Source organism: Pseudomonas sp. 50_B, assembly GCF_017491625.1.
Taxonomy (GTDB): Bacteria; Pseudomonadota; Gammaproteobacteria; order Pseudomonadales; family Pseudomonadaceae; genus Aquipseudomonas; species Aquipseudomonas danubii.
In genome coordinates, this window is record NZ_JAFGYX010000003.1 from 1 (window position 1) to 57377 (window position 57377).

49 protein-coding genes (1 of these 49 running past the window's edge) are annotated in these 57377 nt (G+C 64.0%); 27 read left to right on the plus strand and 22 right to left on the minus strand.

All coding sequences use genetic code 11. From position 1 onward, the window contains the following. Window positions 1-28: 28 nt before the first annotated feature. A complete protein-coding gene (locus J5M73_RS05465) occupies window positions 29-2116 on the plus strand; it encodes an EAL domain-containing protein (protein WP_102865237.1) in 2088 nt (695 codons plus the stop codon). A 9-nt stretch (window positions 2117-2125) separates the two neighbouring features. Here J5M73_RS05465 and J5M73_RS32045 read toward each other — a convergent pair whose 3' ends face one another. Further along, window positions 2126-4561 (minus strand): hypothetical protein, encoded by a 2436-nt coding sequence (locus J5M73_RS32045; RefSeq protein WP_347709942.1) that lies wholly within the window; start codon window positions 4559-4561, stop codon window positions 2126-2128. A gap of 285 nt (window positions 4562-4846) precedes the next feature. Between J5M73_RS32045 and J5M73_RS05475 the strand changes: the two genes are divergently transcribed. Both J5M73_RS05475 and J5M73_RS05480 read left to right on the plus strand, forming a co-directional pair. Further along, complete coding sequence (locus tag J5M73_RS05475; protein ID WP_180988628.1) at window positions 4847-6025, plus strand: NnrS family protein; 1179 nt, start codon at window positions 4847-4849, stop codon at window positions 6023-6025. A 92-nt stretch (window positions 6026-6117) separates the two neighbouring features. Then, on the plus strand, window positions 6118-7086 hold the full coding sequence (locus J5M73_RS05480; RefSeq protein WP_207815076.1) for a sensor domain-containing diguanylate cyclase: 969 nt from the start codon (window positions 6118-6120) through the stop codon (window positions 7084-7086). Window positions 7087-7148: 62 nt separating this feature from the next. On the opposite strand, the gene J5M73_RS05485 is transcribed toward J5M73_RS05480, so the two are convergent. The 9 genes from J5M73_RS05485 to gloB all read right to left on the minus strand — a co-directional run bounded on the left by J5M73_RS05485 (window position 7149) and on the right by gloB (window position 18936). After that, window positions 7149-8081: a hypothetical protein gene (locus J5M73_RS05485; RefSeq protein WP_243433678.1), complete on the minus strand. Its 933-nt coding sequence runs from the start codon at window positions 8079-8081 to the stop codon at window positions 7149-7151. Window positions 8082-8194: 113 nt separating this feature from the next. Beyond that, window positions 8195-8989, minus strand: coding sequence for an enoyl-ACP reductase FabI (fabI, locus tag J5M73_RS05490; RefSeq protein ID WP_060839053.1), 795 nt, complete (start codon window positions 8987-8989; stop codon window positions 8195-8197). Between the two features lie 22 nt (window positions 8990-9011). After that, window positions 9012-10622, minus strand: coding sequence for an ABC transporter ATP-binding protein (locus J5M73_RS05495; protein ID WP_102865234.1), 1611 nt, complete (start codon window positions 10620-10622; stop codon window positions 9012-9014). 1 nt (window position 10623) lies between these two features. Then, window positions 10624-11643 (minus strand): ABC transporter permease, encoded by a 1020-nt coding sequence (locus tag J5M73_RS05500; protein WP_060843442.1) that lies wholly within the window; start codon window positions 11641-11643, stop codon window positions 10624-10626. Window position 11644: 1 nt separating this feature from the next. Then, entirely contained in the window at window positions 11645-12718 is a 1074-nt protein-coding gene (locus J5M73_RS05505) for a microcin C ABC transporter permease YejB (protein ID WP_016964272.1), read from the minus strand. Window position 12719: 1 nt separating this feature from the next. Continuing rightward, window positions 12720-14570: an extracellular solute-binding protein gene (locus tag J5M73_RS05510; RefSeq protein ID WP_102865233.1), complete on the minus strand. Its 1851-nt coding sequence runs from the start codon at window positions 14568-14570 to the stop codon at window positions 12720-12722. After that, window positions 14567-16396, minus strand: a complete 1830-nt coding sequence (locus J5M73_RS05515; RefSeq protein WP_102865232.1) for an extracellular solute-binding protein — start codon at window positions 16394-16396, stop codon at window positions 14567-14569. The genes J5M73_RS05510 and J5M73_RS05515 overlap by 4 nt, the downstream gene beginning before the upstream one ends. 245 nt (window positions 16397-16641) lie before the next feature. Next, window positions 16642-18069: a transglycosylase SLT domain-containing protein gene (locus tag J5M73_RS05520; RefSeq protein ID WP_102865231.1), complete on the minus strand. Its 1428-nt coding sequence runs from the start codon at window positions 18067-18069 to the stop codon at window positions 16642-16644. A 99-nt stretch (window positions 18070-18168) separates the two neighbouring features. Continuing rightward, window positions 18169-18936 carry a hydroxyacylglutathione hydrolase gene (gene gloB, locus J5M73_RS05525; RefSeq protein WP_102865230.1) on the minus strand — a complete coding sequence of 256 codons (768 nt, stop codon included), beginning with the start codon at window positions 18934-18936 and terminating at the stop codon, window positions 18169-18171. Between the two features lie 65 nt (window positions 18937-19001). Here gloB and J5M73_RS05530 point away from each other — a divergent pair, with 65 nt between their 5' ends. Next, window positions 19002-19760: a methyltransferase domain-containing protein gene (locus J5M73_RS05530; RefSeq protein WP_102865229.1), complete on the plus strand. Its 759-nt coding sequence runs from the start codon at window positions 19002-19004 to the stop codon at window positions 19758-19760. A 108-nt stretch (window positions 19761-19868) separates the two neighbouring features. Then, on the plus strand, window positions 19869-20318 hold the full coding sequence (gene rnhA, locus J5M73_RS05535) for a ribonuclease HI (protein WP_102865228.1): 450 nt from the start codon (window positions 19869-19871) through the stop codon (window positions 20316-20318). Window positions 20319-20323: 5 nt separating this feature from the next. Here the strand turns inward: rnhA and J5M73_RS05540 are convergent, their stop codons facing one another. After that, on the minus strand, window positions 20324-20647 hold the full coding sequence (locus J5M73_RS05540) for a DUF2388 domain-containing protein (protein ID WP_102865227.1): 324 nt from the start codon (window positions 20645-20647) through the stop codon (window positions 20324-20326). 180 nt (window positions 20648-20827) lie between these two features. Here J5M73_RS05540 and dnaQ point away from each other — a divergent pair, with 180 nt between their 5' ends. The 3 genes from dnaQ to J5M73_RS05555 all read left to right on the plus strand — a co-directional run bounded on the left by dnaQ (window position 20828) and on the right by J5M73_RS05555 (window position 24868). Then, a complete protein-coding gene (gene dnaQ, locus J5M73_RS05545) occupies window positions 20828-21577 on the plus strand; it encodes a DNA polymerase III subunit epsilon (RefSeq protein ID WP_102865226.1) in 750 nt (249 codons plus the stop codon). Between the two features lie 442 nt (window positions 21578-22019). Beyond that, on the plus strand, window positions 22020-24275 hold the full coding sequence (locus J5M73_RS05550) for an arginine/lysine/ornithine decarboxylase (protein WP_102865225.1): 2256 nt from the start codon (window positions 22020-22022) through the stop codon (window positions 24273-24275). A 14-nt stretch (window positions 24276-24289) separates the two neighbouring features. After that, window positions 24290-24868, plus strand: coding sequence for a GNAT family N-acetyltransferase (locus J5M73_RS05555; RefSeq protein WP_207815078.1), 579 nt, complete (start codon window positions 24290-24292; stop codon window positions 24866-24868). A gap of 5 nt (window positions 24869-24873) precedes the next feature. Here the strand turns inward: J5M73_RS05555 and J5M73_RS05560 are convergent, their stop codons facing one another. Beyond that, window positions 24874-25767 carry a LysR family transcriptional regulator gene (locus J5M73_RS05560; RefSeq protein ID WP_102865223.1) on the minus strand — a complete coding sequence of 298 codons (894 nt, stop codon included), beginning with the start codon at window positions 25765-25767 and terminating at the stop codon, window positions 24874-24876. A gap of 74 nt (window positions 25768-25841) precedes the next feature. Next, a complete protein-coding gene (locus J5M73_RS05565; RefSeq protein ID WP_102865222.1) occupies window positions 25842-26078 on the minus strand; it encodes a hypothetical protein in 237 nt (78 codons plus the stop codon). Window positions 26079-26293: 215 nt separating this feature from the next. Between J5M73_RS05565 and J5M73_RS05570 the strand changes: the two genes are divergently transcribed. Further along, window positions 26294-26851 carry an NAD(P)H-dependent oxidoreductase gene (locus tag J5M73_RS05570; RefSeq protein WP_102865221.1) on the plus strand — a complete coding sequence of 186 codons (558 nt, stop codon included), beginning with the start codon at window positions 26294-26296 and terminating at the stop codon, window positions 26849-26851. Window positions 26852-26998: 147 nt separating this feature from the next. Further along, window positions 26999-28285 carry an arsenic transporter gene (locus tag J5M73_RS05575; protein ID WP_102865220.1) on the plus strand — a complete coding sequence of 429 codons (1287 nt, stop codon included), beginning with the start codon at window positions 26999-27001 and terminating at the stop codon, window positions 28283-28285. An 85-nt stretch (window positions 28286-28370) separates the two neighbouring features. On the opposite strand, the gene J5M73_RS05580 is transcribed toward J5M73_RS05575, so the two are convergent. Continuing rightward, the gene (locus J5M73_RS05580; protein ID WP_180988627.1) at window positions 28371-29348 is read right to left on the minus strand and encodes a DUF1853 family protein; all 978 of its coding nucleotides are present in this window, start codon (window positions 29346-29348) and stop codon (window positions 28371-28373) included. 162 nt (window positions 29349-29510) lie between these two features. On the opposite strand from J5M73_RS05580, the gene J5M73_RS05585 reads away from it, so the two are divergent. Genes J5M73_RS05585 through pepN form a run of 6 tightly spaced genes read left to right on the plus strand, consistent with a single transcriptional unit; the run spans window position 29511 to window position 36011 of the window. Continuing rightward, window positions 29511-30401, plus strand: coding sequence for an NAD(+) kinase (locus tag J5M73_RS05585; RefSeq protein WP_007920913.1), 891 nt, complete (start codon window positions 29511-29513; stop codon window positions 30399-30401). Next, window positions 30398-31372 (plus strand): metallophosphoesterase, encoded by a 975-nt coding sequence (locus J5M73_RS05590; protein WP_180988403.1) that lies wholly within the window; start codon window positions 30398-30400, stop codon window positions 31370-31372. The genes J5M73_RS05585 and J5M73_RS05590 overlap by 4 nt, the downstream gene beginning before the upstream one ends. Then, window positions 31369-32238: a rhomboid family intramembrane serine protease gene (locus J5M73_RS05595; protein WP_102865218.1), complete on the plus strand. Its 870-nt coding sequence runs from the start codon at window positions 31369-31371 to the stop codon at window positions 32236-32238. Before J5M73_RS05590 ends, J5M73_RS05595 begins: the two co-directional genes overlap by 4 nt. 15 nt (window positions 32239-32253) lie before the next feature. After that, a complete protein-coding gene (locus J5M73_RS05600; protein ID WP_011061566.1) occupies window positions 32254-32514 on the plus strand; it encodes a DUF1315 family protein in 261 nt (86 codons plus the stop codon). Then, window positions 32511-33341 carry a DUF2797 domain-containing protein gene (locus tag J5M73_RS05605; RefSeq protein WP_102865217.1) on the plus strand — a complete coding sequence of 277 codons (831 nt, stop codon included), beginning with the start codon at window positions 32511-32513 and terminating at the stop codon, window positions 33339-33341. The genes J5M73_RS05600 and J5M73_RS05605 overlap by 4 nt, the downstream gene beginning before the upstream one ends. Before the next feature lie 12 nt (window positions 33342-33353). Next, a complete protein-coding gene (pepN, locus tag J5M73_RS05610; RefSeq protein WP_102865216.1) occupies window positions 33354-36011 on the plus strand; it encodes an aminopeptidase N in 2658 nt (885 codons plus the stop codon). Between the two features lie 162 nt (window positions 36012-36173). Here the strand turns inward: pepN and J5M73_RS05615 are convergent, their stop codons facing one another. Further along, window positions 36174-37805 (minus strand): SulP family inorganic anion transporter, encoded by a 1632-nt coding sequence (locus J5M73_RS05615; RefSeq protein WP_102865215.1) that lies wholly within the window; start codon window positions 37803-37805, stop codon window positions 36174-36176. A 433-nt stretch (window positions 37806-38238) separates the two neighbouring features. On the opposite strand from J5M73_RS05615, the gene J5M73_RS05620 reads away from it, so the two are divergent. From J5M73_RS05620 to J5M73_RS05640, 5 genes are all read left to right on the plus strand, one after another. Beyond that, on the plus strand, window positions 38239-39288 hold the full coding sequence (locus J5M73_RS05620; protein WP_102865214.1) for a YCF48-related protein: 1050 nt from the start codon (window positions 38239-38241) through the stop codon (window positions 39286-39288). Between the two features lie 32 nt (window positions 39289-39320). Further along, entirely contained in the window at window positions 39321-41696 is a 2376-nt protein-coding gene (locus tag J5M73_RS05625; protein ID WP_102865213.1) for an RND family transporter, read from the plus strand. A gap of 216 nt (window positions 41697-41912) precedes the next feature. Continuing rightward, the gene (locus J5M73_RS05630; protein WP_102865212.1) at window positions 41913-42206 is read left to right on the plus strand and encodes a DUF5629 family protein; all 294 of its coding nucleotides are present in this window, start codon (window positions 41913-41915) and stop codon (window positions 42204-42206) included. Continuing rightward, window positions 42193-43368, plus strand: a complete 1176-nt coding sequence (locus tag J5M73_RS05635) for a lactonase family protein (protein WP_102865211.1) — start codon at window positions 42193-42195, stop codon at window positions 43366-43368. The genes J5M73_RS05630 and J5M73_RS05635 overlap by 14 nt, the downstream gene beginning before the upstream one ends. Window positions 43369-43523: 155 nt before the next feature. Beyond that, complete coding sequence (locus J5M73_RS05640) at window positions 43524-43703, plus strand: hypothetical protein (protein WP_102865210.1); 180 nt, start codon at window positions 43524-43526, stop codon at window positions 43701-43703. Window positions 43704-43881: 178 nt separating this feature from the next. Here the strand turns inward: J5M73_RS05640 and J5M73_RS05645 are convergent, their stop codons facing one another. The 3 genes from J5M73_RS05645 to J5M73_RS05655 are packed head-to-tail and all read right to left on the minus strand — an operon-like array spanning window position 43882 to window position 46343. Beyond that, entirely contained in the window at window positions 43882-44361 is a 480-nt protein-coding gene (locus tag J5M73_RS05645; protein ID WP_080963096.1) for a YbaK/prolyl-tRNA synthetase associated domain-containing protein, read from the minus strand. Window positions 44362-44377: 16 nt separating this feature from the next. Further along, window positions 44378-45136: a TSUP family transporter gene (locus J5M73_RS05650; RefSeq protein ID WP_102865209.1), complete on the minus strand. Its 759-nt coding sequence runs from the start codon at window positions 45134-45136 to the stop codon at window positions 44378-44380. 4 nt (window positions 45137-45140) lie between these two features. After that, entirely contained in the window at window positions 45141-46343 is a 1203-nt protein-coding gene (locus J5M73_RS05655; protein ID WP_243433679.1) for a TauD/TfdA family dioxygenase, read from the minus strand. On the opposite strand from J5M73_RS05655, the gene J5M73_RS05660 reads away from it, so the two are divergent. Both J5M73_RS05660 and J5M73_RS32050 read left to right on the plus strand, forming a co-directional pair. Continuing rightward, the gene (locus tag J5M73_RS05660; protein WP_102865207.1) at window positions 46337-47287 is read left to right on the plus strand and encodes a LysR family transcriptional regulator; all 951 of its coding nucleotides are present in this window, start codon (window positions 46337-46339) and stop codon (window positions 47285-47287) included. The two genes, J5M73_RS05655 and J5M73_RS05660, sit on opposite strands and share 7 nt — an antisense overlap. 58 nt (window positions 47288-47345) lie before the next feature. After that, window positions 47346-47471: a hypothetical protein gene (locus J5M73_RS32050; RefSeq protein WP_016965043.1), complete on the plus strand. Its 126-nt coding sequence runs from the start codon at window positions 47346-47348 to the stop codon at window positions 47469-47471. A gap of 72 nt (window positions 47472-47543) precedes the next feature. Here the strand turns inward: J5M73_RS32050 and J5M73_RS05665 are convergent, their stop codons facing one another. Continuing rightward, window positions 47544-50642: an efflux RND transporter permease subunit gene (locus tag J5M73_RS05665; RefSeq protein ID WP_207815080.1), complete on the minus strand. Its 3099-nt coding sequence runs from the start codon at window positions 50640-50642 to the stop codon at window positions 47544-47546. Between the two features lie 10 nt (window positions 50643-50652). Continuing rightward, the gene (locus J5M73_RS05670) at window positions 50653-51807 is read right to left on the minus strand and encodes an efflux RND transporter periplasmic adaptor subunit (RefSeq protein ID WP_102865205.1); all 1155 of its coding nucleotides are present in this window, start codon (window positions 51805-51807) and stop codon (window positions 50653-50655) included. A 202-nt stretch (window positions 51808-52009) separates the two neighbouring features. Between J5M73_RS05670 and J5M73_RS05675 the strand changes: the two genes are divergently transcribed. The 4 genes from J5M73_RS05675 to nudC all read left to right on the plus strand — a co-directional run bounded on the left by J5M73_RS05675 (window position 52010) and on the right by nudC (window position 55943). Beyond that, complete coding sequence (locus tag J5M73_RS05675) at window positions 52010-52711, plus strand: response regulator transcription factor (RefSeq protein ID WP_102865204.1); 702 nt, start codon at window positions 52010-52012, stop codon at window positions 52709-52711. Window positions 52712-52715: 4 nt separating this feature from the next. Continuing rightward, window positions 52716-54020: an ATP-binding protein gene (locus J5M73_RS05680; protein WP_102865203.1), complete on the plus strand. Its 1305-nt coding sequence runs from the start codon at window positions 52716-52718 to the stop codon at window positions 54018-54020. A 273-nt stretch (window positions 54021-54293) separates the two neighbouring features. After that, window positions 54294-55106 (plus strand): crotonase/enoyl-CoA hydratase family protein, encoded by an 813-nt coding sequence (locus J5M73_RS05685; RefSeq protein ID WP_102865202.1) that lies wholly within the window; start codon window positions 54294-54296, stop codon window positions 55104-55106. Window positions 55107-55112: 6 nt separating this feature from the next. Next, complete coding sequence (gene nudC, locus J5M73_RS05690) at window positions 55113-55943, plus strand: NAD(+) diphosphatase (protein ID WP_102865201.1); 831 nt, start codon at window positions 55113-55115, stop codon at window positions 55941-55943. Here the strand turns inward: nudC and J5M73_RS05695 are convergent. Beyond that, window positions 55911-56690: a TSUP family transporter gene (locus J5M73_RS05695; RefSeq protein WP_011061548.1), complete on the minus strand. Its 780-nt coding sequence runs from the start codon at window positions 56688-56690 to the stop codon at window positions 55911-55913. The genes nudC and J5M73_RS05695 overlap by 33 nt on opposite strands. Before the next feature lie 321 nt (window positions 56691-57011). Then, window positions 57012-57377, minus strand: the 3' portion of a protein-coding gene (locus J5M73_RS05700; protein ID WP_102865200.1) for an acyl-CoA dehydrogenase family protein. The gene runs 870 nt beyond the window's last position; 366 of the gene's 1236 nt are visible here — the last part of the coding sequence; the start codon falls outside the window, past its right edge; its stop codon occupies window positions 57012-57014.

The window sequence follows — 57377 nt, forward strand, 5'->3', positions numbered from 1 at the left end:
GGCATGCAGTGGCAGAGGGGAGAGGTTGATGCGGCAACCGAGGTTCAAGCTGTTTTTCACCCACCGCCTGGCGCTCCTGGCGGGCGCCGAGTCCTTGCGTTCGATACGTGAGGGGCTGCTCTGGCTGTTGCCCTGTCTGCTGGTTTCGGCGGTATTCCTGATACTGGCCCAATGCGCCCAGGCCCTGGGGGCTCCCAGTACCCTGGTGGACTTGCTGGCCGGGCTGCACAAGCGCATCAGTTCGATCATCCCCTTGCTGGTGGCGGCGTCCATCGGCTACATGCTGGCGATCCAGTACCGCTTGCCCCAACTGCCGGTGGCCTTTCTCTGTCTGTCCCATGTGGTGATCGCCATCTATCTGCTGCGGGACTATCCGCTGGCGTCGGCGACCTTCGTGCTGTTCATTGCCATTGCCTCGCCTCTGGTCAATGTCCCGGTCATGGCCTGGCTGCATCGCCGACGCTGGACACGGCTGGTGGACGAGGGGCTGGTGGGGCACAACCTCAAGGGCACCATCAATATGGTGCTGCCGGGGGTGCTGACGTCCCTGGTGCTGGTGGCGGTGCTGCAGTCGCTGTTGCAGGTCCACGACTTTGCCTACGTGCAAGGCCCGATCGACATCGACAGCCTGGACTATCCCTACTTCAACGCGATCCTTTTGACCACGACCAACTCCCTGCTGTGGTTCTTCGGCATTCACGGCACCTACGCCATGCAGCCGTTGATGGAGGTGATGGATCAGGCGGTGGCCCTCAATGCCGCCGATCACGCTGCCGGGCAGCCCCTGCGCTATGCCCTCAACAGTGGCTTGCTGGGCTGTTTCGCCTTCATCGGCGGTTCCGGCGGCTCCCTGGCCCTGGTGCTGGCGATCCTCGGTTTTTCCAAGAGCCGTTCCATGCGCCTGCTGGCGCTGGCGAGCCTGGCGCTGTCGCTGTTCAACGTCAACGAACTGCTGCTGTTCGGCCTGCCGATCATTCTCAACCCGCGCCTGCTGGTGCCCTTCATGCTGGTGCCCATGGTCAATGCCTGCCTGGCCCTGCTGGTGGTGCAGCAGGGCTGGGTGAGCCCGGCGCTGGTCAGCGTGCCCTTTACCTCACCGGTGCTGCTCAATGCCTACCTGAGTACCCAGGGCGATTGGGGCGCGGTGCTCCTGCAACTGGTGCTGCTGGGTGTCGGTACGCTGATCTACACGCCTTATGTGCGCAGCATCCAGCGCCAGGGCGAAGGCAGCGAGCAGGTATACCTGAAGGCCTTCGACGCCACCTTCCATAGCCTTGAGGAGCGGGGCCGGCTGTTGGAGCTGGACCCGATGGTGGCGGCCTACAAACAGGCGGCCCAGCAGTCCTTGCAACTGGCGCGGATCCAGCAGTTGAGCGGCTACGACTTCCACCTGGAGTATCAGCCCCAGGTGGCCAAGGGCAGTGGTCTGTGTACGGGGTGCGAGGCGCTGATCCGTGCCCGGGATGCCCAGGGGCAGGTCAAGTCGCCCTGGGAGCTGCTGCAATGGCTGGGGCAGGCCGGGCTGATGCCCGAGGTGGATTTCTGGGTGGCGTCCCAGGCGGTGCGCCAGCACCTGGCCTGGAGCAAGATCGGGTTCGAGTTGCCCATCACCATCAATATCTCCAGCGCCACCCTGGCCTCGGCGGAACATGGTCGGCGCCTGCTGGAGATTCTGGCCCGGGCCCATGGCCAGGTGTCGGTGGAAATCACTGAGGACGCTCTGGTGGGGGATGCGCTGCTGACCCAGCAATGGATCGGCAAGCTGCATGCCCTGGGGGCGCGGGTCTATATCGACGACTTCGGCACCGGCTTCTCGGCCTTGAGCTACCTGCATCAGTTTCCGGTGGACGGGATCAAGATCGACCGCAGCTTCGTCCTGGCCCAGCGCGAGCCCAAGGGTGCCCAGGTGCTCAACGGTCTGCTGCGCTTTTGCGAGACGCTCAAGCTCAAGGTGGTGGTGGAAGGGGTGGAAACCCGGGAGCAACTGGACTTCCTGCAATCGAGTTCGGAGCTGATCATCCAGGGCTGGTACTACAGCAAGTCCCTGCCCGGGGAGCAGATCCCCGGTTTTGTCAGCCAGCGGGCGCGCAGCGCCCTGGCCGCCCGCGAGGATTGAGGCGCCGCTTCAGGCTGCGGGACCAAACGCCGGATGTTCCGGGCGCGCCAGGGCCTGCCAGGCGCCGGCCAGGTGCGCGTCGGCGGCGAGCAGCCACAGGCCCTGATGGGGCTCCAGGGCCTGGGCGGGCAGGGCGAGCAGCTCGGCCAGGGGCAGGCGCAGGCTGCGGCCCGGATCGGCGTCGTCCGCGGCCTGCCAATCCCGTTCGAACAGGCGCAACTCCAGGTCCTGGTGGTCGAAGTGCCGCAACAGCGGCCGGTGGCGCAGCCATTGCGGTGCGATGCGCAGGCTGCGCTGGTGCACGTCCAGCAGCAACAGCTGCCAGGCGCGGTGGCCGTCCTCGACGTCGAGGCGCAGCCGGGTCAGGGCCAGGTAACGGCCATCGGCGGACCAGATCAGCGACGGTGCCAGGTCCGTCAGGGCGCAGCCGCTGGCGGTGAGCAAGTGGCCGCCCAGGCGCGGGCTGCCTTCCCGCAGCCAGCTGTCGGCGTATTCGGTTTCGCTGCCGAACAGCCACGCGGCATCCCGGCCGTCGGGGGCCGGCTGGATGAAGTCGCCTTCAGCCACCGCGGCCTGGGGCCGGTCCACCAGGCGCCAGTCGGGCAGCGGCAGCAGCTGCTGCTCGGTGATCTGCAAGCGCTGGCGTTGGTAGCACAGCTGGGAGCCGTCTTGCTCGGCGCAGAACGCGGCAGCGTCGTCGGGTGCCGGCGCGGGCTGATTGAAGCGTTGCAGGGGGCTGCTTGGCAGGTCCTGGTCGAGGCGGCCGACGATCACCGCCAGGCTCAACTGGCCATGGCGCAGGTCCAGCAGGCGCGCCGCCAGCAGCGGCGGGCTGTGCAGCAGGCGTCGCTGTTGCAGGTCGGCCACCACCGCCCGGTCGCTGACCAGGGGAAGCCGGGCAACAGGCAGCAGGGCCAGGTAGCGCCGGCAGTCGGAAACCCGATGGTCCAGCCGCCAGCGCCCGGGCAGTTGCCAGTCGCCGATCCGGCAGGCGTAGGCGCCCAGGCCGTGTTCATCGTCGGCCAGCCAGCTGAACAGCGCCCGCTGGCCGTCCAGCAGCGGCTCCGACTCGATCTGGCTGTCACCGCGCTGGCCGCCGCTGTCCAGGGGCTGGCGCACTCGGGTCCGCACCAGGGGCAGCGGCGCGACCTGCAGGCAACCTTCGGGGTCGTGGCCGACGCCGGTCTCGGTGTCGCTGTGGATGCTGTGCAGGCGATAGCCGTAGCGGCCCCGGTCGGCTTCGGCGCAGTCCAGGTAGGCCGCGTGGCGCAGGTAGTGGCTATCCAGCTCCAGCAGGGGGCCGGGGTAAAAGGAGGGGTCCGCCGGGCTGGCGACCCAGGGCGCCGGCAGCGGGCGCCAGCCGTGGTCTGCCTGCCACAGCCAGGTCGCGGCCAGATCGGGTTGTTGTTCCTCGCGGGCGCTGCAGGCCAGGGAGCGGCTGTCGCGGCTCCAGCAGCGGGGGCTGTCGGCGCCGATCAGCAGGCCAGTGGGCTGGCCGTCCAGGCTCAGTTGGTAAGGCGGTGCCCGCAGGGGTTCCAGGGGTTGGGGCAAGTCTCGCAAGCAACGGGGCAGGAGCATCCGCGCCTGGAGCCGGTGACGTCCGTCCGGGGACTGTTCCTCGAAGCTCTGCCGGGCCAGGCTGTCGACCCAGGCACCGGGCTCCAGCCACAGATCGGCCACCGCCAGCAGGTCGATCGCTTCGGCGCCCTCCAGCAGCGTGGTCAGGCTGGCATGGCGCGAGCCGTTGTCCACCAGGGGGCTGTGCCGCCCGCTCAGGCGCTCTTCGCTGAAGGCGTCCAGCTCCCAGAATTCGCTGTGGTCGCAGCGGTACAGCCGGCGCAGCGAGCGATCGAGGATCGCCAGGCCCCAGCGTTGCCGCGATGGCAAGGGCGCCGCGAAGTAGCGTCCATCGCTGGAGAAGCGCGCCGACGACCCCAGTCCTTGCAGCAACACGCCGTCCGGAAACAGGTAATCGCAATAGGTGGGGCCGCCCATGGCGATCTCGCCCTGGTTGAACACCCGGATCGGCAGGCCTTCCGGGGTGCTCTGCGGTTCGCTGCCGCCCCAGGCGCTGGTGCTGGCCGCGGGGGCCTGGACCAGGCCCAGGCGGCGCTCCAGGTGGCTGATGGTGCCCATGCCAACCAGGATGCTGGCGAAGGCTGCGGCGATGTCCCAGTACGCCGGCAATGCCCGCCCCAGGCTGAAGCCCAGGCCGAACACCGCGCTGATCATCAGCCGTGCCATGGCGCGGCCGGTGCGGGGCCAGCCCAGGCGAGCCGCCAGGACCATGCCGGCGGCGCAGCCCAGCACCACGGCCAGGGCCAGGGGCGGCGGCAGCACGGTGACCAGGAAGATCGGGATCAGCAGGGCGCTCAACTGCCAGAGCAGTTCCTGCAACAGGCGCGACAGGCTTTTTTCGGATGGGGCGCTGGGACGGGAGGGCACCGGGGACATCCTTGTGGCGTAGGGGGATGGCAAGGGCTGCCAATCTACGCCCTTGGGCGGAAAAACGCAGCTCGCAAAACCGAGTCGAATTGACCTGTTCTGTGGTCGTTATGACCTGATTTTTTTCGGGTCATAAAGACTCGGTACGGCTGGCGGCCGCGGTTTTACCGGGCGGCGGTCTTGGCATGAAACCTGATGGGGCTGATGCATCGCTGATTGGCCAAGGAGTTCCGCGCATGATTCGTCGCTGCAATTCGCCGTTGCCTGTCCCGAGCCAGGGGAGGGATGCCTGTGTCGCTGCCTGAACGTTGGCGGCAATGGGCCGCGCAGCCGCTGTGGAGCCTGGGCTTCCGGCCGTTTTTCCTCGCCGGAGCGGCGTTTGCCTGCCTCGCCCTGCTGGGCTGGGGCCTGTGGCTGCACGGCGGCTGGAGCGGCCGCCAGCCGCTGGGCGGCATGCTGGCGTGGCATCGGCACGAGATGCTGTTCGGTTTTGCCGTGGCGATCATCGCCGGGTTTCTGCTGACGGCGGTGGCCAACTGGACCGGGCGCCCGGCACTGAGTCGCACGCCGTTGATCCTGTTGTGGCTGCTCTGGCTGCTGGCGCGGCTGGCCTGGTGGCTGGCGCTGCCGCTGCCGTTGTTCCTGGTGCTGCAACTGGCCTTCATGCCGGCGCTGGCTGCGGTGGTGGGGCATGAGCTGTGGCGTGCGGGCAAGCGCGACAACTACCCCATGGTGCTGATCCTGGGCCTGTTGACGCTGTTTCAGGGGCAGACCCTGCTGGGCCTGCTGGCGGCGCAGGAGCTCTGGCAGCGCCACGGCGAGCTGGGGGCGCTGTGGCTGGTGGCGGCCCTGATGACGGTGATCGGCGGTCGGGTCATTCCGTTCTTCATCCAGCGCGGGCTCAATCGGCCGCCGGCGCCACCGGCTTCGCCCTGGCCCACCCGGGTGTTGCTGCTGGGCAGCCTGCTGGCGGCAATCTCCATGGCCCTGGGCGGTGGTGACGCGCCACGGCCCTGGCTGGCAGCGTTGTTCGCAGTGCTGGCAGTCCTGCATCTGTGGCGCCTGTGGCACTGGCACCAGCCGGGGCTGTGGCGGCTGCCGCTGCTGTGGTCGCTGTACCTGGGCTACCTGTGGCTGGCGCTGGCCACCCTGGGCATGGCGCTGTGGCACCTGGGCGGTCTGTCGTCGCAGAGTCTGGTGACCCACGCCCTGGCGCTAGGCGGCCTCGGCGGGCTGGTGCTGGGCATGATCGCCCGGGTCAGCCTGGGCCATAGCGGCCGGCCGCTGCAGGTGACCCGGGCCATGGTCGGGGCCTTTGCCTTGCTGTTCCTGGCGGCCCTATGCCGGGTGCTGCTGGTGCCGTTCAGCGCCCTGGGCCTGGGGATTTCGGCGCTGCTGGGCGCCTTGGCCTTTGCCCTGTTCGTCGGCGGCTACGCGCGGATTCTGTTGACTGCGCGGCTGTGACAGGCCGCGATCGAGGACCGCCAGCCGCCTCGCCAGGGGCTGGCGGTAAAACTGGACTACGCTTGCGGTCTTAGCCGCGAATGGAGTCCGCGATGTTGTATCCCCGCAAACCCAGTGATGAGGCCCGGCGAGTCCAGACCCTGCGCGAGCTGAATGTGCTCGACACCTTGCCGGAGGAGCGTTTCGACCGGGTGACCCGGCTGGCCAAGCGCCTGTTCAATGTGCCCATTGCCCTGATCAGCCTGGTGGACGGCGACCGTCAGTGGTTCAAGTCCGCCGCGGGGCTGGAGGCCAGCCAGACCTCCCGGGACATTTCGTTTTGCGGCCACGCGATCCTGGATGACCAGATCTTCATGGTCCGCGACGCCGAGTGCGACGAACGTTTCCAGGACAACCCACTGGTCACCGGCGAACCGCGGATCCGTTTCTACGCCGGTTGTCCCCTGAGCGTGCCCAATGGCAGCAAGCTGGGCACCCTGTGCCTGATCGATACCCGGCCCCGGGACCTGGACGACGAAGAGCGAGCCCTGCTGCGAGACCTGGCCCGCATGGCCGAGCAGGAACTGGCGGCCGTGCAGATGGCCAGCATGGACGAGATGACCCTGCTGTCCAATCGGCGCGGCTTCGAAGCCCTGGCCCGGCATGCCCTGGCGGCGTGCACGCGTCTGGACAAGTCGGCGACCCTGCTGTTTTTCGATCTCAACGAGTTCAAGCGGATCAACGACAGCTACGGCCATGCCGAAGGGGACGGGGCCTTGAAGACCTTTGCCGATGTGCTGCGCATTGCCTTTCGCGAGAGTGATGTGATCGGCCGCCTGGGCGGCGATGAGTTCGTGGCCCTGCTGACGGGGGCCAGCAGTGTCGAAACGTCGGCGATCATGGCGCGCCTGCGGGAGATCCTCGATGAGCGCAACGCTTCCCTGAAACGCGGCTACGACATCCGCTTCAGCGTCGGCCAGATCGAATACGACCCCGAGCGCCACGCCGGTATCGAAGCGCTGCTGGCCGATGCCGACCAGGCCATGTACCTGCACAAGCAGGCCGGCAAGCGCAGCCACTGAATCTGCTGCCGGCAAGGCCCGCGGCGTGGAGCGGGGCTGCAACCCAAGGCGCTGGCCGGCCGCTACGGCCCGCGCTCGATGGCCGGTGGCGCATAGCCTTCCTCGAGGGTCACCCCGGCGGCCCTGGCGCGGGTTTCCGCTTGCGAGCGCCGCTGCTGCAGGGCTTGCAATTGAGCCGGGAGCAGGGTTTTCCAGTGTGCTCGCTGGTGCTCGGCAAAATGACTCGCCCAGAACCTGTCCAGGGACATCAGGTTGACGCTGATCAGGTAGACAGCGGTTTCCAGGGGCGCGCTTTTCGAGTCGTAGCGCAGGGCCCGGACATGGGCGATGAAGTTGCCCTGATAGAGATACCAGTCATAGAAGGTGCCGACGGCGAGCCATTCTTCCAGGCTCATTTCACGCTTGGCATCGAACAGGGGATGGCTGAGCGGGGTCATGCCCAGGAGGCTCTCCTGCCCGTCGAGCTTGTGCCATTGGGCGCCGGGTATCCGCGGGTCTGAAGGGAAGTAGTAGGTTTGCCAGCCGGCGCTCTTCAAGTTCCCGATGAGGCGATAGATCAGGTCCTTGTTCTGCTTGTGCGTGCTGTTGTCCGGCAGGCCGCGCAGGTCGATGTTCAATGCCTGGATGTGGTTCGAGACCTGGCCATCCACGGTCATGCTCAGCCCGGACACCTGATCCAGCTCCAGCGTGCCCTCGGGCTGGGAAAGGCTCAGGTCAAGGAGCGCGCCTTGGCGATCGGCTTCATACCAGCACATGTCGACCGCCTCCAGGCAGTCGGCGCCAAAGCGTACCGGGCTGTTTGCAATGACCTCGTCAACCGTTGCGGCCAACGGGATGTGCAGGCTGGCGACTGTGTCGGTCAGGCGATTGGGCTGGGTGTCTTGAGGCTTGTCGCAGCCGGCGAGAAAGATCACCAGCAGCAGGCACGGCAGCTTGATGCCGGGCGATTTCAGCGGGCGAGCAGACGGCCGGGTTTTCCATGGGGTTCTTTGCATCGGGCATCCGTGAGGGGCAGCTATCTGCACTGCGGCCGGTGAGCCTGGATCGGCGATCAGCCGGTGTCGCGGCGCTGCGACGAGGGCCTGAGGGCCCTCGCCACAGCCGGGAATCATTCGTCGAGGTTGCCCATGGCGGTGGTGTTGAAGCCGCCGTCGACGTACATGATCTCGCCGCTGATGCCCGAGGCCAGGTCCGAGCAGAGGAAGGCCCCGGCGTTGCCGACTTCCTCGATGGTGACGTTGCGCCGCAGCGGGGTCTGGGCTTCGTTGGCCGCCAGCATCTTGCGGAAGTTCTTGATGCCCGAGGCGGCCAGGGTGCGGATCGGCCCGGCGGAGACCGCGTTGACCCGGGTGCCTTCCGGGCCCAGGGAACCGGCCAGGTAGCGCACGCCGGCTTCCAGCGAGGCCTTGGCCATGCCCATCACGTTGTAGTTGGGCATGGTGCGCTCGGCGCCCAGGTAGGACAGGGTCAACAGGCTGCCGTTGCGGCCCTTCATCATGTCGCGGCCGGCCTTGGCCAGGGCCACGAAGCTGTAGGCGCTGATGTCGTGGGCGATGCGAAAGCCTTCGCGGGTGGTGGCGTCGGTGAAGTCGCCTTCGAGCTGATCGCCGGGGGCGAAGCCCACGGAGTGGACGATGCAGTCCAGGCCGTCCCAGTGCTTGCCCAGCTCGCTGAACACCTGGGCGATCTGCTCGTCGCTGGCCACATCGCAAGGGAAGCACAGCTCGGCGCTGGAGCCCCAGCCGGCGGCGAACTCCTCGACCCGGCCCTTGAGTTTTTCGTTCTGATAGGTGAATGCCAGCTCGGCGCCTTCACGGTGCATGGCGGCGGCAATGCCGGAGGCGATCGACAGCTTGCTGGCGACACCGACGATCAGGACACGCTTCCCAGCTAGAAAACCCATAAGTGGCTACTCCTGTTGCAGGTTATTGGGTGTGTGCCGGAGCCAGGAAGGCGGCTTCCAGCAGTTGCTGTGTGTAAGGGTGTTGCGGGGCGCCGAAGATTGCCTGGGCGTCCCCTTGTTCCACCACCTGGCCGTGCTTGATTACCATCAACTGGTGGCTCAGGGCCTTGACCACTGCCAGGTCGTGGCTGATGAACAGGTAGGTCAGGTTGTACTTGCGTTGCAGGTTGCGCAGCAGTTCCACCACCTGGCGCTGCACGGTGCGGTCCAGGGCCGAGGTCGGCTCGTCCAGCAGGATCAGCCGCGGCTTGAGCACCAGGGCCCGGGCGATGGCGATGCGCTGACGCTGGCCACCGGAGAATTCGTGGGGGTAGCGGTGCCGGGTGTCCGGGTCCAGGCCCACTTCCTTGAGCGCTTCGATGATCGCCTGTTCCTGCTCCTGTTCGCTGCCGATCTTGTGGATGCGCAAGCCTTCGCCCACGATCTGGCTCACGCTCATGCGCGGGCTGAGGCTGCCGAAGGGGTCCTGGAACACCACCTGCATTTCCCGCCGCAGCGGCCGTACCTGTTGCTGGCTCAGGGCGTCGAGCTGCTGGCCTTCGAAACGAATGCCGCCCTGGCTGGCGATCAGGCGCAGGATCGCCAGGCCCAGGGTCGACTTGCCCGAGCCGCTCTCGCCGACGATGCCCAGGGTCTGGCCCTGGGGCAGGCTGAAGTGGATGCCGTCCACCGCCTTGACGTGATCCACGGTGCGGCGCAGCAGGCCCTTCTTGATCGGGAACCAGACCTTGAGGTTGTCCACTTGCAGCAACGGCGGGCCGACTTCATTGCTCGCCGGCAGGCCGCTGGGCTCTGCGGCCAGCAGTTCCCGGGTGTAGGGGTGCTGCGGCGCGCGGAACAGCTCCTCGCAGGACGCCTGCTCGACGATGCGGCCTTTCTGCATGACACAGACCCGGTGGGCAATGCGCCGCACCAGGTTCAGATCGTGGCTGATCAGCAGCAAGGCCATGCCCAGGCGCGCCTGCAGTTCCTTGAGCAGTTCGAGGATCTTCAACTGCACGGTGACGTCCAGGGCGGTGGTCGGCTCGTCGGCGATCAGCAGCTCCGGCTCGTTGGCCAGGGCCATGGCGATCATCACCCGTTGCCGCTGGCCGCCGGACAGTTCGTGGGGCAGGGCCTTGAGGCGCTTGTGTGGCTCGGGAATGCCCACCAGTTCCAGCAGTTCCAGGGTGCGCCTGCTGGCGACCTTGCCGGTCAGGCCCTTGTGGATGCCCAGCACTTCGTTGATCTGCTTCTCGATGCTGTGCAGCGGGTTCAGCGACGTCATGGGCTCCTGGAAGATCATGGCGATGCGGTTGCCGCGAATGTGGCGAATGGTCTTTTCCTTCAGGGTCAGCAGGTCGTGCCCGGCGTACTGGATGCTGCCGGACGGGTGCTGGGCCAGGGGGTAGGGCAACAGGCGCAGGATCGAGTGGGCGGTCACCGATTTGCCGGAGCCGCTTTCCCCTACCAGGGCCAGGGTTTCGCCGCGCTTGATGTCGAAGCTGATGCCTTCCACCACGCGCTGGCACTGGGCGCCGGCGACGAATTCCACCGCCAGGTCGCGGACTTCGATCAGAGTGTCCTGGGTCATGTCATTTCCTCGGGTCGAAGGCATCGCGGGCGGATTCGCCGATAAACACCAGCAGGCTGAGCATGATCGCCAGCACGGCAAAGGCACTGATGCCCAGCCACGGCGCCTGCAGGTTGGACTTGCCCTGGGCCACCAGCTCGCCCAGGGACGGCGCCCCCGGCGGCAGGCCGAAGCCGAGGAAGTCCAGGGCGGTGAGGGTGCCGATGGCCCCGGTGAGGATGAAGGGCATGAAGGTCATGGTGGAGACCATGGCGTTGGGCAGGATGTGGCGGAACATGATGGCGCCGTTCTGCATGCCCAGGGCCCGGGCCGCACGCACGTATTCCAGGTTGCGCCCGCGCAGGAACTCGGCGCGCACCACGTCCACCAGGCTCATCCAGGAAAACAGCAGCATGATCCCCAGCAGCCACCAGAAGTTCGGTTGCACGAAACTGGCGAGGATGATCAGCAGGTAGAGCACCGGCAGCCCGGACCAGATTTCCAGGAAGCGCTGCCCGGCCAGGTCCACCCAGCCGCCGTAGAAGCCCTGCAGGGCGCCGGCGATGACCCCGATGATGGAACTCAGGATGGTCAGGGTCAGGGCGAACAGCACCGAGATGCGAAAGCCGTAGATGACCCGGGCCAGCACATCGCGGCCCTGGTCGTCGGTGCCCAGCAGGTTGTCCGCCGAAGGCGGCGCCGGGGCCGGCACCCGCAGGTCGTAGTTGATGCTCTGGTAGCTGTAGGGGATCGGTGCCCAGAGCACCCAGGCGTCCTTCTGTGCCAAAAGCTCGCGGATGTACGGGCTCTTGTAGTTGGCTTCCAGGGGGAATTCGCCGCCGAAGGTGGTTTCCGGGTAGCGCTTGAGGGCCGGGAAGTACCAGCCGCCTTCGTAGTGCACCACCAGCGGCTTGTCGTTGGCGATCAGCTCGGCGCCCAGGCTGAGGATGAACAGCACCAAAAACAGCCACAGCGACCACCAGCCGCGCTTGTTGGCCTTGAAGCGTTCGAAGCGCCGGCGATTGAGGGGGGACAGGTTCATCTCAATGCTCCCGGCTGTCGAAGTCGATGCGTGGGTCGACCAGGGTGTAGGTCAGGTCGCCGATCAGTTTCACCACCAGCCCCAGCAGGGTGAAGATGAACAGGGTGCCGAACACCACCGGGTAGTCGCGGTTGATCGCCGCCTCGAAGCTCATCAGGCCCAGGCCGTCGAGGGAGAAAATCACCTCCACCAGCAGGGAGCCGGTGAAGAAGATGCCGATGAAGGCCGAGGGGAAGCCGGCGATCACCAGCAGCATGGCGTTGCGGAACACGTGGCCGTAGAGCACCCGGCGCTGGGTCAGGCCCTTGGCCTTGGCGGTGACCACGTACTGCTTGTTGATCTCGTCGAGGAAGCTGTTCTTGGTCAGCAGGGTCATGGTGGCGAAGTGGCCGATCACCAGGGCGGTGACCGGCAGCGCCAGGTGCCAGAAGTAATCGAGGATCTTACGCCCCCAGCTCAGCTGGTCGAAGTCGTTGGAGGTCAGGCCGCGCAACGGGAACCAGTTGAAATAGCTGCCGCCGGCGAACACCACGATCAGCAGGATGGCGAACAGGAAGGCCGGGATCGCGTAGCCGACGATGATCGCCGAGCTGGTCCAGACATCGAAGTGGCTGCCGTGGCGGGTGGCCTTGGCGATCCCCAGGGGGATCGACACCAGGTACATGATCAGGGTGCTCCACAACCCGAGGGAGATGGACACCGGCATCTTTTCCTTGATCAGGTCCACCACCTTGGCGTCACGGAAGAAGCTGTTGCCGAAGTCCAGGGTGGCGTAGTTCTTGATCATGATCCACAGGCGTTCCGGCGCCGACTTGTCGAAGCCGTACATGTGCTCGATTTCCTTGATCAGCGCCGGGTCCAGGCCCTGGGCGCCGCGGTAGCTGGAGCCGGCCACCGAGACTTCGGCGCCGCCGCCGGCGATGCGGCTGGTGGCGCCGTCGAAGCCTTCGAGCTTGGCGATCATCTGCTCCACCGGCCCGCCGGGGGCGGCCTGGATGATCACGAAGTTGATCAGCAGGATGCCCAGCAGGGTAGGGATGATCAGCAGCAGTCGGCGAACGATATAGGCCAGCATGTCATTGCTCCCTGTCGGCCGCGGCCGCCTGGTCCGGGGCCGGTTCTACGGCGGGCTTGGCATCGGGCTTGATCCACCAGGTGTTGATGCCGATGTCGTACTTGGGCGCGACTTGCGGGTGGCCGATGTGATCCCAGTAGGCCACGCGCCAGGTCTTGATGTGCCAGTTGGGGATCACGTAGTAGCCCCATTGCAGGACCCGGTCCAGGGCCCGGGCGTGGGCCACCAGGCTGGCGCGCGAATCGGCGTTGATCAGGCTTTCCACCAGGCTGTCGATGGCCGGGTCCTTGAGGCCGATGTAGTTGCGGCTGCCGGGCTTGTCGGCGCTGGAGGACATCCAGAACTCGCGCTGCTCGTTGCCCGGGGAGTTGGACTGGGGAAAGCTGCCGACGATCATGTCGAAGTCCCGCGAGCGCACCCGGGTGATGTACTGGGACACATCGACCCGGCGAATCACCAGGTCGATGCCCAGGTCGGCCAGGTTGCGCTTGAACGGCAGCAGCACCCGCTCGAACTCGGTCTGGGCCAGGAGGAACTCGATCACCACCGGTTTGCCCTGGGCATCCACCATCTTGTCGTCGACGATGCGCCAGCCGGCTTCCTGCAGCAGTTGGTAGGCCTGGCGCTGCTGGGCGCGGATCATTCCGCTGCCGTCGCACTGTGACGGCGCAAAGGCTTCGTTGAACACCTGCTCGGGAATCTTGCCGCGCAAGGGTTCGAGGATGGCCAACTCGTCAGGGCCCGGCAGGCCGGTGGCGGCCATTTCCGAGTTCTCGAAGTAGCTGCGGGTGCGGGTGTAGGCACCGTTGAACAGCTGCTTGTTGCTCCATTCAAAATCCAGCAGCAGGCTCAGGGCGTGGCGCACCCGCACATCCTGGAACATTGGCCGGCGGGTGTTGAAGACAAAGCCCTGCATGCCGGTGGGGTTGCCGTTGGCGATCTGTTCCTTGATCAAGCGGCCCTGGGCCACGGCCGGGGTGTTGTAGGCGTTGGCCCAGTTCTTCGCGCTCATCTCCAGCCAGTAGTCGAACTGGCCGGCCTTGAGGGCTTCCAGGGCTACGGTGTTGTCGCGGTAGTAATCGCTGGTGATCACGTCGAAGTTGTAGAAACCGCGGTTCACCGGCAGGTCGCGGCCCCAGTAGTCCTTGACCCGCTCGTAGCGAATCGAGCGTCCGGCCTTGACCGCGGTCACCCGGTAGGGGCCGCTGCCCAGGGGCACTTCCAGGTTGCTCTTGGCAAAGTCGCGGCTTTCCCACCAGTGCTTGGGCAGGACCGTCAGCTGGCCGAGGATCAGCGGCAGTTCACGGTTGTTGCTGTGCTTGAATTTGAACAGCACCCGCAGCGGGTCTTCGGCGATCACCTGGTCGACGTCGGCGTAGTAGCCGCGGTACAGCGGCGAGCCGGCGCTCATCAGGGTCTGGAAGCTGAACACCACATCCTCGGCACGAATCGGCTGGCCGTCATTGAAACGCGCTTCCGGGCGCAGGTAGAAACGCACCCAGCTGTTGTCCGGGGCTTTCTCGATCTTGCCCGCCACCAGCCCGTACTCGGTGAAGGGCTCGTCCAGGCTCTGGGCCATCAGGGTGTCGTAGATCAGGCCGATGTTCTGCTCGGGCACGCCTTTGCTGATGAAGGGGTTGAGGCTGTCGAAGCTGCCGAAACCGGCCATGCGGAAGGTGCCACCCTTGGGCGCATCGGGGTTGACGAAGTCGAAGTGCTGGAAGTTCGCCGGGTATTTCGGCGCTTCGTTGTACAGGGTCAGGGCATGTTGCGGCGCAGCCTGGGCACAGCAGGCGATGACGCCGAACAACAGGCCGCTGGTGCGCAGGAGCAGGGCACGCAGAGGCATCATTGGGGACTCTCCAGGGACTTCAGCCACCAGGCGTTCAAGCCCAGGTTGTAGGGCGGCGTGGTGACCAAGGCGAACCGGTTACGGTAGGCCAGTCGGTGATAGTTGAGGTACCAGTTGGGAATCATGTAGTGCTGCCACAGCAGCACCCGGTCCAGGGCGCGGCCGGCGGCCAGTTGCTCGTCGCGGCTCTGGGCGGCCAGCAGTTGCTCCAGCAGGTGATCGACTATGGGGTTGTTGATGCCTGCATAGTTCTTGCTGCCCTTGACCGAGACCTGGCTGGAGTGGAAGTACTGCCATTGCTCCAGGCCCGGGCTCAGGGTCTGGTTGAGGGTCATGAGGATCATGTCGTAGTCGAACTGGTCCAGGCGCTGCTTGTATTGCGCCCGGTCCACGGTACGCAGGCGCGCGTCGATGCCGATGCTGGCCAGGTTCTCCACATAGGGCTGGAGAATGCGCTCCAGGTTGGGATTGACCAGCATCAGCTCGAAACGCAGCGGCTGCCCCGCGCTGTTCTGCAGGCGCTGGCCGTTGAGCTTCCAGCCGGCGTCGGCCAGTAGCCCCAGGGCGCGGCGCAGGGTCTCCCGGGGGATGCCGCGGCCCTCGGTGCGGGGCAGGCTGAAGGCCTGGGTGAAGAGATTGGGGGGCAGTTGCTCGCGGTAGGGCGAGAGCAGCAGCCATTCGTGCCCCACCGGCAGGCCCGTGGCGGAGAATTCACTGTTGGGGTAGTAGCTCAGGGCGCGCTGGTAGGCGCCGCTGAACAGGGTGCGGTTGGTCCATTGGAAGTCGAACATCAGGCCCAGGGCCTCACGCACCCGCACATCGGCGAAAGTTCCGCGGCGGGTGTTCATGAACAGGCCCTGGGTCTGGGTGGGGATCTGGTGCGCCACCTGGGCCTTGATCACCTCGCCGCGATTGACCGCGGGGAAGTTGTAGCCGTTGGCCCAGTTCTTGGCCTGGTGCTCGATGTAGATGTCGAACTCGCCGGCCTTGAAGGCTTCGAAGGCGACGTCGCTGTCGCGGTAGAACTCCACCTCGACCCGGTCGAAGTTGTTGAAGCCGCGCTTAACCGGCAAGTCCTTGCCCCAGTAGTCCTGGACCCGTTCGAACACCAGTTGGCGTCCGGGCTGGACCTGGGTGATGCGATAGGGGCCGCTGCCCAGGGGCGGGGTGAAGGTGGTGGCCTTGAAGTCGCGGTCTTTCCAGTAGTGCTGGGGCAGGACCGGCAACTCCCCCAGGCGCAGGATCAGCAGCGGGTTGCCGGCGCGCTTGAAGACGAAGCGGATGCGTTGCGGGCCGAGGATATCCACCCGCTGCACCTCCTGCAGGTTGGTGCGGTACTGCGGGTGGCCTTCCTTGAGCAGCAGGCGGTAGGAAAACGCCACGTCATAGGCGGTGATCGGCTGGCCGTCGTGAAAGCGTGCCTCGGGGCGCAGGTTGAACACCACCCAACTGCGATCCTCGCTGTATTCCACGGAGCGGGCGATCAGGCCGTAGCTGGAAGTGGGTTCATCGCCGGAGGGCGCATAGAGGCCGGTGCCCACCATCAACGGCTCATTGAGCTCGTTGACGCCGTATTGCAGGAAGTTCGGCGTGGCGACCGGGCTGATGCCCTTGAAGGTATAGGGATTGAGGGTGTCGAAGGTGCCAAAGGCCATGACCCGCAAGGTGCCGCCTTTGGGCGCCACGGGATTGACCCAGTCGAAGTGGGTGAACTTGGCCGGGTACTTGAGCGTGCCAAACTGCGCATAACCATGACTTTCAGTGATCGTTGCGCTTGCGGGAAAGCTCAAGGCCAGACTGATGAAGAACAGAAGGAGGGGACGCATCGAGTCAGAGATCCGATCCAGGCGGCTTGGGCTTTGTGCTCCGTACAGTAACAGCTTGTATCAGCAGGAAAAAGCGCGCTTTTTCTGCGGCTGGTGTAGCCAGGGGGCTGGCTCCCGTTGGGGCGTGCAGCGCCCCTTGATTCAGGCGCCGCGTGACTTCAGATACCCCCAGCTTTCAGGGCTTGCCGGTGCTGCGCACTGGAGCGCAAGCCCACTGCCTCGCTACAACGAGCCGGGTTGCCCCGTCAGTGCGGCAGGTAGACCGTGAGCATCTGGCCCGGCTTGAGAGCCTGGGCTGCGCGCGGGTTCCAGCGCTTGAGGTGCTGCATTTCAACATTGAAACGCTTGGCCACGATGTACAGCGAGTCGCCTTGCTTGACCTTGTAGCGGGTCGATTTCTGCTTGCTGCTGGCCACGCTGGTTTTCTTGCCGGCGCTCTTGCGGGTGTCCTGCATCACCAGGGTCTGGCCGACCTTGAGGTTCTTGCCACTGAGCTTGTTCCAGCGTTGCAGGTCCTGCACATCCACCTTGTTGGCCTTGGCGATCAGGGTCAGGTTGTCGCCGTTCTTGACCCGATAGATGCGCTTGGGCCGCAGCGAGTCGCGGCCTTCGTCGCGGTCGAAGACCGGCTTGAGGGAGCGTTTGCTGATCAGCTCTTCGGGTTTCATGGTGGACAGGCTGGTGGTCAGCAGCTGTGCCTTGGACGTTGGCACCAGCAGGTGCTGGGGACCGTCGACGGTGGTGCGCTGCTTGAACGCCGGGTTGAGCTGGAACAGCTCGTCCTCGTCAATGTTGGCCACCGCCGCGACCTTGGACAGGTCCATGCGCTGGTTGATTTCCACCACCTGGAAGTAGGGTTCGTTGGCGATCGGGTTGAGATTGACGCCGTAGGCTTGCGGGGCCAGCACCACCTGGGACAGGGCCAGCAGCTTGGGTACATAGGCCTGGGTTTCCGTCGGCAGCGGCAGGTTCCAGTAGTCGGTGGGCAGGCCGAGCTTCTCGTTACGCTCAATGGCCCGGCTGACCGTGCCTTCGCCGGCGTTGTAGGCGGCCAGTGCCAGCAGCCAGTCGCCGTTGAACATGTCGTGCAGGCGGGTCAGGTAGTCCAGAGCCGCGGTGGTCGACGCGGTGATGTCGCGTCGGCCATCGTAGAAGCGGGTCTGGCGCAGGTTGAAGTAGCGACCGGTGGCCGGGACGAACTGCCAGAGTCCCACCGCATCGGCCCGGGAATAGGCCAGCGGGTTGTAGGCGCTTTCGATGACTGGCAGCAGCGCCAGTTCCAGCGGCATGTTGCGCTCTTCGAGACGTTCGACGATGTAGTGGATATAGAGGCTGCCGCGCTCGCCGGCGTTTTCCAGGAAGGAAGGGTTACTGGCGAACCACAGGCGCTGTTGTTCAATACGCGGGTTGACGCCCTGGCCTTCTTGCAGTTGGAACCCCTGGCGCATGCGTTCCCAGACATCCTGGGGGACTTGCGGGCTTGGCTGGTTGCTCAGCCAGATGGGTTTCTGCTTGATGCGGGCGTTGAAATTCTGAGTGTGTGTCGCGTCGCTCTGCGGGGCATGACCGGTGCTTTGGCAGCCCGCAAGAGTCGCTGACACAGCTACCGCGATGGCCTGGGCCAAGCGCGTCAATGCGTCTGAACTGATGGAATAACGAATAGATGACGACATTGGCTGGAAGTAAGTTCCGGGCAAAAATGTCGGGCGATTCTAGAAAGCACCTGGGGTGCGGTCAACCATTCAGAATTTTTGTGCCAACAGTTGGCCGGCTTAGAACTTATCTTTCCAGGCCCTCAGGGCCGCAAAGACCGCACTCTGGGACGGGTTATCCTGGCCATTCCGTTCGTCCGCTTTTTGTTTAACGGATGTTTCACCGGTACGTAAAAACGGGTTGGTCAGTTTTTCCAGGGCCAGGGTTGATGGCAGGGTCATGCGCCCTTGCTCGCGCATCTGCGCGACCTTTTCCAGGCGCTGGGCAATGTCCGGGTTGGTGGGTTCCACTGCCTGGGCGAAGCGCAGGTTGCTCAGGGTGTATTCGTGGGTGCAGTAGATCAGGGTGTCGTCCGGCAGCGCGGCGAGGCGGCTGAGGGAATGGTGCATCTGCTCTGGGGTGCCTTCGAACAGACGCCCGCAACCGGCGGCGAACAGGGTGTCGCCACAGAACAGCAGGCCGTGATGGTAGTAGGCAATATGCCCCAGGGTATGGCCCGGTACGGCAAACACCTCGAAGTCCCAGCCGAGGATGTTGGCGTGGTCGTTGTCGTTCAGGGCCACGTCGCGTCCGGGGATCTTTTCCTGTGCCGGGCCGTAGACCGTGGCGCCACTGTGCTGTTTCAGGTGCTCGACACCGCCGACATGATCGTGGTGATGGTGGGTCACCAGGATGTCGCTCAGGCTCCAGTCCGGGTGCTGTTCCAGCCAGGCCAGTACCGGCGCCGCATCCCCGGGATCGACGACGGCGCAGCGCTGGCTGCGATGATCTTGTAACAACCAGATGTAGTTGTCGGTGAAGGCGGGCAGGGCACTGATCTGTATCATCTTTGGATTCGCCAAGCGGAAAACAATGGCGCATCTTAGAACTTCTTGGCGTGTTGGAGAATGCAATGACCGATAAAGCCTTCGCTCAGGCAGATCCCGACTGGCTGGCCCTGATCAGTGCGGCCCGGGACTGGTTGTCCGGTCCTCTGGGGCAGTTTCTGCTGGATGAAGAGCGACGCATGCTTGAAGAAGAGCTGGGGCGTTTCTTCGGCGGTTACCTGGTGCATTACGGGCCCTCGGCGCAGACCCCGCCGGCGGCGCCCCAGGTGCAACGCAACGTACGCCTGGGCGCGCCGTTGCCCGGGGTCGAGATCGTCTGTGAGGAGCAGGCCTGGCCCCTGAGCGAACATGCCGCCGATGTGGTGGTGCTGCAACACGGTCTGGATTTCTGCCTGTCGCCCCACGGCCTGCTGCGCGAGGCGGCCAGCAGCGTAAGGCCCGGCGGCCACTTGCTGATTATCGGTATCAACCCCTGGAGCACCTGGGGCCTGCGCCACGTCTTCGCCCATGACGCCTTGCGCCAGGCCCGCTGCATCTCGTCGTCGCGGGTGGGCGACTGGCTCAACCTGCTGGGGTTCGCGCTGGAGAAACGCCGCTTCGGGTGCTATCGTCCGCCGCTTGCCTCGCAGGCATGGCAGGCACGATTGGCGGGCTGGGAGCGCAAGGCCGGGCAGTGGCAACTGGCCGGCGGCGGCTTTTACCTGCTGGTGGCGCGCAAGATCGCCGTCGGTCTGCGCCCGGTGCGCCAGGTGCGACGCGAACCCATGGGCAAGCTGTTGCCACTGCCCATGGCCAAGGTCAATCGCCGTAACAGCGAACCCTGACGACCTGCAGCAACCTTCTTTTTATATGGACCGGCCGAGTGACCTCGGCCCTGGGCGCTGTCGACCGCAATCGGCAGGCCACTGGCAATTTTCTGATGGAAGGCGTGGATGAGCGATAGCGTAGAAATCTTTACCGACGGTGCCTGCAAGGGCAATCCCGGCCCTGGTGGCTGGGGCGCTTTGTTGGTGTGCAAGGGGGTCGAGAAGGAACTCTGGGGCGGCGAAGCCAACACCACCAATAACCGCATGGAACTGATGGCGGCGATTCGCGGCCTGGAAGAGCTCAAGCGCCAGTGCGACGTGTTGCTGGTCACCGACTCGCAGTACGTGATGAAGGGCATCAACGAGTGGATGGCCAACTGGAAGAAGCGCGGCTGGAAGACCGCAGCCAAGGAGCCGGTGAAGAACGCCGACCTGTGGCAGCAATTGGATGAACAGGTCAACCGCCACAACGTCACCTGGAAATGGGTGCGTGGCCACACTGGCCATCACGGTAACGAGCGTGCCGACCAGTTGGCCAACCGGGGTGTAGACGAGGTTCGCGGCTACAAGGGCTGATGGCGTTACAGGGTGAGGATCGCCGCAGCCAGTTGGGTATCGCTGTAGGGCGGGTTGTGCAGCACCTGGCGAATCCTCTGCAGCGCCGACTCCAGCTGTACGCCGCGAATCGTCCCGTTGCTGGCGATAAAGGCCGCGGCATCGCTGCGGGCTTGCAGGACGATCTTGTCGTCCTTGAACGAGCTGCTGATCCCGGCGGTGCCTTCGCTGCTGGTCAGCAGCCCGCTCATGCTCAAGTCGGTGCTGATCACCAGGCTGGTGGCCTGGCCGGGGTTGTTGAACAGACCGGCCAGCAGCAGGATTGGCAGGTAGCGCCGGAGGGTCGTCATGGCTGGGGAAGTCCGTGGGGAAGATCGGCGGCACCCTAGCAGGCGAGCCTTCGGCCCACCTCAGCAGCTTTACTAATAACTGTTAAAAAGTGCGCGGCAGCGGCGTGACCGGGGCGCGCACAGTCCATGGGCTGGGCATGCTAAAATCCCGCCCTTTGCCAGATTGAGAACGGACCACTGATGGCCAACAGATCTGTTGTACTCGATACCGAAACCACCGGTATGCCGGTGACCGACGGTCACCGGATCATTGAAATCGGTTGCGTCGAGTTGATCGGTCGGCGCCTGACCGGGCGGCATTTCCACGTTTACCTGCAACCGGATCGCGAGAGTGATGAGGGCGCCATCGGCGTTCACGGCATCACCAACGAGTTCCTGGTGGGCAAGCCGCGTTTCGCCGAAGTCGCCGATGAGTTCTTCGACTTTATCAAGGGCGCGCAGCTGATCATCCACAACGCGGCGTTCGACGTTGGTTTCATCAACAACGAATTCGCCTTGATGGGGCAGCACGAGCGGGCGGACATCACCCAGCACTGCACCATCCTCGACACCCTGATGATGGCCCGTGAGCGGCACCCGGGGCAGCGCAACAGCCTCGACGCCCTGTGCAAGCGCTACGGTGTCGACAACTCCGGCCGTGAATTGCACGGCGCCTTGCTCGACTCGGAGATCCTGGCCGACGTCTACCTGACCATGACCGGTGGCCAGACCAGCCTGTCCCTGGCGGGCAATGCCTCGGATGGCAACGGCTCTGGCGAAGGTGCGGGCCGGGCCTCGGAGATCCGCCGCTTGCCGGCCGAGCGGCCGCGGGGGCGGATCATCCGCGCCAGCGAAGCCGAGTTGGCCGAGCACCAGACGCGCCTGGAGATCATCGCCAAGTCTGCCGGCGCCCCGGCCCTGTGGACCCAGTTGCTCGAAAACCAACACTAAGCCGTTGTCGTCCGTGGCCCTGTAGCCACTGCCGCAGGCTGCGAACGGCTCCTTAGGAGATGCGGCGCTCTTGAGGGCGCTGGAGATTTGGCGGGAGATCGTCAAGCAAGGTCCTGCGGACCTTTTCGCAGCCTCGCCGTGGCTCGGCAGCGGCTACAGGGTAATGCCGAGCCGAGAGTGTTGTAGCCGCTGCCGCAGGCTGCGAACGGCTCCGAAGGCGACAGAGGTTTGTCGGGAGATCGCCAAGCAAGGCCCTGTGGGCCTTCACGCAGCTTCGCCATGGCTCAGCAGCGGCTACAGGTGTGTGGGGCGTGGGCCGGCAATTGTGCCTGTGCGACCTTTTGTTACATCCAGTCTGTGCTCGGGGTGACAGGCGACGCCAGGAGCTTCTACCCTGAGTCCATTGGCGGGACCTACCCGCCGCCTCAGGACAGCCTGCCCCATGTATAAAGACCTGCAGTTTCCGATCCTGATCGTGCACCGCGATATCAAGTCCGACACGGTGGCGGGAGACCGGGTGCGGGGCATCGCCCGGGAGCTGGAGAAGGACGGGTTCAGCATCTTTTCCGCGGTCAACTACGCCGAAGGGCGACTGGTGGCTTCTACCCATCACGGCCTGGCGTGCATGTTGATCGCTGCCGAGGGCGCCGGGGAAAACACCCATCTTCTGCAAAACATGGTGGAGCTGATCCGCCTGGCCCGGGTACGCGCACCCTTGTTGCCGATCTTCGCCCTCGGGGAGCAGATGACCCTGGAAAACGCCCCCGCCGATGCCATGAGCGAGCTCAACCAACTGCGGGGCATTCTCTATCTGTTCGAGGACACGGTGCCGTTCCTGGCCCGGCAAGTGGCCCGGGCCGCGCGCAATTATCTCGACGGCCTGCTGCCGCCGTTCTTCAAGGCCCTGGTGCAGCACACCGCCGATTCCAACTATTCCTGGCACACCCCGGGGCACGGCGGTGGCGTGGCCTATCGCAAGAGCCCGGTGGGCCAGGCGTTTCACCAGTTCTTCGGGGAGAACACCCTGCGTTCGGACCTGTCGGTGTCAGTGCCGGAGCTGGGCTCGCTGCTGGACCACACCGGGCCCCTGGCGGAAGCCGAGGCGCGGGCAGCGCGCAATTTCGGTGCCGACCACACCTTCTTCGTGATCAATGGCACCTCCACCGCCAACAAGATCGTCTGGCATTCCATGGTGGGGCGCGATGACCTGGTGCTGGTGGATCGCAACTGCCATAAATCGGTGTTGCACTCGATCATCATGACCGGGGCCATCCCCCTGTACCTGTGTCCTGAACGTAATGAGTTGGGGATCATCGGGCCGATTCCCTTGAGCGAGTTCAGCCCCGAGTCGATCCAGGCCAAGATCGACGCCAGTCCGCTGACCCGTGGCCGGCCGCCCAAGGTCAAGCTGGCGGTGGTCACCAACTCCACCTATGACGGCCTGTGCTACAACGCCGAGCTGATCAAGCAAAGCCTGGGCAACAGTGTCGAGGTGCTGCATTTCGACGAGGCCTGGTATGCCTACGCGGCCTTCCACGAATTCTTCGCCGGGCGTTACGGCATGGGCACCTCGCGCTCCGCTGACAGTCCCCTGGTGTTCACCACCCATTCCACCCACAAGCTGCTGGCGGCTTTCAGTCAGGCGTCGATGATCCATGTGCAGGATGGCGGCGCCCGACAACTGGATCGGGACCGCTTCAACGAAGCCTTCATGATGCACATCTCGACGTCGCCGCAGTACAGCATCATTGCCTCGCTGGATGTGGCCTCGGCGATGATGGAAGGGCCGGCGGGGCGCTCGCTGCTGCAGGAAATGTTCGATGAAGCCCTGAGCTTCCGCCGGGCCCTGGCCAATCTGCGGCAGAATATCGCCGCCGATGACTGGTGGTTCTCGATCTGGCAGCCGGAACGGGTCGAAGGCATCGATCAGGTGCGCACCGGCGACTGGTTGCTGGAGCCCGAAGGCGAGTGGCACGGTTTTGCCGGCGTCACCGACGACTATGTGCTGCTGGACCCGATCAAGGTGACCCTGGTGATGCCTGGGCTTACCGCTGGCGGGGCCTTGAGCGAGCACGGAATTCCCGCGGCGGTGGTCAGCAAGTTCCTTTGGGAGCGCGGGCTGGTGGTGGAAAAGACCGGGCTCTATTCGTTCCTGGTGCTGTTCTCCATGGGCATCACCAAGGGCAAGTGGAGCACGCTGCTCACCGAGCTGCTGGAGTTCAAGCGCAACTACGACGCCAATGTCAGCCTGGCCAGTTGCCTGCCCAGCGTGGCCGGGCAGGACCCGCAGCGCTATCAGGGCATGGGCTTGCAGGATCTGTGTGACCAGTTGCACGCCTGCTACCGCAGCAATGCCACGGCCAAGCACCTCAAGCGCATGTACACCGTGCTGCCGGAGGTGGCGATGAAGCCTGCCGATGCCTACGACCAACTGGTGCGCGGCGAAGTCGAGGCGGTGTCCATCGATCAACTGCAGGGGCGTATCGCCGCGGTGATGCTGGTGCCATACCCGCCGGGTATTCCGCTGATCATGCCCGGTGAGCGATTTACCGAAGCGACCCGCTCGATCATCGACTACCTGGCCTTTGCCCGAGCTTTCGACAGCAGTTTCCCGGGGTTCGTCGCCGATGTGCATGGCCTGCAGCATGACGACCAGGGCCATGGCCGGCAGTACACCGTCGATTGCGTCAAAGCATGAGGAGTTTTCCTGCTATGCAACCTGTGGTGAATCCCAAGTATCCGGGACTGGCGATCCGTGTGGCCGACGAGGGCTTCGCCGCCTACGTCTGGGGCAGCGACTTCAGCTTCGAAGTCAGTGCCTACGCCGAGGCCGAGCGGGGCTTGCCGGTGGCGGACTGGCCGCTGCGCAGGATCGTGCCTTACCGCAAGTGCTATGGCATCGACCCCGAGGAATTCAGCAGTTACCGCAACGCCGCGGACAGCGAGATCTTCATGGCCTACCTGGACGATCAGCCCGTGGGGCACGTGGTGGTCAGCACCAATTGGAACGGTTACGGGCATATCGACGAGTTGGCGGTGCATGCGCCGGCCCGGCGGCACGGCGTCGCCAAGGGGCTGCTGGAGGTGGCGCAGTTCTGGAGTCGCAAGAAGCAGTTGCCGGGGGTGATGCTGGAAACCCAGAACAACAACCTCGGCGCCTGTCGCCTGTATGAGCGTTGCGGCTACGTGGTGGGCGGGGTGGATCACCTGCGTTATCGCGGCATCGATCCGAATACCAGCGAGGTGGCGATTTTCTGGTACCGGCTGTTTGCCGATGAGCCTCAGGCGTAACGGTCCTAGCCGGCCAGCAGCGTTTCGGCCTGCTCGGTCAGCAGTTCCAGCAGGGCGCCGAGCAGGGGCGAGTCCTCGCCGGAACTGCGGCGCAAGGCGTACAGCGTGACACTGATGGGGGGTGACAAGGGGCAGGCATCGAGCCCGGCGCCACGGGCACCCACGGCGGTGAACGGGTCGACGATGGCCAGGCCCTCACCGGCCTCCACCAGGCTGCGCATCATCTGGTAGGTCTGTACCCGGGTCTGGATTACCGGGCTTGGCCGCAGATTCTGCAGCTTGCTGGTGAGTATCACGCTCAGCGGGTCCTGGCCCTCCAGGCCCACCATGGCCTGGCCCGCCAGCTCCTGCAGGGCCACGTATTTCTGTTTGGGTTGCAGCCAGCCATGGGGTGCCAGCAAAAACAGCTTGCCCTGAGCCAGGGCCTGGCTGTGGATGTCCGGGTGTTCGGGGTCATGCAGGCTCAGGCCCAGGTCACAGTCGTGCAGCAGCAGGCTGTGGACCATGTCGCGGGTGCTCTGGCTGAGGAGGCTGCAGGGCGTATCGGCGAAGCGCCGGCGCAGGGCCGCGATGCACTGAGGCAGCAGTTGTTGGACCAGAGGGGGCGTGCCGACGATGCGCAAAGGCGGTGCCTGATGAAACCTCAGGCTGTCAGCCAGGCGTTGTACCGGTTCGAAAGCGTCGTACACCCGGTTGATTGCCGGTTGCAATTCCCGGGCTTCGCGAGTGGCCTGCAAGCGCCCGCGCACGCTGGCGAACAGCATGAACCCCAATTGGCTTTCGGCATCGCGTAGCAGGGCTTCGACTTCAGCCACCGAGAGTTGCAGCAGCTCGGCGGCGGTGCCCAGGTGGGCGGTTTGCAGGAGCGCCTGAATCACTTCGATATGACGTAAACGCATGCTTGAAGTCCATGTCCAGCCGGTTAGGGAGTCAGGCGTTGAATCCTACCCCAAGTCCGGGCCGGCGGGCATGATCACTCACTGACATAGGTTTCCGGCTCCCGCACGATGGTGACGTCCGATTGCACCAGCAGGAATTGATTGTCATCGAGCTTCTTGACCCGGTCGCCAATGGCCAGGCGGTAGGTGGTAACGGGCTCCGAGCTGGCCTGGTCGCCCTCTGCGGGCATGGATTCCTGGAACTCGTGCACTGAATACACCCGTCCCTCGGCATCTCTTGCATGGAATTGTCCGACAAGTACTGCTGCCATCTTTAGAGCCTCTGGAGATAAAACACGCAAATTCGGTGCTGTAGACCCGACGTGTGCGAGGTAAGTTTTGCCGGCCGGAAAAAATAATCCGCCGTCGCAGCGCACGGCCTTCCAGCTCTTGGAACTTATGCAGGGAAATGGTTTGTGTGGGGTAGCAGGCGACCCCCAGGCTCATCTATAACTAACACCTTCTTCAAGCCAAGGGTTGGAATGCAATGAGCAATGTCTACAAAGTCGCAGTGCTGGTCGGCAGTCTGAGAAAACAATCCCTGAATCGCAAGGTAGCCCTGGCGCTGGCCGAGCTGGCGCCGGCGAACCTGCAGTTGAGCATCGTCGAGATTGGCGATCTGGCGCTGTACAACGAAGATATCGACGTGACGCCTCCCGCGGCCTACACCCGCTTTCGCGAACAGATCGGCGCTGCCGATGCGGTACTGTTCGTCACCCCGGAGTACAACCGCTCGGTACCGGCAGCTCTGAAGAACGCCATCGACGTCGGTTCGCGTCCCTATGGCAAAAGTGCCTGGAGCGGCAAGCCCGGAGCGGTGATCAGCGTTTCCCCCGGGGCCATCGGCGGCTTCGGTGCCAACCACCACCTGCGCCAATCCCTGGTATTCCTCAATGTGCCGTGCATGCAGCAGCCTGAAGCCTACCTGGGCGGCGCCGGCTCGGCGTTCGACGAAGCGGGCAAGCTGTCGGAAGCGACCCGGCCGTTCCTGCAGAACTTCATCACCGCCTACGGCCAATGGGTCGAGCAGCACAAGAAGGCTTGAGTGCTGTCTGTCACCCACATTCTCCTGCTGTGGTAGGCGCCGGCTTGCCGGCGAACGGGCTCCTGGGGCTTGTATCAGCCTCAGGTGCACGGTCGCTGGCAAGCCAGCTCCTGCGCTAGCCCCCTCTTTATTCAAGATGTCTTAGTCATGTTGATTGCAGTATCGATTTTCTTGCTGACCATTACCCTGGTGATCTGGCAGCCCAAAGGCCTGGGCGTCGGTTGGAGCGCGGTGTTCGGCGCGCTCCTGGCCCTGTTGTGCGGCGTGGTGCAACTGGCCGACATCCCGGTGGTGTGGCAGATCATCTGGAACGCCACCGGCACCTTCGTTGCGCTGATCATCATCAGCCTGCTGCTGGACGAGGCCGGGTTCTTCGCCTGGGCGGCCCTGCATGTGGCGCGCTGGGGGCGGGGCAGGGGGCGCCGGCTGTTCGCCTTCATGGTGCTGTTGGGAGCCCTGGTGTCGGCACTGTTCGCCAACGACGGCGCGGCGCTGATCCTCACGCCCATCGTCATTTCCATGCTGCTGGCCTTGCGCTTTTCTGCCGCCACGACCCTGGCTTTCGTCATGGGGGCCGGTTTCATCGCCGACACCGCAAGCTTGCCGCTGGTGGTGTCGAACCTGGTGAACATCGTCTCGGCGGACTTCTTCGAGATAGGTTTCAACCGTTATGCGGCGGTGATGCTGCCGGTCAATCTGGTGAGCGTCGCGGCGACCCTGGCGGTGCTGCTGTGGTTTTTCCGCCGGGACATCCCCGAAGAATACGATCCGCGCCAGTTGGCCGAACCCAGCAGCGCCATCCATGACCGGGCGACCTTCATCGCCGGCTGGTGGGTGCTGCTGATCCTGCTGCTGGGCTGTTTTGCCCTGGAGCCGCTGGGGATTCCCATCAGCGCCATTTCCGCGGTCTGCGCCACCTTGCTGCTGGTGATCGCGGCGCGTGGGCACAAGATTTCTACCCGCAAAGTGCTCAAGGAAGCGCCATGGCAGATCGTGATTTTCTCCTTGGGCATGTATCTGGTGGTTTATGGCTTGCGCAATGCCGGACTGACCGGGTACCTGGCGGGCTGGCTCGACGGCTTTGCCGTTGGTGGCGTCTGGGGGGCGGCGCTGGGCACCGGATTGCTGACGGCGGGGCTGTCTTCGGTGATGAACAATTTGCCCACGGTGCTGATCGCTGCCTTGTCCATCGATGCCAGTCAGGCCACCGGAGTGGTCAAGGAAGCGATGATCTACGCCAATGTCATTGGCAGCGACCTGGGGCCGAAAATCACCCCCATCGGCAGCCTGGCCACATTGCTTTGGCTGCATGTGCTTGAACGCAAGGGCATCCATATTGGCTGGGGTTATTACTTCCGGGTCGGCATCGTGCTGACACTGCCGGTGCTGCTGGTGACCCTGGCGGCCCTGGCGTTGCGGCTTTCCCTGGCATAGCGAAACCCCACCGAGCCGGCTTGCCGGCGAAGGGGGCGGGAGATGTGTGCCTGGCGGGGGAGGACTTTCGCTGGCACGCCAGCGCCTACGCAGGTTGGGCTCTGGGCGCAAGGGGCTGGGTTGCGGGGACGTTGGGCCAGAGGTCGGCCACCAGGAACAGGCGTTCGGCTTCTTCCCAGCCCCCTTCGGCTGTTTCCACCAGCCGTACCAGCAGTTGCGCCGGGGCCTGGGCGTCCAGTTCTGCAAGCCATTGCTGCAGTTGCCCGGCCGTCCAGGCCTGTTCGGCCGGATAGTGAGCCGGAGCCAGCCAGGCGTGGCGGGGCAGGGGCTGCCAACGCCCGGGTGCGCTCTGGGCGATGAAGGCGGGCCAGTCCCGCTGGTGCAGCCAGCGCCCTCGCAGGTGCTGCGGGTGAGCGCCTTGAGGCGGTTCGGCGTGGCCCGGCCAGGGATAGAGCAGGTAGCCCCCCAGCCACAGGTGGGCGCTGAACTGCTGGATGTCCAGCGCCGCCAAGGCTTCTCGGCTTTCGGCGCGGGCGGAAATCGGCAGTTGGTGCTCGTCCAGGTGCGCCAGCTTGCGGTCCAGGCGGTCGTGGCAGCCCGGGCCAAGCCATTGCGCGCTGTCGCGGCCGTTGCCGTGCTGCGGGCCCAGGTACAGCTTGATCGCCAGCTCCAGGTGATGCACGCCTTCGCGGTCGCGCAGCAGCATGTCCAGTTCACCGAGGGTGTGCCCCTCACGGCGGATCGGCAGGTTGGCCGCCAGCAGTTCCACCCCCGGCGCATGCTGCACGGCAAATTGCCAGAGGCGTTCGTAGTACAGGCCCAGGCGCCGGGTCCGACCCTGATTCAGCCAATGGCGCAAGGCGCGGCTGTCCAGATCCTGGCATCGCAGCCAGTGGGCCAGCAGTTGTGGCGCCAGCACCCAGTCGCTGCCGGCCAGGGGGTGGCGCTGTGGCCAGGGCGTATGGCTGAGCATCGGCGGCGCGAGGATGACCCAGGCGAGGTCGCGGACTTCAGGTTGACGCAACTGGCGGGGGAGGCTGAGCAAATCCGGGAACAGGAGCATCTTGCGAGCATAGACGCAAACCTGTGGCGTTCGCGATAAATGCGTGCCACTCGCAGTTGCATCGCCCGCTCCTAAGCGCCAGTGGCTGAAAGGATTTTGTCTAACGCCGGGTTTCGCCCATAATCCTCCGTTTCGCCCGTACCCGAATTCCGCAGGAGCCCCATGGAGCAGTTTCGCAATATCGGCATTATCGGTCGCCTGGGCAGTTCCCAGGTGCTGGACACAGTTCGCCGACTGAAGAAGTTTCTGCTGGCGCGCCACCTGCACGTGATCCTTGAAGACACCATCGCCGAAGTGCTGCCGGGCCACGGTCTGCAGACCTCCTCGCGCAAGCTGTTGGGCGAGGTCTGCGACATGGTCATCGTGGTCGGCGGCGACGGCAGCCTGCTGGGCGCCGCCCGGGCCCTGGCCCGGCACAATATTCCGGTGCTGGGGATCAACCGCGGCAGCCTGGGCTTTCTCACCGACATCCGCCCCGATGAGCTGGAAGTCAAGGTCGCCGAGGTGCTCGACGGCCACTACCTGGTGGAAAACCGCTTCCTGCTGCAGGCCGAAGTCCGTCGCCATGCCGAGGCCATCGGCCAGGGCGATGCGCTCAACGACGTGGTGCTGCACCCGGGCAAGTCGACGCGGATGATCGAGTTCGAGATCTACATCGACGGCCAGTTCGTCTGCAGCCAGAAGGCCGACGGCCTGATCGTCGCCACTCCTACCGGTTCCACGGCCTACGCGCTGTCCGCCGGCGGTCCGATCATGCACCCCAAGCTGGATGCCATTGTGATTGTGCCGATGTACCCCCATACCTTGTCTGGAAGGCCGATCGTGGTCGATGGCAACAGTGAGCTGAAAATCGTCGTGTCCAAAGATATGCAGATCTATCCGCAAGTCTCCTGTGACGGGCAGAACCACTTCACCTGTGCCCCGGGCGACACCATCACGGTCAGCAAGAAGGCGCAGAAGCTGCGCCTGATCCATCCGCTGGACCACAACTACTACGAGGTCTGTCGGACCAAACTCGGCTGGGGCAGCCGACTGGGCGGTGGAGGCGACTGATGCTCGATCCCGCGCGTAGCTACGACCTGATCGGTGACGTGCACGGTTGCGCCCTGACCCTGGAGCACTTGCTGGATCGGCTCGGGTACCACAAGCAGGGCGGCGTCTGGCGGCACCCGTCGCGCATGGCGGTGTTCCTCGGTGACATCATCGACCGCGGCCCGCGAATCCGTGAATCGCTGCATATCGTCCACGACATGGTGGTGGCCGGTCAGGCGCTGTGCATCATGGGCAACCATGAATTCAACGCCCTGGGCTGGAGCACCCCGGCGGCGGCCGGCAGCGGCAAGCAGTTCGTGCGCGAACACACCCCGCGCCATGCCCGACTGATCCACGAAACCCTGACCCAGTTCGAACACCACCCTGGCGACTGGCACGACTTCCTGGAGTGGTTCTATGAGCTGCCGCTGTTCGTCGACGCCGGGCGCTTTCGCGTGGTGCATGCCTGCTGGGATGCCGGCCTGATCGCGCCGCTGCGCCAGCAGTACCCCAACGGCTGCATCGACCGCGAGTTCCTCCAGGCCTCGGCGCTGCCCGACAGTTTTGCCAGCACCGCCTTCGATCGCCTGCTGCGCGGCACCGACATGCGCCTGCCCCACGGCCTGACCATGACCAGTGGCGACGGCCTGACCCGGGCGTTCTTCCGCACCAAGTTCTGGGAAGACGACCCGCAGACCTACGGCGACATCGTCTTCCAGCCCGATGCCTTGCCCGATCCGGTGGCGCGCACGCCGTTGTCCCCGGCCGAGAAAAACAGCCTGCTGCGCTACGGCGCCGACGAACCGATGCTGTTCGTCGGCCACTACTGGCGCAGCGGCAAGCCGGCGCCGATCCGGCCCAACCTGGCGTGCCTGGATTACAGCGCGGTGCTCTACGGCAAGCTCGCCGCGTATCGCCTGGACCAGGAAACCCGCCTGGACCCGAATAAATTTGTCTGGGTCGACGTCGAGCGGCCCGAGGTGTTGCGATGAGCGCGGTAGCGGTTTTGCGTCTGCCCCTGGCCACGGATCTGAGTGGCTTCGTCAAGCTGCTGCAGCGCATGCAGGTGCCGCACCGGGTCAGTGAGGAGGCCGGCGAGCAGGTGCTCTGGGTGCCGGAATCCATCAGTGAGGATGTGCGGGGCCTGTACCAGCGCTTTCCCCAGGGCGATCCCGAGCAGCAACTGGATATTCCGCAGGCGGCCACCCCGGCCCGCGTCGGCCTGGGGGAGCAGTTGCGCCGCAGCCCGATGACCGCGCTGATCCTGCTGCTGAGCCTGGCGGTGTGCGGCATCACCCTGCTGGGGGACAACCTGCAAACCCTCGGCTGGTTTACCTTCCTCGAGTTCCGCGTGGTCGGCGACTACATCCAGTTCAGTTCCCTGGCCGACAGCCTGGCGGCGGGGCAGTGGTGGCGCCTGGTGACGCCGATGCTGATCCACTTCGGCATCCTGCATATCGCCATGAACGGCATGTGGTACTGGGAGCTGGGGCGGCGTATCGAGTTGCGCCAGGGCAGCATCAACCTGCTGGGCTTGACCCTGCTGTTCAGCCTGGTGTCCAACTACGCCCAATACTATTTCAGTGGCCCGACCCTGTTCGGCGGCCTGTCCGGGGTGCTCTACGGTCTGCTCGGGCATTGCTGGATCTACCAATTACTGTCCCCCAACCCCATCTACCGCCTGCCCCGGGGCGTGCTGGTGATGATGCTGGTGTGGTTGCTGCTGTGCCTGTCCGGGCTGGTGTCGATGATCGGTTTCGGCGAAATCGCCAACGCCGCCCACGTCGGCGGGCTGCTCGTCGGTTGCCTTACTGGTTTGTTGGGCGGCTTGTACAGTCGCCGTAAACTGGCCCTTTGAACGCTGGAGTCTTGTATGTCGTCCTTTGTCGAAATGATCGAAAACATCACCCCCGAGATCTACCAGAGCCTGAAGCTGGCGGTAGAGATCGGTAAATGGTCCGATGGCCGCAAGCTCACCGCCGAGCAGCGCGAGCTGTCGCTGCAGGCGATGATCGCCTGGGAAATGCAGAACCTGCCCGAGGACCAGCGCACCGGCTACATGGGCCCGCAGGAATGCGCCTCGAAGTCGGCGCCGGTGCCGAACATCCTGTTCAAGTCGGATGCCATCCATTGATCGAGATTGGCCGCGGTTCCATCAGCAAAATGTCGGCACGCCTGGACGGGCCGAATGTTCAGTACGCTTTTCGCCTGGGTGACAGCGAGGTACCAGTCAACCCCCTGATCGGTACCCGGGTGCGCCTGGAATACCTGGGGGCGATCCACTGCACCCACTGCGGGCGCAAGACCAAGACCAGTTTCAGCCAGGGTTACTGCTATCCGTGCATGACCAAGTTGGCCCAGTGCGATATCTGCATCATGAGTCCGGAACGTTGCCACTACGACGCCGGCACCTGCCGCGAGCCGTCCTGGGGCGAGCAGTTCTGCATGACCGATCACGTGGTCTATTTGGCCAACTCCTCGGGGATCAAGGTCGGTATCACCCGCGCCACCCAGTTGCCGACCCGCTGGCTCGACCAGGGTGCCAGCCAGGCGCTGCCGATCATGCGCGTGGCGACCCGCCAGCAATCGGGCTTCGTCGAGGATCTGTTGCGCTCCCAGGTGGCGGACAAGACCAACTGGCGTGCCTTGCTCAAGGGCGATGCCCAGGCGGTGGACCTGGTGGCGGTGCGCGAGCAACTGTTTGAATCCTGCGCCGAGGGCCTGTTGGCCCTGCAGGAGCGTTTCGGCCTGCAGGCGATTCAGCCGGTGACCGATATCGAGCCCCTGGAGATCCGTTATCCGGTCGAGCAGTACCCGGCCAAGATCGTCAGCTTCAACCTGGACAAGAACCCGATTGCCGAAGGCACGCTGCTGGGGATCAAGGGCCAGTACCTGATCTTCGACACCGGCGTGATCAACATTCGTAAGTACACGGCCTACCAGCTCGCCGTGCATCAGTAGAAGGAATTCGCCATGCGCACCGATCAACCGAAGATGATCTACCTGAAGGACTATCAGGCCCCCGAGTACCTGATCGACGAGACCCACCTGACCTTCGAGTTGTTCGAGGACCACAGCCTGGTCCATGCGCAGCTGGTGATGCGTCGCAATCCGGCCCGTGGCGCCGGGCTGCCGCCGCTGGTGCTGGATGGCCAGCAGCTGGAGCTGCTATCGGTGAGCCTCGCCGATCAGCCGCTGAGTGCTGACGACTACCAGCTGGACGACAGCCACCTGACCCTGCACCCCACCAGCGCCAGCTTCACCCTGGACACCAGCGTGAAGATCCACCCGGAAAGCAATACCGCCCTGGAAGGCCTGTACAAGTCCAGTGGCATGTTCTGCACCCAGTGCGAAGCCGAGGGCTTTCGCAAGATCACCTATTACCTCGACCGCCCGGATGTGATGAGCAAGTTCACCACCACCGTGGTGGCCGAGCAGCACCGCTACCCGGTGCTGCTGTCCAACGGTAACCCGATTGCCAGCGGCCCCGGTGAAGACGGCCGGCACTGGGCGACCTGGGAAGACCCGTTCATGAAACCCGCCTACCTGTTCGCCCTGGTGGCCGGCGACCTGTGGTGCGTGGAAGACAGCTTCCGCACCCAGAGCGGCCGCGATGTGGCGCTGCGCATCTATGTCGAGCCGGAAAACATCGACAAGTGCCAGCACGCCATGAACAGCCTGAAAAAGTCCATGCGCTGGGACGAAGAGACCTACGGCCGTGAATACGACCTGGACATCTTCATGATCGTTGCGGTCAACGACTTCAACATGGGCGCCATGGAAAACAAGGGCCTGAACATCTTCAACTCCAGCGCCGTGCTGGCCCGTGCCGAAACCGCCACCGACGCCGCCCACCAGCGGGTCGAGGCCATCGTTGCCCACGAATACTTCCACAACTGGTCGGGCAACCGCGTGACCTGCCGCGACTGGTTCCAGCTCTCGCTCAAGGAAGGCTTCACGGTGTTCCGCGATGCCGGTTTCTCCTCGGACATGAACTCGCGCACCGTCAAGCGCATTCAGGACGTGGCCTACCTGCGCACCCACCAGTTCGCCGAAGACGCCGGCCCCATGGCCCATGCCGTGCGCCCGGAAAGCTTTATCGAGATTTCCAACTTCTACACCCTGACCGTGTACGAAAAGGGTTCGGAAGTGGTGGGCATGATCCACACCTTGCTCGGGGCTGAAGGTTTCCGTAAGGGCAGTGACCTGTACTTCGAGCGCCATGACGGTCAGGCCGTGACCTGTGACGACTTCGTCAAGGCCATGGAAGATGCCAATGGCGTCGATCTGACCCAGTTCAAACGCTGGTACAGCCAGGCTGGTACGCCACGGCTGGCGGTCAGCGAGTCCTACGACGCCGCCGCCAAGACCTACAGCCTGACCTTCCGCCAGAGCTGCCCGCAGACCCCGGACAAGGTGGAGAAACTGCCGTTCGTGATCCCGGTGGAGCTGGGCCTGCTGGACTCGAAAGGGGCGGGCATGGCCCTGCGCCTGTCCGGCGAAAACGCCGCCCAGGGAACTTCCCGGGTGATCTCGGTGACCGAGGCCGAGCAGACCTTCACCTTCGTCGACATCACCGAACAGCCGCTGCCTTCGCTGCTGCGGGGCTTCTCGGCGCCGGTGAAGCTGAGCTTCCCCTACAACCGCGACCAGCTGATGTTCCTCATGCAGCACGACAGCGACGGTTTCAACCGTTGGGACGCCGGCCAGCAGTTGGCCGTGCAAGTGCTGCAAGAACTGATTGCCCAGCATCAGCAGGGGCAGGCGCTGGTGATGGACGAGCGTCTGGTGACCGCCCTGGGCACCGTGCTGGCGGATGACAGCCTGGACCAGGCCATGGTCGCGGAAATGCTGTCCCTGCCGGGCGAGGCCTACCTCACCGAAATCAGCGAAGTGGCGGATGTCGAGGCGATCCATGCAGCGCGCGAGTTTGCTCGCCAGCAACTGGCTGACAGCCTGTTCGATGCGTTGTGGAAGCGTTACCAGACCAACCGGTCAGTGTCCAAGGCCACGGCCTACGTGGCCGAGTCCGAGCATTTCGCCCGTCGCGCACTGCAGAACATTGCCCTGTCATACCTGATGCTCACCCACAAGCCCGAAGTGCTGGCGGCGGCCATCGAGCAGTTCGACAGCGCCGACAACATGACCGAGCGCCTCACCGCCCTGGCGGTGCTGGTCAACTCGCCGTTCGAGGCCGAGAAGGCCCAGGCTCTGGCAGTGTTCGCCGAGAACTTCAAGGACAACGCCCTGGTCATGGACCAGTGGTTCAGCGTCCAGGCCGGCAGCCCGTTGCCGGGTGGCCTGGAGCGGGTCAAGGCGCTGATGCAGCACCCGGCGTTCAACCTCAAGAACCCGAACAAGGTGCGGGCGTTGGTGGGGGCGTTTGCCGGGCAGAACCTGATCAACTTCCACGCGGCCGATGGTTCCGGCTATCGCTTCCTGGCGGATCTGGTGATCCAGCTCAACGGCTTCAACCCGCAGATTGCCTCGCGGCAACTGGCACCACTGACTCGCTGGCGCAAATACGACAGCGCCCGCCAGGCGCTGATGAAGGGCGAACTGGAGCGCATCCGTGCCTCCGGCGATCTCTCCAGCGACGTGTTCGAAGTGGTGAGCAAAAGCCTCGCCTGACGGCGGCAGCGGCTACACCTGTAGCCGCTGCTGAGCCTGCGAAGCTGCGCCAAGGTCCGCAGGACCTTGCTTGGCGATCGCTGTCATACCTCTGTCGGTCTTGAGACCGATGCGTCCCTGCGACGCAGTGCCGCCCAGACCGTTCGCAGTCTGCGGCAGCGGCTACAGGGGGGGCAGTGCGCTGCTCAAGTCGCGGTGATAGTTCTGCGCGCCAATGGCGTGCAGGATGCCCACGCGCTCAAGCTTGGCATGTACCTTCAGGTTGGCTTCGCACAGTTTCACCACGATCCCGCGCTTGTGCAGCTGACCTATCACTTCCTCCAGGGTCTGCAGCCCAGTGATATCCATGAACGGCACATGCTTGAGGCGGATGATCAGCAGCCTGGGATCGCTATGGGTCTGGGCCAGGGCCCGTTCAAAGGTTTCGGCAGCGCCAAAGAACAGGGGGCCTTCGATGGTATAGATCAGCACCCCGGCAGGCAGGTGCCCGCGTCCTTTGCCGCGCAATTCGTTCTCCAGATCCTCCCCCACCACCTGCTGCACCTCCACCGAGGAGGCCATGCGCCGCAGAAAATGCAGCATCGCCAGGATCACCCCGATGTTCACCGCAATCACCAGATCACTGAACACCGTCAGCACAAAGGTGCACAGCAGGATTGCCACATCCGCCCGGGGCGCGCGCTGCACCATGCGCTTGAAGTGGTGCAGCTCACTCATGTTGTAGGCCACCACGAACAGGATCGCCGCCAGGGCGCACAACGGGATATTGGCCGCCAGCGGCGCGAGAAACAGGATGATCAGCACCAGCACCACGGCGTGGGTGATGCCGGCCAGCGGGCTGCTGCCGCCGTTGCGGATGTTGGTGGCGGTGCGAGCAATGGCACCGGTGGCGGCGAACCCGCCAAACAGCGGTGTGGCCAGGTTGGCGATGCCCTGGCCGATCAGTTCCTGGTTGGAGTCGTGGCGGGTGCCAGCCATGCCGTCGGCCACCACCGCCGACAACAGCGATTCGATGGCTCCGAGCATGGCGATGGCGAAGGCCGGTCCTATCAGGTCGAGTATCCGTGGCAGGCTGATCTCGGGCAGTTGCAGGGTCGGCAAGCCCTGGGGAATGCCGCCAAAGGCACTGCCGATGGTGGCCACGCCCTGGAACTGGAACAGTGACTGCAAGGCGGTGGCCAGGACCATGGCCACCAGCGGCGCCGGCAGGCGCTTGAGCGTGGGGATCCTGGGTACCCACAACAGCAGCGTCAGGCTGAGCAAGGCCAGCAGGGTGGTGGCCAGATGCAGTTCGGGAAGGGCTTGCAGCAGGTGCCAGAGTTTCTGGTGGAAGTGTTCGCCCTGGACGGCGGGCAGGCCGAAAAAGTCTTTCCACTGGCTGACCCAGATGATCACCCCGATCCCGGCGGTGAAGCCGAGAATCACTGGGTCGGGGATGAATTTGATCAGGGCGCCCAGGCGGCTGATGCCCAGCAGGAACAGGATGATCCCGGCCATCATGGTCGCCAGTTGCAGGCCGTCGACCCCGTATTTGGCGGTGACCCCGGCGAGAATCACGATAAAGGCCCCGGTGGGGCCGGCGATCTGCAAGCGGCTACCGCCGAACAGCGACACCAGCAGGCCGCCGACGATGGCGGTGTAGATGCCCTGTTCCGGCTTGACCCCGGAGGCGATGGCAAACGCCATGGCCAGGGGCAGCGCCACCACGCCGACAATCACCCCGGCCACCAGGTTGCGAGCCCAGTGCCGGGGGCCGAGCAAGCCAGCCTTCCACGCCTCGCGTATGGCAATCATGCGTCACTCCTGAAGGTCATCGGGCTCGCCACCCACGCAGCTCATCATAGTCAACACTGGGTAGCAGCGGCTTATGCCCTGGATCAGCCTTTGGTCGTGTACCGGCGCTACACGACGACAGGTCGCGCAAACCTCAGCTAGATTGACAAGCTTTTCGTACCGGTATCAACGCTTCCTCGCCTGCTGCAGAGGAGCATCGATCAGCCCAGCGAATGCCCGAGCATTCAGGGGCCTGGCCAGACGCGGTGATTAACAAAAGATAACGTGGCGTTGATTGTCAGACCTTTCCAAAGCCCGATAGGATAGCCCGCAGCTGAAGGGGCTCTAGAGTGCAGGTTTCAGGACGATCTTCACGGTCGGTCCAGGCATCGAAAACCCCTGAAGGCGCCCTGAGAGGTCAAATGACCTGACAATAATAATGGGGGAATGGTCTATGAGTGAGCCTGTCATGGGTGTAGTTGTTGGCCGCCCGCCGGCGCTGCGCACGTTCGCATTGCTGGCTACAGCGCTCTCGCTGTTGGGTGTCGTGACGCTGTCGACACCGGTCCTGGCCGCTGCCACCGCAGCGGATACTGTCTATTCCATCGAATCGCCCAAGGCGGCGAAAAGCCTGATGCTCGATGTGGTCCACGCCGGCAAGCGCCTGGTGGCCGTGGGCGATCGCGGGCACATTCTCTATTCCGACGATCAGGGAGCGTCCTGGGTGCAGGCCAAGGTGCCCACCCGGCAACTGCTGACCGCGGTGTATTTTGTCGATGACCAGCACGGCTGGGCGGTGGGCCACGATGCCCAGGTCCTGGCCAGCACCGATGGCGGTGTCACCTGGAGTCGGCAGTTCCAGGACCTCAAGCGTGAAGCGCCCTTGCTCGATGTCTGGTTCAAGGACACCCGCAACGGCTACGCCGTCGGTGCCTATGGCGCTTTGCTGGAAACCACCGACGGTGGCCAGCACTGGGAAGACGTCAGCGATCGCCTGGACAACGAAGACCAGTTCCACCTCAACGCCATTGCCCAGGTCAAGGATTCCGGACTGTTTATCGTCGGCGAGCAGGGCAGCTTGTTCCGCTCCGCCGATGACGGGCAGACCTGGGAACGCCTCGAAGGTCCCTATGAAGGTTCGCTGTTCGGCGTGATCGCTACCGGCCAGCCGGCGACCCTGCTGGTGTTCGGCCTGCGGGGCAATCTCTATCGTTCCACGGATTTCGGCAACACCTGGGAGCAGGTGGAGTTGAACGCTGCCCGTGGCGCCCTGGAGTTCGGCCTGTCGGGTGCTACCTTGCTGGACGATGGCTCGCTGGTGATCGTCGGCAACGGCGGCAGCGTGATCCGCAGTACCGACCACGGCCAGACCTTCAGCGTATTCAACCGTGCGGACCGCCTCTCGCTGTCGGCGGTGACCGCTGCCGGCAATGGCAAGCTGATCCTGGCTGGGCAGGGCGGGGTGCGGATCTCTGCGGCAACCGGCGCTGACGTCGGCAAATAAGCCGGGCACATAATAAGAAGGTGGGGAATTCCATGAGCAGTCATCACCAGGACAAGGCGAACTTTCTCGAACGCCTGATTTTCAACAACCGCCCGGCAGTGATCTTCATTTGCCTCTTGGTCAGCGCTTTTCTGTTCTGGCAGGCGACCCTGATTCGGCCTTCCACCAGTTTCGAAAAGATGATCCCGCTCAAGCACCCGTTCATCGAGCGGATGATGGAGCACCGCAACGACCTGGCCAACCTGGGCAACACCGTGCGTATCTCGGTGGCAGCCCGCGACGGCGACATCTTCACCCAGGAGTACATGGAGACCCTGCGGCAGATCAACGACGAGGTGTTCTACATCTCTGGCGTCGACCGCTCCGGGCTCAAGTCGCTGTGGAGCCCCAGCGTGCGCTGGACCGAGGTGACCGAAGAGGGTTTCGCCGGTGGCGAGGTGATTCCCCAGAGCTATAACGGCTCGCCCGAAAGCCTCGACCAGTTGCGCAACAACGTCCTCAAGTCCGGCCAGGTCGGGCGCCTGGTGGCCAACGATTTCAAATCCAGCATCGTCGACATCCCGTTGCTGGAGTCCTACCCGGACCCTCAGGACCAGGGCAAGCTGCTGGCCCTGGACTACCAGAAGTTCTCCCATCAGCTGGAAGAAAAGATCCGCGACAAGTTCGAAGCGCAGAACCCCAATGTGAAGATCCACATTGTCGGCTTCGCCAAGAAGGTCGGCGACCTGATCGATGGCCTGATCATGGTGGTGATGTTCTTCGGCGTGGCCTTCATCATCACCCTGGTGCTGCTGTACTGGTTCACTTGGTGCATCCGCAGCACCATCGCGGTGCTGATCACTACTCTGGTGGCGGTGGTCTGGCAGTTGGGGCTGATGCATGCCTTCGGCTTTGGCCTGGACCCGTACTCGATGCTGGTGCCGTTCCTGATCTTCGCCATCGGCATCTCCCACGGGGTGCAGAAGATCAACGGTATCGCCCTGCAGTCCAGTGACGCCGACAACGCCCTGACCGCGGCGCGGCGGACCTTCCGCCAACTGTTCCTGCCGGGGATGATCGCCATTCTCGCCGACGCCGTGGGCTTCATCACCTTGCTGATCATCGATATCGGGGTGATCCGCGAGCTGGCCATCGGTGCCTCCATCGGTGTGGCGGTGATCGTGTTCACCAACCTGATCCTGCTGCCAGTGGCGATTTCCTACGTCGGCATCAGCAAGCGCGCCATCGAACGCAGCAAGAAGGATGCCTCCCGCGAGCATCCGTTCTGGCGCCTGCTGTCGAATTTTGCCAGCCCCAAAGTGGCGCCGATCTCCATTGGCCTGGCCCTGCTGGCCTTTGGCGGCGGCCTCTGGTACAGCCAGAACCTGAAGATCGGCGACCTCGACCAGGGCGCGCCGGAGCTGCGTCCCGACTCGCGCTACAACAAGGACAACAACTTCATCATCAGCAACTACTCCACCAGCTCCGACGTGCTGGTGGTGATGGTCAAGACCGCGGCCGAAGGCTGTTCGCGCTATGAAGCCATGGCCCCCATCGATGAGTTGATGTGGAAGATGCAGAACACCGAGGGCGTGCAGTCGGCGATCTCCCTGGTGACCGTGTCCAAGCAGATGATCAAGGGCATGAACGAGGGCAACCTGAAATGGGAAACCCTGTCGCGCAACCCCGATGTGCTCAACAACTCCATTGCCCGGGCCGACGGCCTGTACAACAACAACTGCTCCCTGGCGCCGGTGCTGGTGTTCCTCAATGACCACAAGGCCGCGACCCTGGACCGCGCGGTGCATGCGGTGCAGGAATTCGCCGCGCAGCACAACAAGGATGGCCTGGAGTTCATCCTCGCCGCTGGCAACGCCGGGATCGAGGCGGCCACCAACGAGGTGATCAAGGAATCCGAGCTGACCATCCTGATCCTGGTGTACATCTGTGTGGCCGGCATGTGCATGATCACCTTCCGCTCCTGGGCGGCGACCCTGTGCATCGTCCTGCCGCTGGTGCTGACCTCGGTGCTGGGCAACGCGTTGATGGCCTTCATGGGCATCGGCGTCAAGGTCGCGACCTTGCCGGTGGTGGCGCTGGGTGTGGGCATCGGGGTCGACTACGGCATCTATATCTACAGCCGTCTGGAAAGCTTCCTGCGTGCCGGACTGCCGTTGCAGGAGGCCTACTACCAGACCCTGCGTTCCACCGGCAAGGCGGTGCTGTTCACCGGCCTGTGCCTGGCCATCGGCGTGTGCACCTGGATCTTCTCGGCGATCAAGTTCCAGGCCGACATGGGCCTGATGCTGACCTTCATGCTGCTGTGGAACATGTTCGGTGCCCTGTGGCTGCTGCCGGCCCTGGCGCGGTTCCTGATCAAGCCGGAGAAGTTGGCGGGGCAGAAGGGCAACTCGCTGTTCGCTCACTGATCCAGGCGTTTTGAACACCAAGCCGCGCCCTCGGGTGCGGCTTTTTCATGCCTGCTTCCAGGGCATGAACAGGCTGGCGCCGCAGGGCATGGCCAGACCCCTTCGACAGTGGCCGCAGGCCACACCGGCGGCGAGTGATGACGGGGCGCAATACGGGCCCGATCCTTGGGCGCCGATCAGCTATGATTGCGCCTTTCCAATTGATGATTGATTGCTATGACCGCTGCTACCGACACCTTGCTCACCGCCCTTGAAGCCTGCGACATGCTGGAAATCGACGGCCTGCACGCCTTCGACTTCACCCTCGACGAGCAGCGCCTGCTGATCGAGTGCATGGATGGCCGTGCCGCCAAGCGCTGGAGCTTTACCCTGGCCCAGGTGCAGGCCGCGACTTTTGATCAGGCGCTGCAGAGCTGGACCCTGGTCGCTGATTCCGGCGAGCACCGCCTGGTGTGCATGAGCGCGTTCAGTGCCCGCGACGAAGAGGAGAGTGAGCATGAAGATGCGTAATTTCTGGCCGCTGTTGATGGCCGGCAGCGTTGGTGCCATGGCGGTCCAGGCCGCGCCGGCACAGACCCAGGAACTGCTGGTGGGTTCCTACACCCAAGGGCAGAGCCAGGGCCTGTATCGCCTGCGTTTCAACGAGGGGACCGGGCGGATCGATGCCAAGCCGTTGCAGGTGGTGAAGAGCTCCAACCCGTCCTGGCTGACCCTGTCCAAGGACCAGAAATTCGTCTTTGTGGTGAATGAAAACAGCCCGGGGCAGGTTGACCCCATCGGTCGTGTCAGCAGCTACAGCCTGGCGCCCAAGACCCATCAACTGAACCTGATCAACCAGGTGCAGAGCCAGGGCAACGAGCCCACTCACTCCAGCCTGAGCGCCGACGGCAACTACCTGTTCGTCAGCAACTATTCGGTGGACGTGGACCCGGGCGGCAGCCTGGCGGTGGTGCCGGTCAGCGCCGACGGCCATCTGTCGCCGGTGGTGCAGCTCACCAGCCATCCGGGCAGCCGGGTCGATCCCGAGCGCCAACAGTCGGCCCACGTGCATTCGTCGGTGTCGTCCCCGGACGGCCGGTTCGTGTTCGCCAACGACCTGGGGGCAGACAAGATCTTTGTCTACCGCTACGACCCCAAGGCCAATCCGGAACATCCGCTGACGCCCGCCGAACCGGCCTTTGTCCAGCTGCCCCCAGGCAGTGGTCCGCGCCACTTGCTGTTCAGTGCCGATGGCAAGCGTGCCTACCTGACCCTGGAGATGAGCGCCCAGGTGGCGGTCTTTGACTATCAGGACGGCAAGCTGACCCAGCGTCAGTTGCTGGATCTGGCGGCCAATGGCTCCAAGGAGAAAAAGGCCGCGGCGGCCCTGCATGCCTCCAAGGACGGCCAGTACCTGTATGTCAGTAACCGTGGCACGGCCAACCAGTTGCTGGTGTTCGCCATCGACCCGAGCAATGGCCAGCTCAAGGAGATCCAGCGACGTTCCGTGGAAGGCGATCACCCGCGGGAGTTCAGCCTCGATCCGAGCAATCGCTACGTGCTGATCGGCAACCAGAAAAGCAATGAAATCGTGGTGATCGAACGTGACGCCAAGACCGGTTTCCTCGGCAAGACGGTGCAGAAACTGCCCTTCGAAGCCCCCAGCGACATCAAGTTCCTGGTGCGTCAATAAGCCGCAGGCCCCGTGTTACGGGGCCTGACTGCTTCTATCAATCACGCTGATAATAGCTACTGCCGCAAAGCATTTTTTCCCGCCAACCCTCGGGAGTAAGTTTGCTCTACAGCCCACACGGGCAAGCAAGCCAACTGAATCCGAGGGTTATACCGATGAATTTCAATCTCTTCTCCGTGATCGCAGCCTCCGCCATTTCCGCCAGCGTGGCCCTGCCAGCCAGCGCCAACGTGGAAATCAGCCGCAAGACATCCTCCACCAACACCTACACCCAGAAGTACCTGCAACAAAGCGCCAACTTCTACGCCGCCCTGGATCACAAGAGCCACGGCTGATCGGCTAGCGTTACGCCTGCGCTGGCTAGCCACCTGGCATGTCCAGCGCGATATCTAGGTAGTCCCGTAGCCACTGAGTTCCCCACACGATTTGCGCCCAAGCCGGCATGGCTTGCCGACCTTGCGATCGACAAGGTCTGCTGCATGTCATAGGGGAGGGCGCAAGGGGAAGGTTTGCTCAGGCCTGGCTGATGTCCAGCAATCGAGGCATGGCAATCGCCAGATAATCCTGCGTATCAAGCACCATCGACGCATCCAGCCGCCCCGCGTTGAAGGCTATTTCTGCATAGCCTGTGGTCAAGGCCGGATCGACGATCAATTGAATCCGCTCATCGAAAACAAAAGGAGGGATGGCGCCGATCCGGCACCCGGTCAGCTCCATGGCGGTTTCGGCCTTCACCAGCTCGGCTTTTTTCCCGCCCAGGGCCGCTCCGACTTTCTTCATGTCCAGCTTCTGGTCGCCCGGCAGTATCACCAGGGCATAGGGTCCGGGCTGCCCCTTGAGGGAGCAAAGCATGGCCTTCGCGCCTTGACCGGGCTCGGTGCCACGGATTTCGGCGACGCGCGCCGACTGGCCCTCGGCATCGTGCATCAACACCCGGTAGGAGGCTGAGCGGGCATCGAGTAGTGCCACGAGGCGATCGAACATCGGATGCATGTAGTTTTCCTCTGGTTTACAGGAGCATGTCGTAGGACAGTTTGCTGATCAGAATCACCAGCAACACTAGGAATAGCGCGCGGACAAAGGGCACGCCCTTATGAACGGCCAGCCAGGTGCCAGTGAGCGCGCCCAGGATGTTGAATGCCGCCATGGGGATGGCGATCAGGTAGAGCACGTTACCCGTTGGGATGAAGAACATGAGTGCCGCTACGTTGGTCGCGATGTTCACCAGCTTGGCCGATGCCGAGGCATGCAGAAAGTCGAAGGCGAAGCAGCGGATAAACAGGAAGATCAGGAAGCTGCCAGTGCCGGGACCGAACAGGCCATCATAGAAACCGATGGCGCCGCCGATGACGATCGCCAGCAGTTTTTCCTTGGTACCGATGCGCATGGGTTTGTGCAGGGCGCCGAAATCTTTCTTCCAGAAGGTGTAGATCGCCATCAGTACAATCAACACCAGCACCGCCGGCCGGATCATCGACTGAGGTACGAACGACACCGTGGCGGCTCCGAAGAAGGCCATGACAAAGGCCGCGCAGGCGGCGGGGATCACAAGCCCCCAGTTGATCACCACCTTGCGCACGAAGGATCGGGCCGCGAAGGCAGTGCCGCAGGCGGCCGCGACCTTGTTGGTACCCAGCAGCGCCGCCGGTTGAGCGGTGGGAAGCACGTTGAATAGCGCGGGAATCTGGATCAGTCCGCCACCGCCCACCGCCGCATCGATCAGGCCGGCGGCGAAGGCGAACACGCAAAGGATGACAATATCGACCATGAAATCAGGCTCTGCCTATGTAGGGTTGATGAGGGGCCAGCGGCACTACGCGTGCCGGATCATTGACCCCGAAGACCCGCAACATCCAGCGATCACGGCCGTCGTAACGGGGGGTAAAACCATCTCGGGCATGCAGGGTTTGCTGGTTCTTGAAGATCAGCATGTCCCCTGGTTGCAGCAGTATGTGGTGCACGACATCGGGATGATTGGCGGCGGCAGCGAACAGTTGGAGGGCAAACTGCGCATTGGCGCAGGTCGCTTCGACACTCGCTTTGTTGTAGCGGCAATACAGGCCATCGGTTGCGCTTCTGTACAGCAAGGGGACGTTTTCCAGCACATTCCCCTGTTTGCCGAAGGAGGCCGGTCGGCGAACAGTGAAGTTCGGTCGTAACAATTCCTCTTCGACACAGGCCGGCAGAATGGCCAGCACCTCGTCAATGGCGACGATGCGCGTCGGCACATCGAGCTCGCAGCGCAGGCCGGTCAGGGACAGGTACTCCGGACAGGCCGACAACTGCGAGACGGGTTCGCAGGTCAAAGGCAGGTGAGGGTTGTCGACGTGCATGCCCAGGTCAGCGCGCGAGCCATAGGAACTCTTTTCGGTCTCTCGCTTGTGCTTGGGCGAAACGTGACGGAACACGGTGTCGTCGCTTTCACCCTCGTAGGCCACTGGGCGGGTTTGCAGGGTTTGCAGCACGGACAAGATAGCCCCAGCCAGCGTCGATACGTTCTCGATACCCGGCTCCAGGTCATAGGGCGTGGCCGGCAGTTGCGGGTCCAGCGGCAGCCCCCTGACGATCATCGCCACGTCACGGGCCTGTGGAAAATTGCGTAGCTGCTGGATTTTCTCCGGGCACAGGGCACTTTCCAGCAGCCGCCCCAGGGCCGGCATGTGGCGGATACCCGAGGCGCTATCGGTCACGTCCAGCGCTGCCAGACCGGCCTGAAGTGTGCGTTGTTCTTCGAGCGACAGATGAATTTGCGGTATCTCCCGTCGGATCGAAGTCACTGATTTTCCTGCCAGCCATTCATGAGTGACTTCATCAACACAAGCTGCGGCTTTACCGATTACTTCATCCAGCTTTGACACGTCCTTGCGCTCCTGTTTGCCCCATCCTTGTGGGTTGAGCGGGAAGGTTAACGGAAGGGCCTTTTTTTGTGTTGCAATGCCGCGTTGTGAAAAATGCAATGAGGTGGACAGTGGCATTGAATATGTTGGGGGAACTTGAAGCCTTCGCGACCGTGGCTCGCAAGCGCAGCTTCGTCGCCGCGGCACGGACGCTGGGGCGCTCCCCCAGCGCGCTGACCCGTGCCGTTCAAGCCCTGGAGGAAAGTGTGGGGCTCAAGTTGTTCAATCGCTCGTCCAATGCCGTGAGCTTGACCGAAGCGGGTGAATGCCTGTTGCCCCACGCGTACAAAATGCTCGACCTGCAACGTGAGGTGGATGAAGACCTGTCCGGTCTCAGCGGCCTGGCCTCCGGCTGGATCCGTTTTTCCGCCCCCGAGTTTCTCGGACAAGGGGTATTGCCCCGGCTGATCGCGCAATACTGCGAGCGTTATCCAGACGTTAATATCGATGTGATTTTCACCGATGAGATCATCGATCCGGCCAAGAGCAAGCTGGACTTCTCGATTCGCGGCGCGTTTCCACAATCCAGCGACCTGATCGGCTTTGCGCTCTGGAGTTACTCACGTTATCTGTACGCCAGCCCCGGCTACCTGGAGCGCAACGGCATGCCCGAGTCCATCGAGGCACTGGAGGCGCATTCGCTGATCCTGCATACGGCGCCACGGATTCTCAAGGAGTGGAATTTTCGCAGTGAGGAGCAGGCCATCAGCTTTCGGGTTCATCCCAAATTTCGTTTCAGCTCCGGCCTGGCGGTATTCCAGGCAGCCCTGGCGGGCGTCGGGATCGCCCGCTTGGCGGATTGGATGGCGGAGCCCGAAGTGGCAGCGGGGCGCCTGATCCGGGTTTGTCCTGAGTACAAACTCACCTCCAGCAGCGGTGAGAGCCCACAGATGCACGCGGTGTACCCGGCCGGAAATTTGCCGCTGCGGGTGAAGGCATTGCTGGAGATGATCCGCGACTTAGGTGAAAGCCTCGAATGTAAACGCGGCTCAGCACAAATTATGCTTGGCAGTGGCACATAGCCATGTGTTTAAATTTGACGCTGAATTATTGACTCTTTCCCGAGCAAGGATCGAAAGCATGCTGACGCGTCTGGCTGTGGTTCTGCTGTTGCTCTATTCCACCCCCATCCTGTCTTCTGCCCAGCCTGTGGAAGGCGAGCCAGAGACCTCTCGCGAGCGTTTGACCAGCCTGTTGCAGGACTGACGTTCGAGGTTGGATTGAGCGTGGCAATCAAGCAAGGAACGGGTCCCGGAATCGGGACCCGTTTGTCTGGGTTCAGTCCTTGGACGAACCGCGTTTTACCAGTTTCATGACCACCACGAAGAACACCGGGACGAAGATCACCGCCAGGGTCGCGGTGATCATGCCGCCGATCACCCCGGTGCCGATGGCCTGCTGGCTGGCGGAACTGGCGCCGGTGGCAATGGCCAGGGGCACCACGCCGAGGATGAAGGCCAGGGAGGTCATGACGATCGGCCGCAGACGCAGGCGTGCTGCCTGCACTGTGGCGTCGATCAGGTCGTGGCCTTCGTCGTACAGGCTCTTGGCGAACTCGATGATCAGGATCGCGTTCTTCGCCGACAGGCCAATGATGGTGATCAGGCCGACCTTGAAGAACACGTCGTTGGGCATCCCGCGCAAGCTCACCGCCAGCACCGCCCCCAGCACCCCCAGGGGCACCACCAGCAGCACCGAGGTCGGAATCGACCAGCTCTCGTAGAGCGCCGCCAGGCACAGGAACACGATCAGCAGCGACAGGCCCAGCAACAGCGGCGCCTGACTGCCCGAGAGGCGTTCCTGCAGCGACAGACCGGTCCACTCCAGGCCCAGGCCGGCGGGCAACTGGCTCACCAGTCGCTCGACTTCCTGCATGGCTTCACCGGTGCTGTGGCCCGGAGCCGGTTCGCCGGAAATGGCAATCGCCGGGTAGCCGTTGTAGCGGGTCAGCTGGGCCGGCCCCAGGGTCCAGGTGGCGCGGACGAAAGCAGACAGCGGCACCATCTTGCCGGCGCTGTTGCGCACGTTCATCCGCAGCAGGTCCTCGACCTGGCTGCGTTGATCGCCTTCGGCCTGGACCACCACCCGCTGCATGCGCCCCTGGTTGGGGAAGTCGTTGATATAGGCCGAGCCCAGGGCCGTGGACAGCAGGTTGCCGATATCGGCGAAGGACACGCCCAGGGCGTTGGCCTGCTTGCGGTCGACTTCCAGTTGCACCTGGGGCGCTTCGGCCAGGGCGCTTTCGCGGACGTTGGCCAGGATCGGGCTCTTTTCCGTGGCAGCCAGCAGCTCGGTCCGGGCCTGCATCAGCGCGGCGTGGCCGACGCCGCCACGGTCCTGCAGACGGAATTCGAAGCCACTGGAGGTGCCCAGGCCGTCGATCGGCGGCGGCAGCACGGCGTACACCACGGCGTCCTTGATCGCACTCAGGGCGCCGTTGGCGCGGTCGGCAATGGCCATGGCCGAGTCGTCGCTGCCCCGTTGCGACCAGTCCTTGAGGGTGGTGAAGGCCAGGGCCGCGTTCTGTCCGCTACCGGAGAAGCTGAAGCCGAGGATGATGGTGCTGTCGCCCACCCCCGGTTCGCCGGTGTTATGCGCCTCGATCTGTTCCACCACCTTGATCGTGCGGTTCTGGCTGGCCCCGGGCGGCAGCTGGATGTCGGTGATGGTGTAGCCCTGGTCTTCCACCGGGAGGAACGAGGAGGGCAGGCGGCTGAACAGCAGCGCCATGATCGCCAGCAGCGCGACGTAGATCAGCAGGTAGCGGCCGGTGCGCTTGAGGGCGTAGCTCACGCCGCCCTCGTAGCGGTTGCTCAGGCGTTCGAAGCGTCGGTTGAACCAGCCGAAGAAGCCCTTGCGCTCATGGTGCTCGCCGGCGGCGATGGGCTTGAGCAGGGTGGCGCACAGGGCCGGGGTCAGGGTCAGGGCAAGGAAGGCCGAGAACAGGATCGAGGTGGCCATGGACAGGGAGAACTGCTGGTAGATCACCCCCACCGAACCCGGCATGAAGGCCATCGGAATGAACACCGCCACCAGCACCAGGGTGATGCCGATGATGGCCCCGGTGATCTGCTTCATGGCCTTGCGCGTGGCTTCCTTGGGCGACAGGCCCTCGGTGGCCATGATCCGCTCGACGTTCTCCACCACCACGATGGCATCGTCCACCAGGATACCGATGGCCAGCACCATGCCGAACATGGTCAGCACGTTGATGGAGAACCCCAGGGCCAGCATGGTGGCGAAGGTGCCCATCAGCGCCACCGGCACCACCAGGGTCGGGATCAGGGTGTAGCGGATGTTCTGCAGGAACAGGAACATCACCAGGAACACCAGGGCCATGGCTTCCATCAGGGTGTAGATCACTTTGGTGATCGAGACCTTGACGAAGGGCGAGGTGTCATAGGGGATCTTGTATTCCACCCCGGTGGGGAAGTAGCGCGACAGTTCATCCATCTTGGCGCGGATCAGGGTCGCGGTATTCAGCGCGTTGGCCCCGGGGGACAGCTGCACGCCAACAGCGGTGGAGGGCTTGCCGTTCAGGCGTGTGCCGAACTGGTATTCCTGGCTGCCGACTTCCACCCGCGCGACATCGCCGATGCGCACCGTAGAGCCGTCGGGATTGGCCCGCAGGACAATGTCGGCGAACTCTTCGGGGGTGGTCAACTGGCCCTTGACCAGAATGGTCGCGGTGATTTCCTGGCTGGAGGGGTTGGGCAGGTCGCCGATGCTGCCGGCCGGCACCTGGGCGTTCTGCGCCGCGACCGCAGCATTGACGTCCGCCGGGGTCAGGTTGAAACCGATCAGCTTCTGCGGGTCGACCCAGATGCGCATGGCCCGTTCGGCGCCGTACAGCTGGGCCTTGCCAACCCCGTCCACGCGACGGATCTCGTTCATCACGTTGCGCGCCAGGTAGTCGCTGAGGGCCACATCGTTGAGGCGCCCGTCATTGGAGGTCAGGGTGATCAGCAACAGGAAGCCGGCGGAGACTTTCTCCACCTGCAGGCCTTGCTGGGTCACGGCCTGGGGCAGGCGCGGTTCCACCGCCTTGAGGCGGTTCTGCACATCGACCTGGGCCAGCTCCGGATTGGTGCCGGGCTGGAAGGTGGCGGTGATGGTGGCGCTGCCCAGGCTGCTCTGGGAGGAGAAGTACAGCAGGTGATCGGCGCCATTGAGCTCCTGCTCGATCAGGCTGACCACCGATTCGTCCAGGGTCTGTGCCGAGGCGCCGGGATAGACCGCGTAGATCTCGATCTGCGGCGGCGCCACGTTGGGGTACTGGGCCACCGGCAGTTGGGGAATCGCCAGGGCGCCACCCAACAGGATGAAGAAGGCGACCACCCAGGCGAATACCGGGCGGTCAATAAAGAATTGCGGCATGTCGTACTACCTACTGGCCAGGATTCTGAGCGAGCGGAAGGGGCGTGTCGTCGATCTGCACCAGCTCGCCGGGACGGGCGTGCTGCAAGCCTTCGACGATGATGCGGTCACCGGGCTTGAGCCCTTCAGTGACGATCCAGCGGTCTTTCTGTACCCCGCCCAGTTGCACCGGGTGTTGCACCACACGGTTCTCGGCATTCACCAGCAACACTTGGGCGACGCCGGCGCTGTCACGCTGGATGGCCCGTTGCGGCACGCTGATGCCCTGCTGGTTGACGGCCTGCTCCAGGCGCACGCGCACGAAGCTGCCGGGCAAGAGATCGAGGTCCGGGTTGGGGAACTCGCTACGCAGGATGATCTGCCCGGTGCTCGGGTCGACGCTGATGTCGGCGAACAGCAGTTTGCCCGGCAACGGATAGAGGCTGCCGTCGTCCTGGATCAGGGTGGCCTTGGCCTGGTCCTTGCCCACCTGTTGCAAGTGCCCGGCCCGCAAGGCCCGGCGCAGATCATTGAGCTCACGGGTGGATTGGGTCAGGTCGGCGTGGATCGGGTCCAGTTGCTGGATCAGCGCCAGAGGCGTGGTTTCGTTCTGGCCCACCAGGGCGCCTTCGGTCACCAGGGCGCGGCCGACGCGACCGGAAATCGGCGCGGTAACGGTGGCGAAGTCCAGATTGAGCCTGGCACGTTTGACTGCGGCCTGATTGGCCGCGACTTCGGCATCGGCCTGGCGCCGGGTCGCCCGGGCGTTGTCGTATTCCTGGCCGCTGATGGCCTGGTCGGCGATCAGCTTGGCAAAGCGCTGTTCCTGCAGGCGCGCCTGGAAGGCGCTGGCCTCGGCCTTGCGCAGGTTGGCCCGGGCGCTGTCCAGGTCGGCCTGGAAGGGCGCCGGGTCAATGCGAAACAGCACGTCACCCTGCTTGACGTCGGAACCCTCGCGGAAGGTCCGTTGCAGCACCACCCCGGCCACTCGGGCACGGACTTCGGCGATCCGCGGTGCGGCAATGCGCCCGCTCAGTTCGCTGGTGATGGACAGGGCCTGGCTCTGGATCGTCTCGATCCGCACCGTGGCGGTCGGTGGTGTCTGTTCGCCTTCGGTTTGGCCGCAGGCGCTCAGCGCCCCTGCCAGAACCAACAGGCAGAGTGGCGCGAAGAGTTTATTCGACATGCTGATACCCCAATAATGACCTCGGCATGCTAAGGGCATGGGTCAAGGCCCGCTGTGAAGCTGTGTAGGTGCTGTGTGAAAAAGTGTGAAGCGGGCGCGCCCGGGCTGCCGCTGTTGTATATCCTTGGCGCCTCGCTGGTTGTAGCCGGTGCTCTATAAGAAACGCCGGTACTCTGTATTTCTTCAATAAAGACCTCAGCTCATGCCCAATATTCTTCTCGTCGAAGACGACTCCGCCCTCTCGGAACTGATCGCCAGTTATCTGGAGCGCAATGGCTATCAAGTCAGTGTGATCAGTCGTGGCGATCAGGTGCGGGAGCGGGCCAAGACCAATCCGCCGGACCTGGTGATCCTCGACCTGATGTTGCCGGGGCTGGACGGTTTGCAGGTCTGCCGTTTGTTGCGCGCCGACTCGGCGACTTTGCCGATCCTGATGCTGACCGCGCGCGATGATAGCCATGATCAGGTCCTGGGTCTGGAAATGGGCGCCGACGACTATGTGACAAAACCTTGCGAACCGCGAGTGCTGTTGGCACGGGTGCGTACCTTGTTGCGCCGCAGCAGCCTGAGTGAGCCCCAGACCGCCAGCGACCAGATCCTCATGGGCAACCTGTGCATCGACCTCTCCGAGCGCACCGTGACCTGGCGCGAGCAGTTGGTGGAACTGTCCAGCGGTGAGTACAACCTGCTGGTGGTGCTGGCCCGACATGCCGGTGAAGTGCTCAGTCGCGACCAGATCCTCCAGCGCCTGCGGGGCATCGAGTTCAACGGCACCGATCGCTCGGTGGACGTGGCCATCTCCAAGCTGCGACGCAAGTTCGACGACCATGCCGGCGAGGCGCGCAAGATCAAGACCGTCTGGGGCAAGGGCTATCTGTTCAGCCGTTCCGAGTGGGAATGCTGAGTCCATGCTGCGCATCCTGATCCGGCTGTACCTGATCACCATCGTCGCCTTCAGCGCAGCGATCTACCTGATTCCCGACCTGGTGATCAAGGTCTTCCACGAGCGTTTCCTGGACTACAACCTGGATCAGTCCCGGGGGCTGCAGAGCTTGATCGTCAAGCAGTTTCGCGCCCTGCCTGCGTCCCAGTGGCCGACCCTGGCCGAGGAAATGGACGAAGAGTTCCACCCGCTGCAGGTGGCTCTGGTGCGCATCGACGATCCGGACTTCAGCCTTTACGAGCGTGAGCGCCTGGAACGCGGCGAGAAGGTCGTGCGCCTGGGAGACTGGGGCTGGCGCACACTGGCAGTGTCGCCGCTGGATGACCAGCTGGCGGTGAAGCTGGTGGTGCCGCCGGACCCTCTGGACGTCAACCTGCTGTACTGGAGCATCAACGTGCTGATCGTCGCGGTGCTGCTGGCCTGCCTGCTGCTTTGGGTCAGGCCCCACTGGCGCGATCTGGAACGCTTGAAGCGCACCGCCGAGCGCTTCGGCAAGGGCCACTTGAGTGAACGCACGCAACTGCCCGGCAGCTCCAACATCGGCAGCCTGGCCCATGTCTTCGACACCATGGCCGGGGACATCGAGCAACTCCTGAACCAGCAGCGGGACTTGCTCAATGCGGTGTCCCACGAGTTGCGCACGCCTTTGACCCGACTGGATTTCGGCCTGGCCCTGGTGCTCTCCGACGATCTGCCCGCCGCCAGCCGCGAGCGTCTGCAAGGGCTGGTGGCGCATATTCGTGAACTGGATGAACTGGTGCTGGAGCTGCTGTCCTACAGCCGCCTGCAGAATCCGGCCTGCCTGCCGGAGCAGGTCGAGGTGTCGCTGGACGAGTTCATCGACAGCATCCTCGGCAGCGTCGACGATGAACTGGAATCGGACATCGTCATCGATGTCCTGCTGCACGGCACCCTGGAGCGTTTCACCCTGGACCCGCGGCTGACTGCCCGGGCCCTGCAGAACCTGCTGCGCAATGCCACCCGTTACTGTGAGAAACGCATTCAGGTGGGCGTGCTGGTCAGCGACGAGGGGTGTGAAATCTGGGTCGACGACGACGGCATCGGCATTCCTGACGACGAGCGCGAGCGGGTATTCGAACCCTTCTACCGCCTGGACCGCAGCCGCGACCGCGCCACCGGCGGATTCGGCCTGGGCCTGGCCATCAGCCGCCGGGCCCTGGAAGCCCAGGACGGCACCCTGACCGTGGAAGCCTCGCCCCTGGGTGGCGCGCGTTTTCGCCTGAGCCTGCCGCCCCCGACCACCCGCTGAACGGCGCCCATGGCCTTTTAGCCGCTGCCGAACCTGCGCGGCTGCGAACGCCGACGCAGTCGGCGCAAAGCTGCAACAACGCGGCGTCTGCTCCAGCGTGCCCTCAGGGCCCGTTCGCAGCCTGCGGCAGCGGCTACACAAACCGGCGTGCCTTCAAGGACGCGCGCCAGCCTGCGGCCAGTCCCGTTTTTGGCCAATGCGCTGCCTTACAGGGCGGCGCCGCCACTTGCTATAGTTCGGCCCTCATTTTTCGCCCAGTAAAGGATCACTGCCATGTCCGAATACCAAGCCTTTCGCGTTGAACTCGCTGACAACATCGCCCATGTGCAGATCAATCGGCCGGAAAAGATCAATGCCATGAACGCCGCGTTCTGGAGCGAGATCGTCGAGATCTTCCGCTGGATCGATGACACCGATGCGGTGCGGGTGGTGGTGCTCAGTGGCGCCGGCAAGCATTTTTCCTCAGGTATAGACCTGATGCTGCTGGCCGGCGTGGCCAACGAACTGGGCAAGGACGTGGGCCGCAACGCCCGTCTGCTAAGGCGCAAGATTCTCCAGTTGCAATCCTCCTTCACCGCCGTGGACAACTGCCGCAAGCCAGTGCTGGCGGCCATCCAGGGCTATTGCCTGGGGGGCGCCATCGACCTGATCAGCGCCTGCGACATGCGCTATGCCGCTGACGATGCCCAGTTCTCCATCAAGGAAATCGATATCGGCATGGCGGCGGATGTCGGCACATTGCAACGTTTGCCACGTATCATCGGCGACGGCATGCTGCGCGAGCTGGCCTACACTGGGCGCACCTTCGGTGCCGAGGAAGCGCGCAGCATCGGCCTGGTCAACCGCACCTACAGCGATGCCGCCAGCCTGCTGGACGGGGTCATGGAGATTGCCCGGGAGATTGCCGCCAAATCGCCGATCGCGGTCAGCGGCACCAAGGAAATGCTCAGCTACATGCGTGACCACCGGATCGATGACGGCCTGGAATATGTCGCCACCTGGAACGCCGCCATGTTGCAGTCCAACGACTTGCGTGTGGCCATTGCCGCCCACATGAGCAAACAGAAACCCGAATTTCTGGATTGATTGACGATGATTGCACGCTGGACCACCGCAGTACTCGACACCGACCTTCCTGGCGGCTGGGCCGTGGCCCGCGGCCCGGAAGGCTTTCTCCATGACGACAACGGCGCGCTGTTTCCGCGGCACTGGCTCAAGGGCCAGGACCTGCCGCTGCTGGCGGAACACGGCATCGGCCACCTCGATGGCGAGCCGGTGTACCTGCTGGAACTCAGTGGCCGCGCCGAGGTGCCGGGCTGTCGCTGGAAAAGCCTGCGAGCCTTCATGCTGGAGGGCGATCACACCCTGTACAAGGTCCTGGGCTACGCCGCACAGATCGGCACCTGGGCCCGGGAACATCGCTTTTGCGGCAGTTGCGGCCGGGCCACGCGGCAAGTGCCGGGGGAGCGGGCAATGTATTGCGAGCCCTGCGATCTGCGGGCCTATCCGCGCATTTCACCGAGCATGATCGTGCTGATCACCCGGGGCGACGAGATTCTTCTGGCCCGTTCTCCGCGTTTCGTTACGGGTGTCTACAGCACCCTGGCCGGCTTTGCCGAGCCCGGTGAGTCGGCGGAGGATTGCCTGATCCGCGAGGTGCGCGAAGAGGTGAGTATCGAGGTCAGGAACATCCAGTACGTGGGCAGTCAGTGCTGGCCGTTCCCGCATTCGATGATGCTGGGCTTCCATGCCGAATACGCCGCTGGCGAGATCATCCCCCAGGAAGACGAGATCGAGGATGCCCAGTGGTTCAACGTGCACGCGCTGCCGCCGTTGCCGGCCTCGCGCTCGATTGCCCGCTACCTGATCGACCTCTATGTGGCGCGCCGTCTAGGCCACGCTGAACCAGTGCTGCCAGGCTAGGCGCACGGTCAACCCCAGGACCACGGTGATGAACACCGGGCGAATGAACTTGGCACCACCGCTGATGGCGGTGCGTGCGCCGAAGAACGCCCCGACCATCACCGACAGGCCCATGCACAGGCCGATGATCCAGTCCACCTGCCCGGAGAACACGAACACCGACAGCGCTGCGATGTTGCTGACGAAGTTCATGCTGCGGGCCACGCCGCTGGCCTTGACCAGGTCGATGGGGTAGAGCAGCAGGCTGCTCACGGTCCAGAACGCCCCGGTGCCGGGCCCAGCCACGCCGTCATAGAAGCCCAGGCTGAAGCCCTGGCTCGATTGCCACTTCTTCTTGATGGGTGCGTCGCTGTCCAGCGGCGCCTTGGGCGTGCCGCCGAACAGCAGGTACAGGCCACAGGCGAAGACGATCACCGGCAGCATCTTGTTCAGCCACTCGGCCGGCAGGTAATGGGCGACGATGGCCCCGGTCAGCGCCCCCACCAAGGTACCAACAATAGCGTGGGTCCATTGCCGGGGGTGGAACAGCTTGCGGCGATAGAAGGTGAAGCTGGCGGTGGCGGAACCGAAGGTCGAACTGAGCTTGTTGGTACCCAGGACCAAGTGCGGCGGCAGCCCGGCCGTCAGCAGGGCCGGCGTGGTGAGCAGCCCGCCGCCGCCAGCGATGGCGTCGATGAAACCGGCGATGAACGCTACGAGGGCGAGAATGGCGAGGGTGGTCAGGTCTACGCTGAGTTCGAAGGGCATGGATTCGGCTTATTGTTCGGCGGGAAGCGCAAAAGGGGGCTGCGCGAAAGGTCGCCATCTTACCTGCAACCCTGCCCGCTGCGCGACCGCCTCGACCTTGGTCTGGTACCCCTATCCCAGGCGCCGGCTTGCCGGCGAGTGAGCCCTTGAGTCTTGCGCACGATCGGAGGGCGCCCTCACTGGCAAGCCAGCTCCTACGGACGGCGCAGGGCCCGGAAAGCGTAGGAGCCGGCTTGCCGGCGAATGAGCCCTTGAGCCTTGTGCACGACCGGAGGGCGCCTTCGCTGGCAAGCCAGCTCCTACGGACGGTGCAGGGAAGGGTCAGCGTTGCGGGCCGTTGCCGATCTGCCAGACAAAGGGCGGTTCGCTGCCGTTGATACGCCAGTCACCGACAATCCGTGCCTTGTAGATCACCGGGTTATGGGACGACACGGTCCGCGCATTGCGCCAATGCCGATCCAGGGCCTTGCCCTGGCGAATGTCCGAAGCCCCCAGGGCATTGAACAGTTCGCTGGTGGCGCGCTGGATCAGTTCGCTCACCACCACCTGGGCCGTGGCCGATTCGATTTCCGCGGCCACATTGGCTTCACGTTCCTTCACCTGATCCCCGGCAAAGCGCGCCAGGTACGCTCGTTGCGCCGGTGCCGCTGCCCGGACTGTCGCCGCCTCGGCGGCATACACCAGGGC

Bases quoted from the DNA above. Each gene is read 5' to 3' on its own strand.
- J5M73_RS05465 (WP_102865237.1), top strand. From the start codon at position 29: ATGCGGCAACCGAGGTTCAAGCTGTTTTTCACCCACCGCCTGGCGCTC.
- J5M73_RS05475 (WP_180988628.1), top strand. From the start codon at position 4,847: ATGCCTGTGTCGCTGCCTGAACGTTGGCGGCAATGGGCCGCGCAGCCG.
- J5M73_RS05480 (WP_207815076.1), top strand. From the start codon at position 6,118: ATGTTGTATCCCCGCAAACCCAGTGATGAGGCCCGGCGAGTCCAGACC.
- J5M73_RS05485 (WP_243433678.1), bottom strand. From the start codon at position 8,081: ATGCAAAGAACCCCATGGAAAACCCGGCCGTCTGCTCGCCCGCTGAAA.
- fabI (WP_060839053.1), bottom strand. From the start codon at position 8,989: ATGGGTTTTCTAGCTGGGAAGCGTGTCCTGATCGTCGGTGTCGCCAGC.
- J5M73_RS05495 (WP_102865234.1), bottom strand. From the start codon at position 10,622: ATGACCCAGGACACTCTGATCGAAGTCCGCGACCTGGCGGTGGAATTC.
- J5M73_RS05500 (WP_060843442.1), bottom strand. From the start codon at position 11,643: ATGAACCTGTCCCCCCTCAATCGCCGGCGCTTCGAACGCTTCAAGGCC.
- J5M73_RS05505 (WP_016964272.1), bottom strand. From the start codon at position 12,718: ATGCTGGCCTATATCGTTCGCCGACTGCTGCTGATCATCCCTACCCTG.
- J5M73_RS05510 (WP_102865233.1), bottom strand. From the start codon at position 14,570: ATGATGCCTCTGCGTGCCCTGCTCCTGCGCACCAGCGGCCTGTTGTTC.
- J5M73_RS05515 (WP_102865232.1), bottom strand. From the start codon at position 16,396: ATGCGTCCCCTCCTTCTGTTCTTCATCAGTCTGGCCTTGAGCTTTCCC.
- J5M73_RS05520 (WP_102865231.1), bottom strand. From the start codon at position 18,069: ATGTCGTCATCTATTCGTTATTCCATCAGTTCAGACGCATTGACGCGC.
- gloB (WP_102865230.1), bottom strand. From the start codon at position 18,936: ATGATACAGATCAGTGCCCTGCCCGCCTTCACCGACAACTACATCTGG.
- J5M73_RS05530 (WP_102865229.1), top strand. From the start codon at position 19,002: ATGACCGATAAAGCCTTCGCTCAGGCAGATCCCGACTGGCTGGCCCTG.
- rnhA (WP_102865228.1), top strand. From the start codon at position 19,869: ATGAGCGATAGCGTAGAAATCTTTACCGACGGTGCCTGCAAGGGCAAT.
- J5M73_RS05540 (WP_102865227.1), bottom strand. From the start codon at position 20,647: ATGACGACCCTCCGGCGCTACCTGCCAATCCTGCTGCTGGCCGGTCTG.
- dnaQ (WP_102865226.1), top strand. From the start codon at position 20,828: ATGGCCAACAGATCTGTTGTACTCGATACCGAAACCACCGGTATGCCG.
- J5M73_RS05550 (WP_102865225.1), top strand. From the start codon at position 22,020: ATGTATAAAGACCTGCAGTTTCCGATCCTGATCGTGCACCGCGATATC.
- J5M73_RS05555 (WP_207815078.1), top strand. From the start codon at position 24,290: ATGCAACCTGTGGTGAATCCCAAGTATCCGGGACTGGCGATCCGTGTG.
- J5M73_RS05560 (WP_102865223.1), bottom strand. From the start codon at position 25,767: ATGCGTTTACGTCATATCGAAGTGATTCAGGCGCTCCTGCAAACCGCC.
- J5M73_RS05565 (WP_102865222.1), bottom strand. From the start codon at position 26,078: ATGGCAGCAGTACTTGTCGGACAATTCCATGCAAGAGATGCCGAGGGA.
- J5M73_RS05570 (WP_102865221.1), top strand. From the start codon at position 26,294: ATGAGCAATGTCTACAAAGTCGCAGTGCTGGTCGGCAGTCTGAGAAAA.
- J5M73_RS05575 (WP_102865220.1), top strand. From the start codon at position 26,999: ATGTTGATTGCAGTATCGATTTTCTTGCTGACCATTACCCTGGTGATC.
- J5M73_RS05580 (WP_180988627.1), bottom strand. From the start codon at position 29,348: ATGCTCCTGTTCCCGGATTTGCTCAGCCTCCCCCGCCAGTTGCGTCAA.
- J5M73_RS05585 (WP_007920913.1), top strand. From the start codon at position 29,511: ATGGAGCAGTTTCGCAATATCGGCATTATCGGTCGCCTGGGCAGTTCC.
- J5M73_RS05595 (WP_102865218.1), top strand. From the start codon at position 31,369: ATGAGCGCGGTAGCGGTTTTGCGTCTGCCCCTGGCCACGGATCTGAGT.
- J5M73_RS05600 (WP_011061566.1), top strand. From the start codon at position 32,254: ATGTCGTCCTTTGTCGAAATGATCGAAAACATCACCCCCGAGATCTAC.
- pepN (WP_102865216.1), top strand. From the start codon at position 33,354: ATGCGCACCGATCAACCGAAGATGATCTACCTGAAGGACTATCAGGCC.
- J5M73_RS05615 (WP_102865215.1), bottom strand. From the start codon at position 37,805: ATGATTGCCATACGCGAGGCGTGGAAGGCTGGCTTGCTCGGCCCCCGG.
- J5M73_RS05620 (WP_102865214.1), top strand. From the start codon at position 38,239: ATGAGTGAGCCTGTCATGGGTGTAGTTGTTGGCCGCCCGCCGGCGCTG.
- J5M73_RS05625 (WP_102865213.1), top strand. From the start codon at position 39,321: ATGAGCAGTCATCACCAGGACAAGGCGAACTTTCTCGAACGCCTGATT.
- J5M73_RS05630 (WP_102865212.1), top strand. From the start codon at position 41,913: ATGACCGCTGCTACCGACACCTTGCTCACCGCCCTTGAAGCCTGCGAC.
- J5M73_RS05635 (WP_102865211.1), top strand. From the start codon at position 42,193: ATGAAGATGCGTAATTTCTGGCCGCTGTTGATGGCCGGCAGCGTTGGT.
- J5M73_RS05640 (WP_102865210.1), top strand. From the start codon at position 43,524: ATGAATTTCAATCTCTTCTCCGTGATCGCAGCCTCCGCCATTTCCGCC.
- J5M73_RS05645 (WP_080963096.1), bottom strand. From the start codon at position 44,361: ATGCATCCGATGTTCGATCGCCTCGTGGCACTACTCGATGCCCGCTCA.
- J5M73_RS05650 (WP_102865209.1), bottom strand. From the start codon at position 45,136: ATGGTCGATATTGTCATCCTTTGCGTGTTCGCCTTCGCCGCCGGCCTG.
- J5M73_RS05655 (WP_243433679.1), bottom strand. From the start codon at position 46,343: ATGCCACTGTCCACCTCATTGCATTTTTCACAACGCGGCATTGCAACA.
- J5M73_RS32050 (WP_016965043.1), top strand. From the start codon at position 47,346: ATGCTGACGCGTCTGGCTGTGGTTCTGCTGTTGCTCTATTCCACCCCC.
- J5M73_RS05665 (WP_207815080.1), bottom strand. From the start codon at position 50,642: ATGCCGCAATTCTTTATTGACCGCCCGGTATTCGCCTGGGTGGTCGCC.
- J5M73_RS05670 (WP_102865205.1), bottom strand. From the start codon at position 51,807: ATGTCGAATAAACTCTTCGCGCCACTCTGCCTGTTGGTTCTGGCAGGG.
- J5M73_RS05675 (WP_102865204.1), top strand. From the start codon at position 52,010: ATGCCCAATATTCTTCTCGTCGAAGACGACTCCGCCCTCTCGGAACTG.
- J5M73_RS05680 (WP_102865203.1), top strand. From the start codon at position 52,716: ATGCTGCGCATCCTGATCCGGCTGTACCTGATCACCATCGTCGCCTTC.
- J5M73_RS05685 (WP_102865202.1), top strand. From the start codon at position 54,294: ATGTCCGAATACCAAGCCTTTCGCGTTGAACTCGCTGACAACATCGCC.
- nudC (WP_102865201.1), top strand. From the start codon at position 55,113: ATGATTGCACGCTGGACCACCGCAGTACTCGACACCGACCTTCCTGGC.
- J5M73_RS05695 (WP_011061548.1), bottom strand. From the start codon at position 56,690: ATGCCCTTCGAACTCAGCGTAGACCTGACCACCCTCGCCATTCTCGCC.